This is a genomic window from Flavobacterium branchiarum (assembly GCF_030409845.1).
In the GTDB taxonomy this organism is placed as follows: Bacteria; Bacteroidota; Bacteroidia; order Flavobacteriales; family Flavobacteriaceae; genus Flavobacterium; species Flavobacterium branchiarum.
This window is the reverse complement of record NZ_JAUFQQ010000005.1, coordinates 692,056-749,726: the sequence shown is the minus strand read 5'-3', so window position 1 is coordinate 749,726 and position 57,671 is coordinate 692,056. Positions and strand designations below refer to the sequence as shown.

Here is a 57,671-nt window from a genome sequence, read left to right as displayed (position 1 = left end):
CAGGTAAGATATCCTTGTGGTGCAAAGTTGAATGCGAAAATTTTAATTTCTCCAACAAATGGTTCTGTAGACATAGTTTTTTAGTTTAATTAGTTAAATTCAAAATTATATTATTATGAAATTACGGGAACACGTATTTATACGTGTTTTTATAATAAACATGTAACTTGTTACTTATCAGTAAGGTGTATGTTGTGTTTTGGAATTATCACAATAAAATTATATCTTTAATAGTATTGGTAATGTTAAAAAAAAGTTAAAATATAAAATAATTTTAACTTTTTTTAAAAGTGTATACTTAATAATATATTTTTTGTTAAAAGGATAAAAAACTGTAGTTTAGCGATTATATTAACAACCTAAGTTTAATTATAATAAACAAAATCTAAATTATGTCAGAAAACAAAAAATTAAGAGAAAAAGACACCGAAATTTCTTTAGAAACAGCTGAAAAATGGACAAAAAAATGGAAAGATCCAAAAAATGAAATTGAGGGTAAGAATAAGGTACGTGCCTTTTTAATTCCAAAAATAAATTTAGAAATGGTTTTAGCGCAAGGAATAGATGCTGCGAGAGCTTACATCGGGATAAACGATGAAGGAGTACAAACATTAATGATTGTAGGAACTAAATACAACGAAAAAACGCTTATTTACGAAGATATGTTACCTAAGAGTTCCGAGAGTAAAGACAGTGAAGATAGTGAAGGTGTTAGTGCAAAAGCTTTGCCTCCAGCTATTTATGATTTTAGCCTACCATGTCCTCCACAAGGTGACCCATCAAGCCCTTTAAATTAAAACTAATTTATGTATTCATTTCTTGCTTATTTTGGTTTTTTCCTTTTACTCATTAATTTTATTGCATTTGCAATTGGCCTTTCTAAAAAACAAAAATGCTATTTGATATTTACAGCTTACCTTTTTTTAATTCTATGTATTCAAGTTATTACTCTTGTGTTGAGGAAATTAGGATTGAATAACCTGTTTTTGTCACATTTTTATTTTATTGGGCAGTTTATTATGCTCGGTCTTTTTTATTATAATTTATTAACTGATAAATTTCAGAAAAAAGTAGTCAAGATCACAGGTGCTATGGCTCTATTAAGTTTGGCTATCCAATACATCATTAGTCCCGATTTACTTTTTAAATTCAATTTATACGAAATATTCATAACTTCATTTTTATTATTAATTTTTGCAACTTTCCATTTTTACAACATGTTGAATAGTAAAAAAGAATTTTATTATATCAACATAGGTATTATGATGTATTTATTTGGAAGTACAATTCTATTCTTAGTTGGTAATTTATCGGTAATGCTAAGTTCCGAATATTATAAAGTGCCTTCACGGATAAATTATTTTTTATATGTAATCTTTCAGATATTTATTTTAGTTGAATGGAAAAAAAGTTTCTATAAAAAGAAGGAAGCAAATTCCCTGAATTAGTTTTACTTGATTAAGTAACGTTAAATTGTTTGTTTTTAGAGCAAAAAAAGCTACATTAAGTAGAAAAGGATAAGAAAAGAGTTACTTCAAATTAGCTAAAGATGAATATGTAAAAAGAATGTGGCATCAGACGCCATAAACAAGTAATTAAACAAAAGATCTTTGTCAAAATGTATATTTTGGCAGAGATTTTTATTTTTTAGGCATTACAATTATCGGCTTAAATGTGATATTTATTTGTAAATTTGCTTTAACTAATAAGAGAAAAACTCACGATATATGAATTCAAGCCCAATTCCAGATAGTGAAATTGTAGCTATAATTGTTTTTGGATGTTTATCATTCATATTGATGGGAATTGTTCTCGTATTGTTTTTTTATTTTTCAAGGAAGAAAATTATAAAAGAGCAATTAGCAAGAAAAGATTTAGAAATTCAGTACCAAAAAGAGCAAGTTCAGGCTGTTATTATAACTCAAGAAGAAGAGCGCAAGCGTATTGCTCAAGATTTGCATGATGATATTAGTTCTAAACTCAATGTAGTTTCATTAAATAGTTATTTACTGCGTGCTTCAAACTTAACCGAAAAAGAAGTAACGGAAATTACAGGAAATATTATCGACCTGACAGCAAAGGCACTTGATAGTTCTAGGAAAATTGCTCATGGTTTATTTCCACCCGTTTTAGAAAAATTTGGATTGCACGCTGGAATAGAAGAATTATGTTTGGAGTTTGAAAGTAGTAAAGCAGTTAAGGTAGATTATAATAACGAAGTTCAATTTGATGAAATGTATAAAGACAAGCATTTGCATGTTTTTAGGATTTTACAAGAACTGATGAATAATTCATTACGTCATGGTAAAGCGACTCAAATTTCTATTTCCTTTGAGGATAATAAAGGTATAAATACAGGTTTATATTCTGATAACGGAGTTGGCTTCGATAATAGTAACCCAGAGAATCTGAAAGGACTTGGTATGAAAAATATAGAAAGTAGAATCTCTTTTTTGAATGGAACTATTTCTGTAAATTCTGCTTTAAACAAAGGAGTTTCAATAGTTTTTACTTTTTAGAATCATTTTTTATTGTTTAAGTATACATTTTTTGTATTTTCGCAGGGTAAATTCCTTTTTCTTACTGTTATTAACCTCTAAATTTGTTAATAACATGAAGGTTAATTAGTGATATTTGAAAAAATGAAAACTCCTATAAAAATAATTTTAGTTGATGATGAGATTTTATTTCGTAAAGGAATAATCTTTTTATTGGAACGAGAAGAAAATTTTAAGGTTGTTTTTGAAGCATCAAATGGGAGTGAACTAATAGCTTATCTTGAAAAAACAACTAGTCAACCGGATATAATTATCATCGATTTAAAAATGCCAGTTTTAAATGGAGTAGAAGCAACTAAAATTATTCATAAAAGTTTTCCTGATATTAAAATTATCGCTCTAACGAGTTATGATACTAAATCATTTGTAGCAAATATGTTACAAGTTGGTGCCGTTTCTTATTTAATAAAGAATGCAACACCAAAAGATTTAATCCACACAATTAATGAAGTAAGCTCAAAGGGATATTATTATAATGACAACGTACTTAACATTATTCAAAATATTGCCAAAGCAGGAAAAAATACAAGATGTAATCTAGATACTAATTTTCTTTCGGCACGTGAAATAGAAGTCTTACGATTGATTTGTTTGCAAAAAAGTACAGCTGAAATTGCAGAAGAACTTTTTATTAGCCCTAGAACTGTAGAAGGACATCGTAATAATTTATTACTTAAAACAGAATCTAAAAATACTGCAGGTTTAGTTGTCTATGCTATTCAAAACGAAATTACTGCTCTCGCAAATTAATAATTTTAATTAATTTCACTACTAGCTAAAAATTGAATAGATAAAATGTAATATAGTATTATTGTTAGTACTAGTAAACAGATGCCTATTTTCCGAAATAAATTCGTATGTTTAGATTTGTTATTTGTTTCATTAAGTTTCATTGCTTGAGTTTTCATAGTTAATTAGTAGTCGGTTATGTAGGATAACAAATTTAACTAGACTTATTGATGAATTTATGCGTGTTTTTACGTGTTTTTACGTGTTTTTACGTGTTTTTATTTGACAATGAATTGAACAATCTTATTGAAAGTGGATAAAATAAAAATACATTTAAAATGAAATATTATATTGCTTACGTTTTATTCTTTTTATTATCATTTAGTGGAAAGGCTTCGTTTATTTTACTTCCAATGGATGAAACTACCCAACAAAATCATCTTAAAGCATATGGAATTACTTACTGGTGTTTGAGTAAGAATTATAAAGCCAGTTGGTTACTTAATTATAGAGGAGGTTCCTTTCTATTACCAGATACAGAAGAGATTCGTAAAGAATGTAAAATAAGAGGGGTAAGTTTTGAAATACTTTCTGATAGTGAAGAAAATTCTATTTTAAATGAAATTTCAAGTCCATCTCAAAATATGGAAACCGTAATTCTTGAAAAAGCTCCTAAAATAGCTGTTTACACTCCTAAAGGAAAACAACCATGGGATGATGCCGTGACTTTAGTATTAACATATGCAGAAATTCCTTTTACACCAATTTATGACGAAGAGGTTCTAAGTGATCAGTTATTATTATATGATTGGTTGCATTTACATCATGAAGATTTTACCGGTCAATATGGTAAATTTTATGCAGCTTATAAAAATGCACCATGGTACATTGAGCAAAAGAAAGATGCAGAAGCATTGGCAATAAAATTAGGATACGATAAAGTAGCAAAAGAAAAAGGAGCAGTAGCTAAAAAAATTAGAGATTTTGTCATTGGTGGCGGTTTTATGTTTGCAATGTGTTCAGCAACTGACAGTTTTGATATAGCTTTGGCTGCAGATGGTGTTGATATTTGTGAAGCAATGTTTGATGGTGATGCGAGTGAACCCAATTATCAATCTAAGCTTAATTACGCGAATTCATTTGCTTTTAGAGATTATACATTAGAGCGTAAACCAGAAGTTTATGAGTTCTCTGATATAGATATGACTCCCAAAAGACGTATTTCAATGGAAAAAGACTATTTTACTCTAATGGAGTTTTCAGCAAAGTGGGATCCAATTCCGAGTATGTTATGTCAGAATCATACACAATTAGTAAAAGGATTTATGGGGCAAACTACCTCATTCGACGCAACTTTTGTTAAGTCGAGTGCTTTGGTAATGGGAACTTGTGAAATTAATGGAGAAGTTAGATATCTACATGGTGAAAAAGGGAAAGGTATGTTTACTTTTTTTGGAGGTCATGATCCTGAAGATTACCAGCATAAAGTGGGAGATCCACCGACAGTTTTAGATTTACATCCTAATTCTCCAGGTTACCGATTAATTCTGAATAATGTATTATTTCCAGCTGCTAAGAAGAAAAAACTTAAAACTTAATTTTTAGTTTAAAGAAAACTCAACCCATATCGGAATGTGGTCTGATACTTTTCTGGCTTCTTTTAAAGAATTAAAAGTTTCGTAGAAATGTATTATTCCTTTATTTATAATCTTTATTTTTGAAGAATGATAAAATATATTATCAAATTCAGAGGCTAAACATTGGTTGTTAATACATTTTTGTTTCAAAGACGTTTTTTGATTTTCGAAAGTTGGTAAATAACCCATTTTTTTCAGTGGATTGAAAACGGTATGGGATTGTGGGCAATTAAAGTCACCTACAAAAATCAAGTTCAGATTTGGGTATTGCTGAGGTAAAAATTTAAAATATTTAATTTCTGTTTCAGGTTGTTTACTTTTTGTAATTGCATGAAAACTTACAATTGTAAATTTTTTACCGTTCTTTTCAAAAGTTGCATAGTAAGGTTCTCTATCTATTTCTTCTTCGTATTTTTTTTCGAGCCATGGTTTTCCGATTAGCTTTACTTTGTTCGTTTTCCAGATAAAAGCATATCGTTCTTTTTTGTATGCACTGCTACTTGTTGGATTGCTTATAGAATAATCCCACTTATTTCCGTTTCGATTGAGTTGGTCTACAAGTTTCGCTACAGCTTGTGAGCCTCCATAACCAGCTACAACCTCTTGAATTGCAATAATATCATGGTTTTTTATTGTATTGGCAATAAAGTCAATTTCTTGTTCTGTTTTTGATTTTCCAAAGTTTTCAATGTTCCAAGAAAGTACTTTTGTTTGGGAATATAGAAGTGTGGTTAATAATAAAAATAGGATTGTAAACTGGATTTTCATTTAAAGGTATTAATTTTCAAATATAAAGATTATCCTAGATTTTTTAGTCTTCCCATCCACAAAGTGTCAAGCCATATTGTTGTGCTTGCTTTAAATTAACCTTTGATGTTTGGCTTTTACACGCAGTTAAACCACGACAAAATTCTTTATAGTGATATTTTTTTGCACCACGAGGACCGCAAATGTAGACGTTAGTTTCTACTAGACTAAATGATGTTAGACTAATAAAAATAATTGATATTATAAACTTCATTTTTTAAATTTATTGTTAGTATTTATTAATCTACTACCAGAATCTATTCGTTTCCGTTTTCATCCGAAGCTCTTAATTTTCCATGATCAATCCATTCAACCTTTATATCAATTTCTTCATCAATATTACTTACAATTATTCCTGCACCATATTTTTTCTCAGTGTTTATAATTCCTGAAACTAAATTCCCATCTTGGTCATAACCGCTTACATTATACGTGTATTCGTAATTTGCTGGTAAACCAGTACGATATTCATACTGGTAATTTATATTCTTATGATATGTTTTTGCTTCTTCAAGAGTGATTGTTTTTACATCATCTGGAGTAATAGCAACTTTATAAAACAGTTGAGTTTTGTTTTTTTCTACTTTTAGAGACTCATTTTTACAACCTATTAATCCTAAAAAAAGACTAGAGATTAGAACTTTAAAAGAAGTGGCGTTGTTCATTTTATTTAGAAAAAAGCTATTTTGTTTTAAATCAAAAAAAGCGTTTTTTTAGTAATGGTAGTGCGGGGTAAAATTATATTTTTCGATACCGATCTTTAAGGGCAAGTATTAATAGTACTACTTGGAATATTATAATTGCTGGAATAAATAATAATTTCCAGTCTATGTTAATATAGCCAGATATTGCTCCTAATACAGTTATTCCGTAAGATAGAATGAAGCAGAGAAGTATTGTTTTAAATATTAATATATTTTTAGGAGAGATAATCTTTGCTAAATATTTTTTTGATAGTAGTATGAAATGGGAATTCTTCATTAGATAATGATTTGGTTGCCCAAAAATAGAATTAAATAATTGAGCATCCTTACGGTAATCCGTAAAGCGTGAAAAGGATGCTATAATTAATTCTGATTATACTAAGCCCAAGTCTTTAGCAATAGCTACAAGGTGAGTCGGATTATTTGCCTTGAAATAAATTTTTAGTTTATTAAGACGTTTTTCGATGGTGCTTTTACTGTTAGGAGTAATCCCCATTTCTTTAAACTTCCCTTCCATGCTTTCTTGAGATATACCTACAGAAAGATATTTGATAAGTTGAATGTCGTAGTTGTCTATCTCATTTGCAGTTTTGTCTCTAAGGATGTAGTTTAATTCTTGAGAAAGATATTTCTCATCAGTATTAAAAGCATTTTCTATTGCTTTTTTTAATTCAGGAATACTATTGCGTCCTTTCATTACAAAACCATTTATGTTGTATTGGTTAAACAATTTCTTAATGCGATATGATTTATCTTCAATAGAAAATGCAATTATTTTTATGTCAGGAAATAATTCTTTTACAGCAGCAATAAGTTCCTCACCAGATTTTAAATCATTTTCTCGATAATCAGGTTTAAATGATAAATCAGTAATTAATAATTGATAAGGATTGTTATCAAAGTGTGCTTTTTTCATTTTAAGAAAGGCATCATCACAATATTTAGCATAGTCAATTTCGGGAACATCAAGTTCACGAAGCACTTGTACAACCGCAATATCGTTAAAATCTATATCTTCTGCTATCAAAACTTTTGTAAACATATACTTAAATTATTTTGGAAATGAAATTTTTACTTTTAAACCTTTATTAGGTTCCGATTCAAAAGTAAGAGTTCCCTTTATATTGTGAATACGGTTTTCCGCATTTTTAAGACCATTTCTTAAATTCATTTTTTCACTGAAACCAATTCCATTATCAGAGTATTGAATTTGAATATGTTTTTCATTTTCCTCAAAACCAATAACAACAAAGGTACATCGGCTGTGTTTTTTCATATTTACTAATAATTCTTGTAGTACGCGATATAATGCAATTTTCTTCTCAGCTTGAATTTTAGACCAGTTAATAGCATTACTATTGTTTATAATCACGTTTGTTTCATTGCCATTGTAACTAGATAATATTTCCTTTAATTCATTCTCGAAATTTTCTCCAGTATCAATAGTGCTATTCTGTCTTGAAATGTTTCTAGTTCCAGAGTATATTGTGTCTAAATTTGAAAGAAGAATTTCTTTATTTTCAGATGTAGACAGATCTTTGGTCTCTGCCAAAACAATAGTGTGATATACATCATTGGCAAGTTCATCATGGAGTTTTTTAGAAATTCTAATTTCAGACTCATATATTGCCGCAGTTTTTTCTCGTCTTCCTTTTGTTGTTAAATAATAATAAAGGAAAAAAACAGATCCTAAAACAAGTCCAATTATAATGTATAAGGTTAAATTTCTATTTTTAACCTTTTCCAATTGTAATGCATTCTCAGCTTTTTGGTTTTTCAGTTTTAGATTTTCTTCGCGATCAAGTTTAGAATCGTATTTAATTTTTGCAAATTGATTTTTAGCTTTTTGTCTAGATTTACTTATACTCTCATTTACTTTTAAGTAGAGTAGAGTCTTCTTTTTTAATTCTTCGCCTGTTGAGTTCTTGATTATTAATTCGAGTGCGGTCAAGCGATCATCTATGTTATTAGTTTCGGTAGCTTTTTGATAAGCTATATTCGCATATTTATTTGCAAGTTTATTATTTAAATTTGAATATAATTCTGCAAGATGCATGTAACTCGTCGTTAATCCGAAATCATCATTTATTTTTTCTCTTATTATTATCGATTTGTTGATATATTCTAAAGCTTTTGGGTTACCATTTTTATAATAGGAATAGCCTAAATTGTCAAGTATCCGAGCTTGATTCTTAGGATCACTTATAATACTTTTTTTTTGACTTAGAGCGTAGAGAATTTTTTCTGCTTGTTTGTGATTATTCTTACCTTGATAAACGACAGCAATATTGTTTCTTAATATGTCCTTTTGCAAATCTATTTCAGCAAATGTAATTGCTTTGTTGTAATTATAAATAGCATCATCATATTCATTTAATCTTTCATAGTTGATCCCTAAAATGTTATATACAGCGCATTTATAAAAAGGATTAGTTGTTTTTGTAAAAAAAGGGATTGCTTCTGTTACACTAGTTTCACTGCCAAAATAGTCACCTTGTATTTGCTGTATAGCAGCCATTTTTAATAGTGAGTAGATTTTTTTTTCTTTTTCATTAGTATTACATACCTGTTTAGATTTACTATAATAGTAAAAAGCACTATCATATACTTGGTTTTCAGTATGCTTATCTGCTAAGGATAAAAAAGAACTATAAGAAGAGTTATTTTTTGGGGTCACATTTAGATTAGACTCTTTTTTGCAAGAAACAATTGTTAGAATCATTATTAAAATAAAAATCGGGAAATGGACTTTTTGAAGTTTCATTTCCCGAAAATATGAAAATTATTTACAATATTCTAGTTGAATTGTAATTGAATTATTTTGGTGGTGGGATTGGTGTTTGACCATTAGCTCCTCCGCCTGTATCAACCATAGAAGCATTGATGGCTACTGGTTTGTTAGTGTTAATTGCATCTTCAACATCATCATTAGTACATGAAACAAAAGCTAAGTTGGTTGCTATAAAAAGCGTTAGTATGAAAATTCTTTTCATCTTCTTAAGTTTAAAATTTAGACATAGACCAGCCTGTTCGATTTGAAATCGAAAATTTTGCTGATTTACAAACCGCACTTTGCGGATTGTTTTTTAGATTTTTTCTTGGGAAGTGAAGTGGGTAGAAGCAGTATGATTTTATTTACACTTCCCGGATAAACTCGGTCTTACGGATTCACGCACTTTTTGAAAGAAGTAGTTTTGTACATTTGCCTTAACCTGCAGATTAAGCCGGTAACTAATTCTGAGGCAAAGAAATGTCAGTTTTGGTGGGGTGTTGAGATAGAATTCCAGTAATGCTGATAATTCTATTGATTGCTTTAAAATGTTTAATAATTCCGATTAATACTTATGTGTAAAATTACTTTTGAAGAATATAAAAGTGCCATAAAATCAAAATACCAATCTTATAAATTAGAAGATCCAACAGGTATTTTGTTAAATCCATCACCAGCACAATTACGTAATTTATGCTTGATGCTTTTTGATAATTCATTATCTATAAATGATGATAATTCGCTAAGAGTATTTTTGAATGTGAAAGAAGGGGAGGACTTAAGAAGAGCTATTGCAAAATTTGAAATTGCAAAATTTAGACCTATTATCTCATTTTTGATTGGAGATAAAGATTCAGATAATACTGCAAGAATTGAGTTGGCAGCAATTTTAGTTGATTTTGAAAAGAGGCCTTATAATAAATTTTTAAAAGAAGAAGTGATTGCTAAGAAATCTAAAACTATTTTGGAAGTCCCTGTGCAGTCTGCTATAAAAGAAGAAACCGTTGTTGATCTTACAACAGAGATTCAACCAAAAGCATTTGTTGGTAATTCAACAAATTTCACCGTTAGAGGAAAGCCTAAACCTAAGATTGTTTATTTAGTTTTGACATTTAGTTTGGTTATTTTTATGGCTGGTTTAGTAGTGTGGAATCTTTATAATGTGAGGGATTGTATGGTTTGGAGTGTGGATCATTATGAGGTTGTGTCTTGCGATGAGATTGCAAACTCAAAGGCGCTATTTGGAGCGATAGTACTTAAAAAGGAGGATGGGATAATTTCTAAGTTCAAAAAAATTAAAGTTTGCGACACAACAAGTTTTTTCAAAATGGGAAAACCTTGTGTTTGGTATGGTAAGTCTTTTGATGGTAGCTACGAATGTTTTACTGCTCCTGGTTTGCATCCTGAAACTGAAAAAACATTAAAGCCTATTACGCAGTATATTATTGAGAGGCATATCTTAAAAAAAAAGGAGAATTAGTTTCTGTACAAATAATTCTTGTTAATACACGATTTTACAAGCCTAAAGATGGGTTAAAAGAGATCGTGTAAAAGATAATTATGACGTAAAGGATGGTAAGGTGATTTATGCAGTATGTGTAGTGGATTATAGAGTAGAATTTATTTTTGTAAGCTAAATTTTGAATGAAACACTTGTAGTAGAGTAAATTGTGGAGGTATTAGGTTTCTAGACGATAGAAAGTTGCTACAGTTTATAGATCGATTGAATGTGCGAAGTAGTCAGGAAAAAATAATTTTTTGATCTTATATTTAAAAACAAAAAGCCCAATCGTAAGATTGGGCTTTTATTATATAAGTAAGTAATATAAATTGAGTTTATAAAACGTTTATTTTACTTTATTAAGTACAGCTTTGAAAGCTTCAGGGTGGTTCATAGCTAAATCTGCAAGAACTTTACGGTTCAATTCGATTCCGTTAGCTTTTACTTTCCCCATGAATTGAGAATAAGACATTCCTTCCAATCTAGCTCCAGCGTTGATACGTTGAATCCATAATGCACGGAAATTTCTTTTATTCACTTTTCTATCACGGTAAGCGTAGCACATTGCTTTCTCTACCGCATTTTTAGCAACTGTCCAAACGTTTTTACGTCTACCAAAGAAACCTTTGGCTTGCTTCATTATCTTTTTTCTTCTTGCTCTTTTAGCAACTGAATTTACTGATCTTGGCATAATTTTTATGTGTTTTTGTAGCTGGCGTCCCGAATTTAATCAAGGGAACTTATTATAAGCCAAACTCCAAGGTTATTTTTAAATGTTTTAACCTAAAGAATTATTAGATAATTCTTAATTGTTGTTTGATACTTTTCATATCTGTTTTGTGAACTAACGCTGAATGTGTCAAAGCTAATTTACGTTTTTTAGATTTTTTAGTCAAGATGTGACTTTTAAAAGCATGCTTTCTTTTAATCTTTCCAGAACCAGTAACTTTGAAACGTTTCTTGGCGCTAGATTTTGTTTTCATTTTAGGCATTTTTCCTAGTGTTTTAATTTATTCTTACTTACTTATTTTTTTGTTTCATTCTTAAAGATTCAAGTTCATAACTGATACTTGCAACTCTATGACTGAAAACTATTTCTTCTTCTTCGGAGCAATGAACATAATCATTCTCTTTCCTTCCAGAACAGGCATAGCTTCTACTTTACCATATTCTTCAAGATCTGTAGCTAGTCTCAATAGTAAAATCTGACCTTGATCTTTATAGATAATAGAACGTCCTTTAAAGAATACAAATGCTTTTAATTTAGCACCTTCTTTCAAGAATTTTTCTGCGTTCTTTCTCTTAAACTCATAATCATGCTCATCAGTCTGAGGACCAAAGCGAATTTCTTTCACTACAACTTGAGTCGATTTTGCTTTCAGGACTTTATCACGTTTCTTTTGTTCGTAAACAAATTTCTTGTAATCCATGATTTTACAAACCGGTGGCTCTGCATTTGGCGAAATCTCAACTAGATCTAATTCAAATTGATCAGCTAGTCGTAGAGCTTCGGCTATTTTATAAACGCCAGGCTCAATGTTTTCGCCTACAAGGCGTACTTCAGGAACACGAATAAGATTGTTTATTCTGTGTGCATCTTTTTTTTCTACGCGAGGTTGGTAACCTCTGTTGCTTCTTATTGCTATGACTTTATAATTTAAGTTAAACTGTAAATACTTTTAATGTCTTTTTTATTTCTTCGTCTACAATTGCGACAAATTCTTCAATTGTAACTGTTATGTTTCCTTTTCCTTCTTGACCATGACGGCGAATAGAAATAGTACCGTTTTTCTCTTCTTCCTCACCTACAATCAGCATAAACGGTAATTTCTGCATTTCTGCATCTCTAATTTTCTTACCTATGGTTTCACTTCTGTTGTCAATTAGGGCGCGAATTTCGTGATTTTCTAGCAAATCTAAAACTTTTTTAGCATATATTTCATATTTCTCGCTCAAAGACAAGATTATAGCCTGTTCTGGCATCAACCAGAGTGGGAAATTTCCTGCTGTGTGTTCTAGTAAGATTGCAATAAAGCGTTCCATCGAACCAAAAGGAGCACGGTGAATCATTACAGGTCTATGTAATTCATTGTCAGCTCCTTTGTAAGTAAGTTCAAAACGCTCAGGTAAGTTGTAGTCAACTTGAATAGTTCCTAATTGCCATTGTCTTCCTAAAGCATCTTTTACCATAAAATCTAGTTTTGGGCCATAAAAAGCAGCCTCACCATATTCAACCACAGTATTTAAGCCTTTGTCAGCCGCTGCATTGATAATGGCATTTTCTGCTTTTTCCCAGTTTTCATCACTACCAATATATTTGTCTCTATTTTCTTTATCACGTAAAGAAATTTGAGCTGTAAAGTTTTCAAAACCTAAAGAACCAAATACGTAAAGAACTAGGTCGATTACTTTTTTAAATTCTTCGTCCAATTGCTCAGGAGTACAAAAAATATGAGCATCATCCTGAGTAAAACCACGTACACGAGTCAAACCATGTAGCTCACCGCTTTGTTCGTATCTGTAAACAGTACCAAATTCAGCATAACGCTTAGGTAAGTCTTTATATGACCAAGGTCTTACGTTGTAAATTTCACAGTGATGAGGGCAGTTCATTGGTTTTAATAAAAACTCTTCTCCTTCAGCTGGAGTGTGAATAGGTTGAAAGCTGTCAGCACCATATTTAGCATAGTGACCAGAAGTAACGTATAATTCTTTTTGACCAATATGAGGAGTAACCACTTGTTCGTAACCAGCTTTCTTCTGCGCTTTCTTTAAAAACTGCTCCAATCTATCGCGCAAAGCAGCACCTTTAGGCAACCATAAAGGCAAACCTTGACCAACTTTTTGAGAGAAAGCAAATAATTCAAGTTCCTTACCAAGCTTACGGTGATCACGACGTTTAGCTTCTTCAAGAAGTTCCAAATATTCAGTTAAGTCTTTTTGTTTAGGAAAAGAAGTTCCATAAACACGAGTTAATTGCTTGTTCTTTTCGTCACCTCTCCAGTAAGCACCCGCAACACTCATTACTTTCATTGCTTTGATGATTCCAGTGTTAGGAATATGACCACCACGACATAAGTCAGTAAAAGTAGCATGATCGCAGAAAGTAATAGTTCCGTCTTCAAGATTAGAGATTAATTCCGTTTTGTAAACATTGTCCTTGTATAATTCCAAAGCCTCAGCTTTGCTTACAGGACGCATTTTAAATTCGTGTTTACCTCTAGAAATCTCAAGAACACGATCTTCGATTCTTTTAAAGTCAGCATCAGTTATCTTTTGGTCTCCAAAATCAACATCATAATAAAAACCATTAGAAATTGCAGGTCCTAGAGTTAGTTTAATTCCAGGGAAAAGCTCTTCAAGGGCTTGAGCCATTACGTGAGAAGTCGAGTGCCAAAAAGCTTTTTTACCTTCTGCATCATTCCATGTATATAAAATAAGACTACCATCGGTCGTCAGTGGAGTTTCGGTTTCAATAGTTGTACCATTAAAAGAAGCTGAAATCACATTTCGAGCAAATCCTTCACTAATGCTTTTTGCAACCTCCATAGGAGTTACGCCAGAAGCATACTCTCTAACTGACCCATCGGGTAAAGTAATCTTAATCATTGTTTATAATTTTATGAATGCAAATATAGGGGATTACAAAAATACATACAATATATATGTAGAAGTTTATACTATATATAAGAGTAAATTTTATCAGGAGCTTAATCCCGCTATACATTTCAATCTTTTATGCCGAACCCCGGCAAAAAGGATTTCCATTTCTATCGGGGCTAGGGTAGTGGTTTAGTATTATAGAATGAAGTTATTAAAGATGAAATTGAGTGGTATATATAAAGGAATGATGAATGCTCCTTATTATATATAGGAGAGAATAGCTTTGATTGGTATTTTGAGTGTTTACAAGAGGTTTAGCGTGTATTGCTTGTCAAAAAAGAGGCTCTCTTGATAAGAATCACATAATAATTGAACTAAGAACAGCAGACTTTTTGCCAAAAAGGCATTCTAACTGCGATAATACTCACAAATCGCAAAAAACACTCAAATCGTAAATATAGTGTTATCAATACATTAAGGAATAATCAAAAAATAAACGCAAAAACACAAGCGGAAAGTATTGTTTATCTAGAAAAAGGTGGTAGTTTTGCACCCGCAACAAACAAGACGTTCACTGAAATACTGACAAGCAAACAATTAAAATTAGAAACGAAAGTTTTAAAAATAAAGATTAAAAAAAGCTTGTGAGTTTGGAAAACGAAAGTTACATTTGCACCCCGCAAAAGAAGCGAAGTTCCTTGAAATACTGCTAAGATTAGAGAAGAAAATTAGAAATAAAAATTTCTAAAAAAAAACTTCAAAATTATCTTGCCAGTTAAAAAGGAGTTCATTACTTTTGCACCCGCTTTGAGAAACAAGCGACACAAAAATAAAGAGAAAGTTCTTAGACATATTGAATTGACAGCCGTTTCGAAAGAGATTTCGAAACAAATAATAAAGAGTAATAGAATCGCAAGATTTGAATATAACCGATAGAATCTGAGTCGCAATATAATATAAAAAATATACGATGAAGAGTTTGATCCTGGCTCAGGATGAACGCTAGCGGCAGGCTTAACACATGCAAGTCGAGGGGTATGCTTCTTCGGGAGCAGAGACCGGCGCACGGGTGCGTAACGCGTATGCAATCTACCTTTTACAGAGGGATAGCCCAGAGAAATTTGGATTAATACCTCATAGCATTGCAGAATGGCATCATTCAGCAATTAAAGTCACAACGGTAAAAGATGAGCATGCGTCCCATTAGCTAGTTGGTAAGGTAACGGCTTACCAAGGCTACGATGGGTAGGGGTCCTGAGAGGGAGATCCCCCACACTGGTACTGAGACACGGACCAGACTCCTACGGGAGGCAGCAGTGAGGAATATTGGACAATGGGCGCAAGCCTGATCCAGCCATGCCGCGTGCAGGATGACGGTCCTATGGATTGTAAACTGCTTTTATACAGGAAGAAACCCTGGTTCGTGAACCAGCTTGACGGTACTGTAAGAATAAGGATCGGCTAACTCCGTGCCAGCAGCCGCGGTAATACGGAGGATCCAAGCGTTATCCGGAATCATTGGGTTTAAAGGGTCCGTAGGCGGTTTAGTAAGTCAGTGGTGAAAGCCCATCGCTCAACGGTGGAACGGCCATTGATACTGCTAAACTTGAATTATTAGGAAGTAACTAGAATATGTAGTGTAGCGGTGAAATGCTTAGAGATTACATGGAATACCAATTGCGAAGGCAGGTTACTACTAATTGATTGACGCTGATGGACGAAAGCGTGGGTAGCGAACAGGATTAGATACCCTGGTAGTCCACGCCGTAAACGATGGATACTAGCTGTTGGGAGCAATCTCAGTGGCTAAGCGAAAGTGATAAGTATCCCACCTGGGGAGTACGTTCGCAAGAATGAAACTCAAAGGAATTGACGGGGGCCCGCACAAGCGGTGGAGCATGTGGTTTAATTCGATGATACGCGAGGAACCTTACCAAGGCTTAAATGTAGTTTGACCGATTTGGAAACAGATTTTTCGCAAGACAAATTACAAGGTGCTGCATGGTTGTCGTCAGCTCGTGCCGTGAGGTGTCAGGTTAAGTCCTATAACGAGCGCAACCCCTGTTGTTAGTTGCCAGCGAGTCATGTCGGGAACTCTAACAAGACTGCCAGTGCAAACTGTGAGGAAGGTGGGGATGACGTCAAATCATCACGGCCCTTACGCCTTGGGCTACACACGTGCTACAATGGCCGGTACAGAGAGCAGCCACTGGGCGACCAGGAGCGAATCTATAAAACCGGTCACAGTTCGGATCGGAGTCTGCAACTCGACTCCGTGAAGCTGGAATCGCTAGTAATCGGATATCAGCCATGATCCGGTGAATACGTTCCCGGGCCTTGTACACACCGCCCGTCAAGCCATGGAAGCTGGGGGTGCCTGAAGTCGGTGACCGCAAGGAGCTGCCTAGGGTAAAACTGGTAACTAGGGCTAAGTCGTAACAAGGTAGCCGTACCGGAAGGTGCGGCTGGAACACCTCCTTTCTAGAGCCTTAGTGTTAGCTATATGCACGCTAGGGAAAGAAGACGAAAGATACTAAAGGTTCATCTCTAAAGATTATATTACTCTGCTGTTAGTTCAAATAATAAATTTAAGTAAAACAGAGTCTCGTAGCTCAGCTGGTTAGAGTACTACACTGATAATGTAGGGGTCGGCAGTTCGAGTCTGCCCGGGACTACTATTTAAAACTTAAATAAAAGGAAATTTTAGAAGTTGAGCATTTATGAGTGAATTCATAACTCATAATTCATCATCATTTTAAAAATGGGGGATTAGCTCAGCTGGCTAGAGCGCCTGCCTTGCACGCAGGAGGTCAACGGTTCGACTCCGTTATTCTCCACTATCTTTAAGAAGATAGAATATAGAAAAAAAGAATATAGATTAAGTCTATACTCTAATCTCTATTTTCTTTATTCTAAAAAGAAAAAGTTCATTGACATATTGAGATAAGAAAATAATAAAAAGTAGAAAGCGTTTTTATTGAGTAGTAATACAAAAGATAAAAACAAAAAAAAACGGTCATATTAAATTATGATTGGTACAATAAGCAAAATAAGGGCGTATGGGGGATGCCTTGGCTCTCAGAGGCGATGAAAGGCGTGATAAGCTGCGAAAAGCTACGGGGATCGGCACACACGAATTGATCCGTAGATACCTGAATGGGGCAACCCACTATGTTGAAGACATAGTACACCGATAGGTGGGCAAACCCGCTGAACTGAAACATCTAAGTAGGCGGAGGAGAAGAAAACAAAAGTGATTCCGTAAGTAGTGGCGAGCGAACGCGGATTAGCCCAAACCAACCATGTTACGGCATGATTGGGGTTGTAGGACCACGATATTTCTTGCACAAAGAATTAGAATCTACTGGAAAGTAGAACCATAGAGGGTGATAGTCCCGTATAGGTAATGAGTGTAAAGGATAGTGGTATCCTGAGTAGGGCGGGGCACGTGAAACCCTGTCTGAATTTGGCGGGACCATCCGCTAAGGCTAAATACTCCTGAGAGACCGATAGTGAACCAGTACCGTGAGGGAAAGGTGAAAAGAACCGTGAATAACGGAGTGAAATAGATCCTGAAACCATACGCTTACAAGCGGTCGGAGCCCTTTCGTGGGGTGACGGCGTGCCTTTTGCATAATGAGCCTACGAGTTAACGTTGCTGGCAAGGATAAGTGGTTAAGCCATGGATCCGTAGCGAAAGCGAGTCTGAATAGGGCGCTTTAGTCAGTAGTGTTAGACGCGAAACCGTGTGATCTACCCATGGGCAGGTTGAAGCTGTGGTAACACACAGTGGAGGACCGAACCGGTTGACGTTGAAAAGTCTTCGGATGACCTGTGGGTAGGGGTGAAAGGCCAATCAAACTCGGAAATAGCTCGTACTCCCCGAAATGCATTTAGGTGCAGCGTTGTGCATAAAGTTATATAGAGGTAGAGCTACTGATTGGATGCGGGGGCTTCACCGCCTACCAATTCCTGACAAACTCCGAATGCTATATAATGTTTCACAACAGTGAGGGCTTGGGTGCTAAGGTCCAAGTCCGAGAGGGAAAGAACCCAGACCATCAGCTAAGGTCCCCAAATATATGTTAAGTTGAAAGAACGAGGTTTGTCTGCCCAGACAGCTAGGATGTTGGCTTGGAAGCAGCCATTCATTTAAAGAGTGCGTAACAGCTCACTAGTCGAGCGGACGAGCATGGATAATAATCGGGCATAAACATATTACCGAAGCTATGGATTTACAGCTATGCTGTAAGTGGTAGGGGAGCATTCTAACAGGGTTGAAGGTGTATCGTAAGGTATGCTGGACTGGTTAGAAAAGAAAATGTAGGCATAAGTAACGATAATGCGGGCGAGAAACCCGCACACCGAAAAACTAAGGTTTCCACAGCTATGCTAATCAGCTGTGGGTTAGTCTGGTCCTAAGGCGAACCCGAAAGGGACAGTCGATGGCTAACGGGTTAATATTCCCGTACTACTAATTACTGTGATGGGGTGACGGAGTGATGAAAGCGCCGCGAACTGACGGAATAGTTCGTTGAAGTACCTACCTATAAGCTGTGCAGGCAAATCCACACGGCTTGGGGAAATACGATAGTACTCGGAGACTTCGGTTGAAGAGATAGTGCGCCTAAGGGCTTCCAAGAAAAACCTCTAAACTTCAGGTAATTAGTACCAGTACCGTAAACCGACACAGGTAGTTGAGGAGAGAATCCTAAGGTGCTCGAGAGATTCATGGCTAAGGAATTAGGCAAAATAGACCTGTAACTTCGGGAGAAAGGTCGCCAGCAGCAATGCTGGCCGCAGTGAAGAGGTCCAGGCGACTGTTTATCAAAAACACAGGGCTCTGCAAAATCGTAAGATGAAGTATAGGGCCTGACACCTGCCCGGTGCTGGAAGGTTAAGAGGAGATGTTATCTTCGGAGAAGCATTGAATTGAAGCCCCAGTAAACGGCGGCCGTAACTATAACGGTCCTAAGGTAGCGAAATTCCTTGTCGGGTAAGTTCCGACCTGCACGAATGGTGTAACGATCTGGACACTGTCTCAGCCATGAGCTCGGTGAAATTGTAGTAGCGGTGAAGATGCCGCTTACCCGCAGTGGGACGAAAAGACCCTGTGCACCTTTACTATAGCTTAGTATTGACCTTGGATAAATGATGTGTAGGATAGGTTGGAGACTGTGAAGTGGCGTCGCTAGGCGTTGTGGAGTCATTGTTGAAATACAACCCTTTGTTTATCTGAGGCCTAACCCCGTGATTGCGGGGGACATTGCTTGGTGGGTAGTTTGACTGGGGTGGTCGCCTCCAAAAGAGTAACGGAGGCTTCTAAAGGTTCCCTCAGTACGCTTGGTAACCGTGCGTAGAGTGCAATGGCATAAGGGAGCTTGACTGAGAGACATACAGGTCGATCAGGTACGAAAGTAGAGCATAGTGATCCGGTGGTTCCGCATGGAAGGGCCATCGCTCAAAGGATAAAAGGTACGCCGGGGATAACAGGCTGATCTCCCCCAAGAGCTCATATCGACGGGGGGGTTTGGCACCTCGATGTCGGCTCGTCACATCCTGGGGCTGGAGAAGGTCCCAAGGGTTGGGCTGTTCGCCCATTAAAGTGGCACGCGAGCTGGGTTCAGAACGTCGTGAGACAGTTCGGTCTCTATCTACTGTGGGCGCAAGAAATTTGAGTGGATCTGATTCTAGTACGAGAGGACCGAATTGGACAAACCTCTAGTGTATCTGTTGTTCCGCCAGGAGCACCGCAGAGTAGCTACGTTTGGAAGGGATAAGCGCTGAAAGCATATAAGCGCGAAACCCACCACAAGATGAGATTTCTTTTAAGGATCGTGGGAGATGACCACGTTGATAGGCTATAGATGTAAAGGCAGTAATGTCATAGTCGAGTAGTACTAATAATCCGTAAGCTTATGTACACCCTTTTCCCCACACTACGGTGTGGGGGAGAAACTTTCTAAATAAATTATATTTTTCTTTATCTCAGTGTGTTAAGATATTGTTCACTTGATAATTACTAAACAAGAATTAGTAATTAACACTTGAAAAGTTGTCCAAAGCAACTAACGACCTTAAGGTGGTTATTGCGGCGGGGCTCACCTCTTCCCATCCCGAACAGAGTAGTTAAGCCCGCCTGCGCAGATGGTACTGCAGTTATGTGGGAGAGTATGTCGTCGCCTTTCTTTAAAACCCTGTTTCTAACGAAACAGGTTTTTTTTTGCCAAATTTTGTCCTTCTGAGGAACGAAGAATCTTCACAATTAACTAACACAAAATAGTTTTTATAGAATTATGCATAAACAGTTTAAAGATCCTATAGCTTTTATTTTAACTACCTAAAAAACATTTCATAACCAGATTTTTTTTTTTCAATATGTTGTGTATAAAATTACTCAAGTGGTTCAGTTAAAATGACAGAATTATGACATATTATAATTCATTTATATTTTTCAAATAATAAGTTGCTTGTTCTAACAGCGCTGTTCTATCTTTCGGATTCATTTTGCGCCAAATGTTATACATCATGCCCGTTCTTTGATTATTGCCTAACTTGTGTTCATTTCTATTAAAAAAATTCCAATATAAACTGTTAAATGGACAGGCTTTGTTTCCGGTTTTTACTGCTTTATTATAAAAGCAGCTACTGCAATAATGACTCATTTTATCGATGTACGTTGCTGAACTTACGTAGGGTTTAGTACCAACGGTTCCACCATCTGCATATTGGCTCATTCCTCTTGTATTTGTAATCTCAACCCATTCAAAAGCATCAATATATATTCCAAGATACCATTGATCTACTTCGTCAGGATCAATTCCAGCAAGAAGAGCGAAATTGCCTGTAATCATTAGACGTTGAATATGATGCGCATAGGCATGATTTAATGATTGATTTACTGCATCTTTTACACAATTCATTTTTGTTTTTCCTGTCCAAAACCATATTGGTAGTTTTTCTTTATTGTTGAAAAAATTTAGTGTTGCATACTCTGGCATTTTAAGCCAATACATTCCTCTCATGTATTCCCTCCAGCCAATAATTTGGCGCACAAAACCTTCTAGTTGATTGTATTGAATTTCATTTGGTCTTTTTTCCCATTCAGTAATTGCTCTTTCAATGACTTCAAGTGGAGAAATCATTTTAATATTCATGGAGAATGAAATCCTAGAATGATAAAGTGACCATTCGTTTGGTGACATTGCATCTTGGTAACTCCCAAATAAATGCAGGCACTCGGTTACAAAGAATTCTAACAGCTCTAGAGACTGTATTCTATTTACAGGCCATACAAAGTTTTTAGGATCGATTTTACCAATTGTTTTTACATTGGTTTTATTGATTGTTTCAAAAATAGTTGAAACGTCATTATTGAAAACTAATGGCTCAATAGGTTTATGATTTTTGGGTAGCTTTTTGCGGTTGTCACTGTCATAATTCCATTGACCCGTTAGCGGTTTGCCACTTTGCATCAAAATAGTATGTTTTGTACGCATAGCTCTGTAAAAACTTTCCATTAAATACGTTTTCTTACCTTCAAAAAAATCTCCCAACTCATTCCGAGAAGTAAAAAAATGCTCTGTATCAAATACGTTATGAGAAATTGTTTTGCAAAAATTTAGGAGAACTTGATCTACACGATATTCATCCGGTAATTGATATTCGAAATGAGTAAAAGCATAGCACGACATTAATCTTTTACAATTTTCATTGAAAGACTGTAGGTTGTATTCATCATTTAATCTTATATATATTACTTGATGTTTATTTAATTCTAAGTTTGAAGCAAAATTCCTCATTGCACTAAAAATCCCTATCACTTTCTGAATATGATGGACAGCATAATCTGTTTCAGATCTAATCTCCATCATTACATACCATATTGAATCATCAACGGTATTAAACCAAGAATGATTTTCGTTTAGCTGATCGCCAAGAATTAGTCTTAAAGTTTTTTTCATTTTAATTTACTGCTTCTGCATTTATCACTGCAGTATTTTACTTCTTCCCAAACTTTTTCCCATTTTTTCCTCCATTCAAATGACCTCTTGCAGACAATGCAGATTTTATTGGGCAGGTTTTGTTTCTTTACTCCTTTCATTTTTTTGTTTATTTCTGTATTGCCATACAATATCGCTTGCATATTTTCTAGTCTGCTCGATATCAACAATCGGTTCAGGATAATCTTTTCCAATTTCACAGTTATAGAACTGCTGTTCGATAAGATTTAATTTCCATGGTTCATGAATTAATTTTGAAGGAATTTCAGCGAGCTCTGGTATCCATTTTTTTATAAAAATACCGTCTGGATCATGTTCTTCTGAATTTTTTATTGGACTGTATATTCTAATAGTTCCACCTGTAGTTGTCCCTGCTTGCATTTGAATTTGTGGATAATGGATGCCAGGTTCGTAATCTAAAAATTGTCTAGCGAGAAAATGAAGCTCTCGCCAGTCCTGCCATAAATTAAAAGTGAAAAAGGAAACTACTAAGGCGCGCATTCTAAAGTTTAGGTAACCTGTTTGTGCTAAGCATCGCATACAGGCATCAACAATTGGAACTCCAGTTGTTCCTTCCTGCCATGCCTTTATATATATATCGTTTTTTGGTTTTACTAGTGAATCAAAATCTTTATTTATATTTTGAAATTCGATAGTGCAATCGTTTTCAAATTTTTGCATAAAATGGCAATGCCAGTGAAGACGCGATACAAAATTGAGCATGGCTTTTTTGTTTGAAGATGTTTCGTAAAACTGATTCATATATTGATAGACCATTCGCATGCTTATGTTTCCGTATGTTAAATAGGGAGACAGACGGCTACAACCTTTTCGACTTAAATCAGGTTTAGATATGTGCCTGCTGTAATTAATGTGACGTTCCTTTGCAAAGCTGTCTAAATACCGCCATGCCCAATATTCTCCACCTTGTTGAAAGTTTACTTTGTGTTCTGTAATGTCTTTAGAAAGTAGTTCTCCACTTAAATTTTGGTAAAAAAATGGATCTAAATTTTCAAATTTAAAAGCTTTAAAATCAATTATCTTAGGAGTTGCTCTCATAACATCTTCCCAGCGTTGTTCCCATTCCTGTTTCGATTTTAATCTTCTTATTACACCGTGGAGCTGAGACTGTGACCAAATGATTTTGTTTTCATCGAAAAAAGCTTGGATAGCAATATCTCTATCAAAAGTGATTTTATTTCCAATTTCTTGATGCGAGAAAACTGTTTTTACATCATAAACACTACATAATTGCTCAAAAACTGTTTGGACTTCCTGATGAAAATAATAAAGTTTAGCATTGATTGTTTTTAATTTGGTCTGCATTTCCTGCAATGATTCATAAATAAATCGCCAATGGCGCACATCAGAATCAAGATAAGACATTATAGATGGCTCAAAAAAATAAACCATCAGTAATGGAATATTTTCTTGCTGTGCCATAAAAAGCGGTTCATGATCTGTAAAGCGAAGATCACGTTTAAACCATATAATATTTACAGTTTTTTTTTTCAATTTTTGAATATCGTTGTAATATTTGATGTTAAGCAAAGTCAAATTTGTTTAATGACTGGTTTTTATGTTAACTTTAAATTTTACGCATGTAATAATGTTTGCTTTCTTTAGATGTATTGTAGCTATAATTTTTTTTTATGTTTTTTGACGCTTTGAGATTTTATTATTTGATATGGCTCTTTGTCTATTACATTTAAATCGATCTATTTCAATATTTCTTTTGGCTGTATGTTTAGTTGTTGATTTTTCAACACGTTCTCGCCACAATTTATAACTATTAAATTTTAATTCCTTTTTCATTAAGGCTTTTACTTCATCTTCTGTTAATCCAAACTGAAATTTTATAGCATCAAATGGTGTTCGGTCTTCCCAAGCCATCTCAATTATTCGGTCCATTTGAATTTCACTCAAAATGGTATTATCTATCTTCTTTATAATTGCTTTCAAATTTTAATTTGTTTAATTTTTTCGTTTAATTGTTAAACAAAATTAATCTTTTTTCTCAGGATATATAAGTTTTGAAATAAAAAGTATTGTTTTGTTTTAGTTTTTACAGAAATGATTAAACATTTATTATCTTTAATAGATGGTAGAAATGACTTTTTTTTGAAATTGAAATCACTATGTAATTAGTTGAATTTTAGTGTTATATATAGTTGGTGTGTGCGTTGGATATAAAATAATTAGCAGTGTAGTAGTAATTTATTTTTTTTTAACATGAAAAATATTGTAATTATAGGAGGAAGTAAAGGAATTGGTAATGCTATATTAAATCAGCAACTGGAGAACAATTTAGTGTATAACCTTAGCCGTACTGCGCCTGATATTTTACATCCTAATCTGTTTCATTTTTCTATAGATATTCTTCAAGATAATCTTCCGGAGCTAGACAGTATCGATTCTTTAATTTATTGTCCTGGATCTATAACTCTTAAACCAATTCAGAGTTTAAGTATCGAGGATTTTAGGCATGATTTTGAAATCAATGTTCTTGGAGCAGTTAAGGTTATACAAAAATATTTGCCAGTTCTAAAAAAAGGGACTGACCCATCCATTCTTTTGTTTAGTACTGTTGCTACGAAGTTAGGAATGCCTTTTCATGCCAGTATTTCGGCTGCAAAATCAGCTGTAGAAGGATTAGTGAAATCTCTTGGAGCTGAAATGGCTGGTGTAATAAGGGTCAATGCTATTGCACCCACTATTACTGAAACTACTCTTTCGGCATCGATTTTGAGAAATGAAAGAATGAAAGAAAACATGAAAGAACGTCACCCTATGAAAAATTATCTGCATGTGGAAGAAGTTGCTACAATGGCTTGTTTTCTCATTTCTGAAAGTGCTGCATCCATATCAGGACAAATTTTCCCTTTGGATTATGGACTTGTAACTTTTAAATTATAACGATACAAGTATGAGAATTCTATTAACAGGAGCAACAGGATATATTGGGAAACGACTTTTGCCTTTATTGATAAAAAACGGGCATACAGTAATTTGTTGTGTAAGGGATAAAAGCAGGTTTTATTATCCTGAAATTATAAGACAAAATGTAGAAGTCATCAAAGTAGACTTTCTAGATGCAAACAGCCTTGTGAATATACCTGATGATATTGATGCTGCTTATTATTTAATTCACTCTATGTCTGACCCTGTAACTAATTATGATCAATTGGAAAGTATGGCGGCTACTAATTTTACCAATAAACTTAATAATACATTAGCAAAGCAGATTATTTACTTAGGGGGAATTGTAAATGATACGTCTTTGTCTAAACATTTAACTTCAAGAAAAGCAGTTGAGGGAATTTTATGTAGTGGAGAAATTCCAACAATTACTTTACGAGCTGGAATAATTGTTGGTTCTGGAAGCGCCTCATTCGAAATTATACGTGATTTGGTAGATAAACTGCCTGTAATGATTACTCCAAAATGGTTGAACACAAAATGTCAGCCTATTGCAATTACAGACGTCTTAGAATTTTTATCCAAATCGCTATTAAATCCTCAAGCCTATAATCAGATTTTTGATATTGGTGGACCTGATATCCTGACTTATAAAGAAATGCTATTGCAATTTGCTAAAGCAAAAAAATTGAAACGATATATTTACACAATCCCGGTCATGACTCCAAAATTATCTTCTTATTGGTTATATTTTGTAACGTCAACCTCTTATAAACTGGCATCTGCATTAGTGAGCAGTATGAAAGTTGAAGTCATTTGCAATGACAACAGAATTAATACACTTTTGAGAATCGAACCCATTTCTTATGAGTTGGCATTGCAACGGGCATTGCAAAAAATAGAAGATGATGATATTATTTCAAGTTGGAAAGATTCCCTTATTAGTGGTCAGTTTAAAGGTAACTTAAGTCAGTTTCTAGAAGTGCCCAAAAAGAACTGTTTTATTGATAGCAGAAAAAAAGAAATTGTTAACCGCGAACATACTATAGAAAAAATCTGGGCGATAGGTGGAAAAACAGGATGGTATTACGGAGATTGGCTGTGGAACCTGCGCGGGTTTATTGATAAACTTTTTGGAGGGGTAGGGATAAGAAGAGGTAGAACTCATAAAAAGGCATTATATCCTGGAGATGCTTTAGATTTCTGGCGTGTAGTATATGCTGACAAAAAGCAGGGGAAATTAATTCTATTCGCAGAGATGAGATTACCTGGCGAAGCTTGGCTGGAATTTGAAATAATTAATAATACTTTATATCAAACCGCTACTTTCAGACCGCAAGGAATTCTTGGTAAATTATATTGGTATTCTGTGTTACCTTTTCATGGTTTTATTTTTAAGGGCATGATCAATAATCTAATTCAGTAAACACTTGGGCTGATTGTAGAAATTGTAAATGCACAATTATTTAGTATTTTATCAATATGAATAGCTAATCGTATCATTTTGATAGGTTTTATAAATTTCTAGATTTTAATTTTTTTTAATCAATTGATAATTAGAGCTTTTGTTGTTTTAAATTGTTTTGGCATGCCATTTGTTTTTATTAATAAGTCTAGGTATTTAATAGTAACAAAATTGACAGAAAAAATAAAAAACAAACATATAAATCTAATGAATATGAAATCAAATAAATCTAGAAGTAAGCAGATTACAAAATCGTACGTATCAAATAAATCTATGCAGAATAAAGATAGGGTTGTCAATTTAATGGTATTTTCGATAGTTTTCTTTATTGCTATTCTGCTAATTTCCCAAATAGTCTAAGTAATACTGTAGCTAGTTTTTTTAGCATAAGTAAGTAGATATAATCTCCAAATTATTATGGCAACTATTGAGTGTAGAAACAAAAAAACTGTATTATTAGCCAATGCAGTAGATAAAGAATCAATTGATTTTAAAATTGAAAAAGCAAGATCCATTCATATTTTGTGGATAAACGAAATTTGTGAAGTTACGCTCTTATCTGCTATTGCTCGTGGAAGTGGTATATCTGGGCGTTCACCTCAATTGCTTGAAACAAAAATGAAAAAAGGAGAAGCTATTATTGCGTTTGCACCAGATGGTAGATGGGCTGGTTTTTCTTTTATATCTTCTTGGGAAAACGGTCGCTATGTCTCAAATTCTGGACTTATTGTAGCACCAGAATTTAGGTATACAGGATTAGCTAAAAGTATCAAGAGAAAGATTTTTGAATTAAGTGCTGAAATGTACCCAACTGCTAAAATATTTAGTCTTACAACTGGTCTAGCAGTAATGAAAATGAATCATGAACTGGGTTTTGAACCTGTAACATATGGAGAATTGACAAGTGATAGGCAATTTTGGGAAAATTGTAAAACTTGTGTCAATTATGCAATTCTAACTAGTAAAGAAAGAAAAAATTGTTTGTGTACGGCAACGCTTTTCAGTCCTAATGATAACAGTATTTGTGGTTAGTATCCGCTTAAAAAATTGCAATCTCATTATTCAGGTCTTTATCAATTTCAAAATCAGTAACCATCCAATAATATCTTCCGGATTTAGCCATTTTTTTAAGCGTAAAGTAGTATGATAAATTGAAGTAAATTATTAATTTTTAGAATACAGCATAAATTAATGTGAAAATTTTTAAATATTTTAGGTATTTGTTAACAATTTAATGTTTTTTATTATGATAGTTTTGGAGGGATGATTTTAGGAGTTTTGTTTAATCTTTTTTCTGACTATACGAAGTTTGGGGAGGAGTACATCGTTTTTTTTAAATTAAAACAAAAAATAAAGTCCTGTTGCATTTAAATATGCTTTAAGTGTAAAAATTGCTAAATCAAATTTTTCGAATCCACCAACTTTTAAACTAGAAACATGTTAAAAATTAAGTTCGCAATTTTATTTACTCTATTTGTTGCAAAATGCTATAGTCAAGAAATTATGCCTTACGAAAAAAGCATTGAGAATGCTGATAATTATAATTTTCATAATTATCAAATATTGCAAGCTGAAGAAAATTTTAATATTTCAGGAACATTGATTACACCTAAAGATAATTATGATAGAATTGTAATAATTGTGCCTGGATCTGGAAAAGATACCAGAAATTCTCATTTTCTTTTAACACAACATTTGTTAGATAATAAAATAGCGGTCTTTAGGTACGACGAAAGAGGTGTCGGTTTAACAGGAGGGAAATACAGTACTCACGCGTACACATTGTCAAATATGGTAAGTGATTTTACTTTTGTTTTCAATGATTTGAAGAATGATAAAATGTTTGTGAATAAAAAAATCGGTTTATTAGGTCATAGTTTTGGAGGTCTTGTTACAATTGAATCCATCGAAAAAGGAGTAAAGTGTGATTTTTTAATTCAATGGGCTGCCCCTGTACAAAGAGCTAAGGATCTTTTTAAATATCAAATTAAAACAGGTATTAATAAGCAAGAAAAAACACTTAATTATGCAAGTGACGAAATGAAATTTGCAGTAATGGATAGCATTCAGAAAATCATTGACGACAATTCTACGCTTGACAATTCGACTTTGAGAAAAACCATATTTAAGTCTTTAAAAAAATATGGTTACAATAAAGAGGACTATGGATGGTACATTTCATATCGTTCCTATTTCGATTTATTGAGAAAAGATTTCATTCCCATATATAAAAAAATTGAAATACCTACTTTGTATATAATAGGAGATAATGATGTTTTTGTGGATCCGAATGAAAGCATAAAAGTTCTTGAGAGTCTCAATAATGAAAAAATAAGTCTCAAAGTATTTAAAACTTTAAATCATTATTTAAACAAAAACGAACGAATGGAGCTCAATATAGCTATTTATGAAATTAATAAAGACGCCAAAGAATATATAAGTAATTGGATTTTGAATAGTAATTGATTAAAAGTGAATCATAATACAGGCTTATATTAATAATCGGTTCTGTCGTGTCCAAGAGTAAGAGTTGTTTTCTGACTTCAGAGGTTCATCGGTATATGTATGTCAAATGATATAGGTTCTTTTCATGCGCATCATTTCAAGTTAATATTTATGGGAATGACAAAAGAGGAGAAGTAAAAAGTAGTCTATACAGCAATCTAGTGTTGGGTATATAGATTGGTTGCTATGTTAAGGAAGCTTTTCTACCTTATATATAGGTGTGATTACTCATTATATATAGGAGACACGAATCAAAGGAATCAAGCATTACAATTTTTTAGGAGCTTTTACCTGCTATGCGCTTCAATCTTGTCCTTTTTAAAGAAAAAAGGGCAAGGATTTCCGCTTCTATCAGGGCTAGTAGGGGTAAAATACAGGATATGCTACCTATTTAACGACAATATAATAAGCTTTCTGTCTTTGCGTCTTCGCGAGAACCCCAGTAAAAGAGAGTGAAAACAAGGAAAGAGAATGCTGTCCCGCAGAAAAACCTCATAAAACTCAAAAACAACCAAATCGTAAAGATAGTGTTATCAATACATTAAGAAATAATCAAAAAATAAACGCAAAAACACAAGCGGAAAGTATTGTTTATCTATAAAAAGGTGGTAGTTTTGCACCCGCAACAAACAAGACGTTCACTGAAATACTGACAAGCAAACAATTAAAATTAGAAACGAAAGTTTTAAAAATAAAGATTAAAAAAAGCTTGTGAGTTTGGAAAACGAAAGTTACATTTGCACCCCGCAAAAGAAGCGAAGTTCCTTGAAATACTGCTAAGATAAGAAGTGAAATTAGAAATAAAAATTTCTAAAAAAAACTTCAAAAATATCTTGCCAGTTAAAAAGGAGTTCATTACTTTTGCACTCGCTTTGAGAAACAAGCGACACAAAAATAAAGAGAAAGTTCTTAGACATATTGAATTGACAGCCGTTTCGAAAGAGATTTCGAAACAAATAATAAAGAGTAATAGAATCGCAAGATTTGAATATAACCGATAGAATCTGAGTCGCAATATAATATAAAAAATATACGATGAAGAGTTTGATCCTGGCTCAGGATGAACGCTAGCGGCAGGCTTAACACATGCAAGTCGAGGGGTATGCTTCTTCGGGAGCAGAGACCGGCGCACGGGTGCGTAACGCGTATGCAATCTACCTTTTACAGAGGGATAGCCCAGAGAAATTTGGATTAATACCTCATAGCATTGCAGAATGGCATCATTCAGCAATTAAAGTCACAACGGTAAAAGATGAGCATGCGTCCCATTAGCTAGTTGGTAAGGTAACGGCTTACCAAGGCTACGATGGGTAGGGGTCCTGAGAGGGAGATCCCCCACACTGGTACTGAGACACGGACCAGACTCCTACGGGAGGCAGCAGTGAGGAATATTGGACAATGGGCGCAAGCCTGATCCAGCCATGCCGCGTGCAGGATGACGGTCCTATGGATTGTAAACTGCTTTTATACAGGAAGAAACCCTGGTTCGTGAACCAGCTTGACGGTACTGTAAGAATAAGGATCGGCTAACTCCGTGCCAGCAGCCGCGGTAATACGGAGGATCCAAGCGTTATCCGGAATCATTGGGTTTAAAGGGTCCGTAGGCGGTTTAGTAAGTCAGTGGTGAAAGCCCATCGCTCAACGGTGGAACGGCCATTGATACTGCTAAACTTGAATTATTAGGAAGTAACTAGAATATGTAGTGTAGCGGTGAAATGCTTAGAGATTACATGGAATACCAATTGCGAAGGCAGGTTACTACTAATTGATTGACGCTGATGGACGAAAGCGTGGGTAGCGAACAGGATTAGATACCCTGGTAGTCCACGCCGTAAACGATGGATACTAGCTGTTGGGAGCAATCTCAGTGGCTAAGCGAAAGTGATAAGTATCCCACCTGGGGAGTACGTTCGCAAGAATGAAACTCAAAGGAATTGACGGGGGCCCGCACAAGCGGTGGAGCATGTGGTTTAATTCGATGATACGCGAGGAACCTTACCAAGGCTTAAATGTAGTTTGACCGATTTGGAAACAGATTTTTCGCAAGACAAATTACAAGGTGCTGCATGGTTGTCGTCAGCTCGTGCCGTGAGGTGTCAGGTTAAGTCCTATAACGAGCGCAACCCCTGTTGTTAGTTGCCAGCGAGTCATGTCGGGAACTCTAACAAGACTGCCAGTGCAAACTGTGAGGAAGGTGGGGATGACGTCAAATCATCACGGCCCTTACGCCTTGGGCTACACACGTGCTACAATGGCCGGTACAGAGAGCAGCCACTGGGCGACCAGGAGCGAATCTATAAAACCGGTCACAGTTCGGATCGGAGTCTGCAACTCGACTCCGTGAAGCTGGAATCGCTAGTAATCGGATATCAGCCATGATCCGGTGAATACGTTCCCGGGCCTTGTACACACCGCCCGTCAAGCCATGGAAGCTGGGGGTGCCTGAAGTCGGTGACCGCAAGGAGCTGCCTAGGGTAAAACTGGTAACTAGGGCTAAGTCGTAACAAGGTAGCCGTACCGGAAGGTGCGGCTGGAACACCTCCTTTCTAGAGCCTTAGTGTTAGCTATATGCACGCTAGGGAAAGAAGACGAAAGATACTAAAGGTTCATCTCTAAAGATTATATTACTCTGCTGTTAGTTCAAATAATAAATTTAAGTAAAACAGAGTCTCGTAGCTCAGCTGGTTAGAGTACTACACTGATAATGTAGGGGTCGGCAGTTCGAGTCTGCCCGGGACTACTATTTAAAACTTAAATAAAAGGAAATTTTAGAAGTTGAGCATTTATGAGTGAATTCATAACTCATAATTCATCATCATTTTAAAAATGGGGGATTAGCTCAGCTGGCTAGAGCGCCTGCCTTGCACGCAGGAGGTCAACGGTTCGACTCCGTTATTCTCCACTATCTTTAAGAAGATAGAATATAGAAAAAAAGAATATAGATTAAGTCTATACTCTAATCTCTATTTTCTTAATCTAAAAAGAAAAAGTTCATTGACATATTGAGATAAGAAAATAATAAAAAGTAGAAAGCGTTTTTATTGAGTAGCAATACAAAATATAAAAACAAAAAAAAACGGTCATATTAAATTATGATTGGTACAATAAGCAAAATAAGGGCGTATGGGGGATGCCTTGGCTCTCAGAGGCGATGAAAGGCGTGATAAGCTGCGAAAAGCTACGGGGATCGGCACACACGAATTGATCCGTAGATACCTGAATGGGGCAACCCACTATGTTGAAGACATAGTACACCGATAGGTGGGCAAACCCGCTGAACTGAAACATCTAAGTAGGCGGAGGAGAAGAAAACAAAAGTGATTCCGTAAGTAGTGGCGAGCGAACGCGGATTAGCCCAAACCAACCATGTTACGGCATGATTGGGGTTGTAGGACCACGAGATTTCTTGCACAAAGAATTAGAATCTACTGGAAAGTAGAACCATAGAGGGTGATAGTCCCGTATAGGTAATGAGTGTAAAGGATAGTGGTATCCTGAGTAGGGCGGGGCACGTGAAACCCTGTCTGAATTTGGCGGGACCATCCGCTAAGGCTAAATACTCCTGAGAGACCGATAGTGAACCAGTACCGTGAGGGAAAGGTGAAAAGAACCGTGAATAACGGAGTGAAATAGATCCTGAAACCATACGCTTACAAGCGGTCGGAGCCCTTTCGTGGGGTGACGGCGTGCCTTTTGCATAATGAGCCTACGAGTTAACGTTGCTGGCAAGGATAAGTGGTTAAGCCACGGATCCGTAGCGAAAGCGAGTCTGAATAGGGCGCTTTAGTCAGTAGTGTTAGACGCGAAACCGTGTGATCTACCCATGGGCAGGTTGAAGCTGTGGTAACACACAGTGGAGGACCGAACCGGTTGACGTTGAAAAGTCTTCGGATGACCTGTGGGTAGGGGTGAAAGGCCAATCAAACTCGGAAATAGCTCGTACTCCCCGAAATGCATTTAGGTGCAGCGTTGTGCATAAAGTTATATAGAGGTAGAGCTACTGATTGGATGCGGGGGCTTCACCGCCTACCAATTCCTGACAAACTCCGAATGCTATATAATGTTTCACAACAGTGAGGGCTTGGGTGCTAAGGTCCAAGTCCGAGAGGGAAAGAACCCAGACCATCAGCTAAGGTCCCCAAATATATGTTAAGTTGAAAGAACGAGGTTTGTCTGCCCAGACAGCTAGGATGTTGGCTTGGAAGCAGCCATTCATTTAAAGAGTGCGTAACAGCTCACTAGTCGAGCGGACGAGCATGGATAATAATCGGGCATAAACATATTACCGAAGCTATGGATTTACAGTTTACTGTAAGTGGTAGGGGAGCATTCTAACAGGGTTGAAGGTGTATCGTAAGGTATGCTGGACTGGTTAGAAAAGAAAATGTAGGCATAAGTAACGATAATGCGGGCGAGAAACCCGCACACCGAAAAACTAAGGTTTCCACAGCTATGCTAATCAGCTGTGGGTTAGTCTGGTCCTAAGGCGAACCCGAAAGGGACAGTCGATGGCTAACGGGTTAATATTCCCGTACTACTAATTACTGTGATGGGGTGACGGAGTGATGAAAGCGCCGCGAACTGACGGAATAGTTCGTTGAAGTACCTACCTATAAGCTGTGCAGGCAAATCCACACGGCTTGGGGAAATACGATAGTACTCGGAGACTTCGGTTGAAGAGATAGTGCGCCTAAGGGCTTCCAAGAAAAACCTCTAAACTTCAGGTAATTAGTACCAGTACCGTAAACCGACACAGGTAGTTGAGGAGAGAATCCTAAGGTGCTCGAGAGATTCATGGCTAAGGAATTAGGCAAAATAGACCTGTAACTTCGGGAGAAAGGTCGCCAGCAGCAATGCTGGCCGCAGTGAAGAGGTCCAGGCGACTGTTTATCAAAAACACAGGGCTCTGCAAAATCGTAAGATGAAGTATAGGGCCTGACACCTGCCCGGTGCTGGAAGGTTAAGAGGAGATGTTATCTTCGGAGAAGCATTGAATTGAAGCCCCAGTAAACGGCGGCCGTAACTATAACGGTCCTAAGGTAGCGAAATTCCTTGTCGGGTAAGTTCCGACCTGCACGAATGGTGTAACGATCTGGACACTGTCTCAGCCATGAGCTCGGTGAAATTGTAGTAGCGGTGAAGATGCCGCTTACCCGCAGTGGGACGAAAAGACCCTGTGCACCTTTACTATAGCTTAGTATTGACCTTGGATAAATGATGTGTAGGATAGGTTGGAGACTGTGAAGTGGCGTCGCTAGGCGTTGTGGAGTCATTGTTGAAATACAACCCTTTGTTTATCTGAGGCCTAACCCCGTGATTGCGGGGGACATTGCTTGGTGGGTAGTTTGACTGGGGTGGTCGCCTCCAAAAGAGTAACGGAGGCTTCTAAAGGTTCCCTCAGTACGCTTGGTAACCGTGCGTAGAGTGCAATGGCATAAGGGAGCTTGACTGAGAGACATACAGGTCGATCAGGTACGAAAGTAGAGCATAGTGATCCGGTGGTTCCGCATGGAAGGGCCATCGCTCAAAGGATAAAAGGTACGCCGGGGATAACAGGCTGATCTCCCCCAAGAGCTCATATCGACGGGGGGGTTTGGCACCTCGATGTCGGCTCGTCACATCCTGGGGCTGGAGAAGGTCCCAAGGGTTGGGCTGTTCGCCCATTAAAGTGGCACGCGAGCTGGGTTCAGAACGTCGTGAGACAGTTCGGTCTCTATCTACTGTGGGCGCAAGAAATTTGAGTGGATCTGATTCTAGTACGAGAGGACCGAATTGGACAAACCTCTAGTGTATCTGTTGTTCCGCCAGGAGCACCGCAGAGTAGCTACGTTTGGAAGGGATAAGCGCTGAAAGCATATAAGCGCGAAACCCACCACAAGATGAGATTTCTTTTAAGGATCGTGGGAGATGACCACGTTGATAGGCTATAGATGTAAAGGCAGTAATGTCATAGTCGAGTAGTACTAATAATCCGTAAGCTTATGTACACCCTTTTCCCCACACTACGGTGTGGGGGAGAAACTTTCTAAATAAATTATATTTTTTTTTATCTCAGTGTGTTAAGATATTGTTCACTTGATAATTAATAATCAACAATTAATAATTAACAATTGAAAAGTTGTCCAAAGCAACTAACGACCTTAAGGTGGTTATTGCGGCGGGGCTCACCTCTTCCCATCCCGAACAGAGTAGTTAAGCCCGCCTGCGCAGATGGTACTGCAGTTATGTGGGAGAGTATGTCGTCGCCTTTCTTTAAAACCCTGTTTCTAACGAAACAGGGTTTTTTTTTTGCCCAATTTTGTCCTTCTGAGGAACGAAGAATATCCGCAAGTAACTAGCGTAAAATAGGTTTTATAGAGGATCAATACGGGAACCATAAGAATAGACCAAGTAATCACATCTAGTAACTAACGCAAAGTCTTTCTAGATCGTTGACTCCTATTTATAATACATCGTTCCTTAGAATGTAGTATTGAGGCTTATTTCAAACTTTCTGATACTTATCATGAGATTATAAACTATGTAAAAGGAATCTAGCAAGAAATGGCTTTATAAAAAGAAAAATCAGTAGATACTATCGAAAGGATTAAAGATATTGTCGCGGTTGATGTATTAAAATACTTAAATATTTATAGATCTATCTATCATAATTATAAAATAGTGGTTATCAATAAATGTGATTTTCTCTATTTTCTGTGTTGTGTCAATCAATACCAACATCAATTATTGAAAAAATGAAATACTAAAATATATTAACGAATATACCATGCTTCCGCAATGACTTTTGCATGGAAATGCACCTGTAGAAACTTTTCGGGAAAACCGATAGATTTAAATACATAAAAAATATATTTTCGAGAACAGAAAATCTTTAGAATATTGGTAAATAAATACAATAGATGTGAAAGTTGTAGTTGATGCTCGAAATGTAAAAATCCAATACCCAATTTTCATCGGTATTGGATTTTTATAGCTTGAATCTTTTAAATGTTTATTTGGATTCTTTTGTTAAAATACCATTTTTAGATCAATTAGCTGTATGGAACTTTTTTTTTATAAAAGTGAGGTTGTTGTGGCAATGTGTTGATAGTCAATTGTGTGTTTTCGATATTTGAAAAAAGAGTTCAATTTTAATTAAAAGATCAAACTCAGTTATTTTTTAACTTACACACTCTTTATAGCAGTTTCACAAAGGACTAATTAAAAGGGTCTCCTTAAATCTAGTCCTTGTTTTTTTAACTGCATGTCCAACTGGGTAGGTTTTGTTATTCGTACTTTTTTTCAATATAAAATCAATTCCCGTAACAACTCCATTTTCGTTTTAATTTTTTTAAAACGGTTAAATTTAATAATTAATTAATTTTAACCAAATGTGCTTCAATTGCGGCTCTGTCAGATTCATATTGTGCAGGAAGTTTTAAATTTTTGCCTAATTCTTCTAAGCTTTCGTCTACCATAAATCCAGGATTTTCTGTTGCAATTTCGAATAAAACGCCACCTGGTTCTCTAAAATAAAGAGAGTGGAAATAATTTCTGTCAATTTGTGGCGTAATAGATAATCCGTAAGCTTCGATTTTTTCACGGAAGTGCATTAAAATTTCATCGTTTGCAACTCTAAAAGCTACGTGATGCACAGATCCGTTTGCTACATGTCCGTGTTTTTCATCCGTCAATTCAACTAAATCTACAATAGCCGCATTTTCTACAGCATCTGTTGCATAACGGTAACGATTTACGTCTTGATCAATTAATTTATAACCAAATATTTCAGTTAAAACTGCCGCCGTTGGTTTGATGTCGTTTAGAGTCAAAGTAATGTTATGAAAACCTTTTGTAGCAACATCTGCTTTTACTTCATCAGTTTCCCAAGCTTTTCTATTGTCTTCAGTTTTAGATTCAATTAATTCTAGTTTTAAACCGTCTGGATCAAGGAAAGTCAAATATTTTTCTCCAAATTTTTCAGATGGTTTATTGTAAATTATATTGTATCTCTCAAAACGGTTTTGCCAAAATTCTAAACTTCCTTTTGGAACAGAATATCCAATTTCGGTTGCCATTCCCGAGCCCTTTCTGCCTTGTTGAATTCCTTCTCCCCAAGGGAAAAAAGTTAAAATAGTTCCTGCGCTTCCCACTTCGTCACCAAAGTAAAAATGGTAGGTTCCTGGATCATCAAAATTCACCGTTTTTTTGATAAATCGTAATCCTAATATGTTAGAGTAAAAGTTAAAATTACGTTTAGCGTCACCTGCAATTGCTGTAATATGGTGTAAGCCTAAAATTTTATTTTCCATGGTAGTTATATATTTAATTATTATTGATTTTTGTTCTACAAATTTACGCCCGTTATGGGTACGCATCGATTAATCTAGATTAAGAAATAAAAAAGGCTGAATTTCGATCATTAATAAGTATATCCAAATAATGTTCCTTTTTGATTAATGTATTGTAAAACAAATATTTTGGTTAATTTACTTTTTTTTAGTTCTACGATATATCGTAATTTTATGTTTGGTGATTGTTTTTATTTCAGAGAATAGATAGTATTTTAATAAAGGCTATTTCTTAAATTTACGTTTTATCAAAAAAAATACTGAAGCAATTACTATTTATGGAAAAGTTAACAGATCAAACTGCAATTATGCTCAACAGATTGCAGGAAAGAGAAAGAGAACAAATTCTCATTTTATCGATCTGTAAGTCACTTTCAGAAGTTCTGACCAAGTCAGATTTTCAGATTTTAGTAAATGGTTTATTAAAAGAGCATTTTTTATTTGAAGATTTTATTTTCGCTTCAGCAAATAAAGAAGCACTAGACTATACAATTTTCTTTCAGTTCTCAGATCAAAAAGAGTCAGAAAGTAAAAATTACGCCGTTGAAGATGGTTTTTTTGATGCTTGTTTAAATTCTGCGGATAATGTTATTTTTGATTTAAAAACTATCAAAGAAGAAAAAAATAAACTTCCAGATTATCTTCAATCCGTAAGCCATAAAAATTTTAATAACGGAATTGGAATTGGTCTTATAGATACTAAAGGAAACCGAAACGTATTTTTTCTCTTCTTTAAAAATGCTTCTATTTTTAGTAGAGAATCTAATCGAATTCTTCGCGGTATTGCAACGCAACTTTATATTACCGTTCAAAATATTCAATTGATAGCTAAATATGAAAATAATCTAGCAGAATTAAAGCTTTTGAAAAATAATTTTGAGGAAAGAAAAGTAAGAACGATAAATACAGCAACTGAAAATTTTCATGGAATTGTTGGAAAAAGTGTGGCTATACAAAATGTTTATGAATTGATTTCTCAAGTTGCATTATCGAATTCTACGGTTTTGATTACTGGCGAAACTGGAACTGGAAAAGAACTGATTGCAAGCGCGATTCATCAATTGTCATCTGTTTCAAATGAAAAAATGATCAAAGTAAATTGTGCTTCGATTCCTGAAAATTTAATAGAAAGCGAATTATTCGGTCACGAAAAAGGAGCTTTTACAGGCGCATTAAATTTGAGAATTGGAAAGTTTGAACAAGCAGAAAACAGCACCATTTTTCTAGATGAAATTGGCGAATTGCCTTTAGAACTTCAGGGGAAATTACTTCGTGTTTTACAGGAAAAAGAGATAGAAAGAGTAGGAGGGAATAAAAGCCTAAAATTAAACACACGAATAATTGCAGCAACAAACAAATCACTCGTAAAAGAAGTTGCCGAAGGACGTTTTAGAAGTGATTTATTTTACAGATTGAATGTATTTCCGATTGATCTTCCTGCATTGCGCGAACGCCCGGAAGATATAGAAATTCTTAGTAATTTTTTTTTAGAAAAGCATTCGAATATAATTGGAAAAAAGATCAAAGGCTTTTCTAAAAAAGTGCTTAAAAAAATGCTAGCAAATCCTTGGCTAGGAAATGTTAGGGAATTGGAAAATATGATAGAACGCAGTATTTTGTTTACTACAGAGGATGTTATAAATGAAATGATTTTTCCGAAAAATTTTATTAGAGATTTTCATAATTTAGAAAATGATTTTAACACCAAAACATTGCAGGAAGTAGAGAAAGAACATATTCTGGAAGTGGTGAGAAAATGCGGTGGAAGAATTTCTGGACCGCAGGGTGCTGCAGTTTTATTAGATTTACCCGCAACGACGCTTATTTCTAAAATGCAGAAATTAGGAATTAGAAAAAAATATTTTTAGACTGAATTTTTATTCTTGAGTAATCTTTATTTTTCCTGAAGAAACTGCCCAAAACAATAACAAAGCCAAATTTATTACTAAGGCCGCAGCCGGAAATTTAAATGAAATACCAAATGCAATTAGATAGGTAGGAAATCCGTACAAATAATTATTTCTAATTTTCTTTATAGCAGTATCAGTAATTCCCGGACGTAAAAGTTTCTTGTTTTTACTCGCTACAAACCATAAAAGATTGTACGAAATGTTGATGAGCACAAAAATGCCTGTATAAACAGCCACAGCAATATTAGAAGCTTCTTCATTAAAAAAACGAGCTAATAAAGCAGTTGGATAAGAAACGGCAGAAACCAAAAAAAGTATCAATCCATTAGCAAACATAATAGCAGTATTTCGACTGTATATTTGTTTAAAAATCTTGTGGTGATTGACCCACATGATAAAAATACTGAAAAAAGAAAGCGTAAAAGCCAGATAGGTTGTCCACTCGCCTTTTAGAAAACTTAATAATTGCGCACCATTTTTCACAACTTCTGAATCCGGTGTATGAAGATCTAAAACCAAAAGTGTAATGGCAATGGCAAAAACAGCATCGCTGAAACCTTCAATTCTTACGGTTTCTTTTTCCATAATTATAATTTTATAAATATCGATTTTCTAAGTTTTGATTCGATATTTTTCGTTTTGTGCCCTTTGCCGGTTGTGTCTTCGACTAATAATATAGAACCTGTTTCAAAAATTCTCTTTTCTCCTAATGAAGTTTCTATTTCTACGCCACCTTCCAATAAAATAATATATTGTCGGTCTGGTGCGTTATGAAAATCATAATCGTAGGAAGGTTTAACTTCTCTAAAAACAATAGATTTTACTGGCTCATCATCAGATAAAAAACCGATATCACCATTGTTTTTCAACGGAATTTCTAAATTCTCAAATTGACTTTCTCCATTTTTGTCACTATAAATTCGTGTAATCTGGATCATAATTTTTTTGAGAAAATGAGTTCGTTAGCTATGGAAATTTCGTCATGACTTATAGTGTGTCCCATGTTGTCGTAGATTTTTTTAGTTACATTGGCACCCATTTTTTTAAGAAGTGCTTCAGAATCGTTTACTCTTTCTACAGGAACATGAAAATCAGGATCGCTTGTTCCGATGAAAATAGGCGTATTTTCAAAATTACCGTGATAGTGTTCTTCGTAAACTTTATCACCAATAAGGCCACCAGTAAAAGCGACAACGCCACCATATTTTGCGGCATTTCTTGCCGTAAACTCTAAAGCAAGACAAGCTCCTTGCGAAAATCCTAAGAAATAAATGTTCTCTTTTTCAATACCGTTTTGTTGAATTGCAACTAACACCTGATGTATTGCTTCCAAAGAATTTGAAAAGTAAGGTTCGTTTTCGTTAGTCGGAACTAAAAAAGAATAAGGATACCAGGTTCTGTTTGCTGCTTGTGGCGCTACCAAAGCAAATTCATCAACATTAAGATATTTTGCAATTGATAAAATATCGTGTGGTGTTGCACCACGCCCATGGAGCATAATTAAGGCTTTTTTTGCTTCGTTTAAAGGGATGCCAGCAGTTATAGTATCTAAGTTCATGAGTTTTGTTTTATAAATTATTTTTTCCAGATGTCTTGATATTCGTCTGGATGTCTCGTGAATTGAGCATGTACATACGGACAAAGTGCTTTAACCATCATTTTATTTTCGCGCACATACGAAACCATTTCTAGAAGAAGTTTCTTTGCATAGCCTTTTCCTTCGGCTTCTGGTTCAACGCCTGTATGATAAACCGTTAATAAATCATCTTTTAGACTTACGGTCATTTCGCCTTGTTTTTTACCATCAACATAGAGATTGAAATTGCCGTGTTTTTTTTCGTCTAATTCTAGTTTTATTGTTTCCATAATAATTTTGTTTTTATGTATTGGTTTATAAAAGCAAAGTTCGATAAGCTCACAGTTAAGTCCACTTAATGTAGATTAATATCCTTGTTTAATCCCTAATTTTTTTATTTTAGAAAACAAAGTTTGTGCAGACATTTGCAAAAGTTCTGCAGCGCCACCAATTCCCGAAACTTTCCCATCACTTGCTTTTAATGCCTTCATAATATGTTCTTTCTCCATTTCTTCCATCGTTTTTATTTTACCATTGTTTTCTTCAAAAAGAATAGTAGAATTAGCAGGAAGATCAAATTTATCTATTTCGTTTGTTTTTGAAAGCAATACATTTCTTTCTATTAAATGTTCCAGTTCACGAATATTTCCCGGCCAGTCGTATTGTAACAATTGAGACAAAGCCAATTTACTAATGCTTGAAATATTCTTTTTAGAACTTGTTGCGTATTTTATTAGAAAATAATTAGCCAAAACTTCGATATCTTCTTTACGTTCTTTTAAAGTTGGTAATTGTATCGGAAATACATTTAAGCGATAATACAAATCGAGTCTGAAACGACCTTCGGCGACTTCTTTTTCTAAGGATCTATTGGTTGCAGCAATAATACGGACATTAATTTTTATAGTTGAATTCCCGCCCAATCTCTGAATTTCTTTTTCCTGTAAAACACGTAATAATTTTACTTGAGAATCTAAAGGTAATTCACCAATTTCGTCCAGAAAAATAGTTCCGTTGTGGGCTTGTTCAAATTTTCCAATTCGTAATGCATTTGCTCCCGTAAAAGCTCCTTTTTCATGTCCAAAAAGTTCTGATTCTATTAAGGAATATGGTAATGCTGCACAATTTACGATCACAATGGCACTTGATTTGTGAGCCGAAAGGTCGTGAATCGAATGTGCGACTCTTTCTTTTCCAGTACCGCTTTCGCCGAGAATTAAAACCGAAGTTTCTGCTGGAGCTACAACTTTTATTTTTTCTATAACTTCTTTCAGTAAATCGCTTTTGCCAATAATTTCTTTAATTTCATAATTTTCGGATTCATGATTATTTGTAAAAGTTTTGTTTTCCTGATCAAATCTGTATTTAGCAATGTCTAACATTACAAGCAAATCACTTTCTCTAAAAGGTTTTACCATAAAACCATACGGATGCGTTTCCTTCACTGCTTCTAAAGTTGATTGATTGGTATTTGCAGAAATATAAAGAAACGGTAATTGCATTTTGCGCAGTTCCCATGCCAGATCAATTCCCGTAAGGGCACCTTTTAGCATAATATCTAGTAAAACCCAATCGGGTCTTTTTTCTTCAATTAATTTACGCGCTTGTATAACTGAAGAAGCTATGCCAGTAACTTGATAACCAGATTTTAATAACATGATTTTTAAATCGTTTGCTACTATAAATTCGTCTTCAACAATTAGAATTTTTCCCTTCATTCTGTAAATTTAAATAATTTCAGAATTGTCTGTTCGTTCGTCAAATTCTGTATTTTTAGTAAAGGTAATTTTGATTTGCAATCCATCATCATTAATGACATCCAAAGTTCCATCAATTTGGTTGCTTAAGCCTATTATTAAATTCATGCCGAATGAATTTCTTTCAGTAGGATTAAAATTTTCGGTAGTTCCAACACCATTGTCTGCAATAATTAGTTTGTAATTATCTTCTCCTGTATTTTTAAGAAACAAATATATATTGCCTTTATTTTCATGTGGAAATGCATATTTTATGGAGTTATTTACGGCTTCATTAATTATTAATCCTAAAGGAACAGCTTGTGAAACATCTAGATACACTTTATCAATGTCTAAAATAAAATGAATCTGATCAACTATATCAAAACATTCTTTAATATAATTGATCAATTTATAAATATACCAATTCATATCTATATTTGTTAGATTATCAGATTGATATAGTTTTTGATGAATAATAGACATTGTTTGCATTCTGTTTTGGCTGTTTTGTATGGCCATTAAAGCATCTTCATTATCCAAATAAGCAGCTTGTATATTGAGTAAGCTAATCACAATTTGAAAATTGTTTTTTACTCGATGATGAATTTCTTTTAAAAGCCATTCTCTTTCAAGGAACATCTTTTTATTGTGTTCGTTTTGTTCGTTGATTTCTTGTTTTTTTATTTCTAGTTGCTCATTGATTTTCTTTTTCAATTTAAAACAATTGTAAAATAATGTGATGAAAAGAATTAAAACGGCTAAACTACCTTTAAAAACATATACTATTACAGCGTCATTGCGGGTTTGAATTTTTTGCAGTTTGTCTTCTGCTGGAACCAAATAAAGAATTGGATTTTTTTTTAATGTAATATAATTATCTTTTCGCTTTGCAAACGCATGAATATTTATCGCGAAAATGGATAAAATAGCAACCCAAATGCACACAAATTTGCTGACAGAAAAGAAGGTTGAATTATTCATTTGTTAAGAGATAATCGTTTATCATAATTCTGTAAATTAATGTGCAATAAAGTCTATTTATTTCTGTGATACCAATAACAGATTATCATTGCTACTCCTGGAAAAACTAAAGTTCCCAAACCGAAAAACTTACCAGCAACTGCTCCAAGGAAACAACCAATTAAAAAGCCAAAGATGGTAACCAATTGTTTTTTTAAACTTAGTAGAACTTCAGTATCTTTTAATCCATTTTTTATAAGATTTCCCAAATCAAGAGAAGCCTGAGTTACATTTCCTGTCATCATGGTTGTAGGTCCGTGTGTTTCTTTTACATATATTTTTCCAAAAGCATTTTGAAGCCCCATCGCAAAAACGGTTGTCATTGCTACCGCGTACATAGTCCATTCTGAAAAGTTTTCTAAATAGCCAAAAACATAAGAAGCAATTCCGCTTAGTAATAAAATAATGCCTTCCCAAAACAAAATAGTATAACGATTTACACTTTTTAAAGTGATTCTTCCTCCCACGATTACCGCTAAGATGAAAATCGGAAAAGTCAATAATTTAATCCACGCATGAGCGTCAGAACCTTTGATGATTTGATAGGCAAAGACAATAAAGTTACCCGTTACGTGTGCCGAAAATATCGAATCGGCTGCGACGAAAGTTACGGTATCGCAATATCCTGCTATAATGGTTAAAAGCAGGGTTACGTACCAAATGTTTTTTTGAATTTCCATAATATTAATTTAAGTGAGCGCGAAGCATCCACGCCATTTTTTCGTGAGTTTCGACAAGGCTCGTTATGTAATCACTAGTTCCAGCATCTTGTAAATCATTAGCGATAAAATTGATGTTTTCACGAAGGAAAATAATAATACTTTCGTGATCGATAAGCAGCTCTTTAATAAAGCCGTTTGCGTCATTTTTTTCGTGTAATTCTTCAGAAAGATGTGTTAGCGCTAAGAAATTTTTTAGCGTTGCAGGAGCATAATGTCCTAGAGAGCGAATTCTTTCTGCAACAGTATCTACAATTTCATCAATAGCATCATATTGCTGTTCAAAAAAAAGATGTTTGTTGTAAAAATCAGGTCCTTCAACATTCCAATGCGCCCTTTTTGATTTGGTATAAAGAACAAATTCGTCTGCAAGAATTTTAGATAAAATCTCTACGACTTTTGATAGGTTTTCCTGTTTGATTCCGATGTTTGCTTTCATTTTTAAATTAGGTTTAATAAATAATAATCAAGTGAATATTTTCCTGCACCAAGTGCCAAAATAAGTAATAAGGATAAAGTGTACATATAGGGAACGTCGCGTACTTCGAGAGAGTCTTTTCGGTGCACTACAAAATAACCAACGGCAGTTACGCCAATTGTTGGTAAAACAGCCAAGCGAGTTCCAAGTCCGAGAATAATAAAAAACGGAACTATAGTATCGGAGAATATCGCAATCAAATCGTTTAGTTTTTCTGGAAGATGTAACGGATTCGGAACCTGTTCTTTTTGTCCGTTTTCAACTCTGAATTTTTTCATACCGTGAACTCTAAAAAGCTCAAAGGCTAATAAAACTCTGAAAATCAAAAGAGCTATATTGTTGAATGAACTTCCTAAATCAGAGTTCAGAATTTGTTTTATAATATCTATCATTACATTTATTTTTTAAAAAGCAAAACAAGAGCACCCAAGAGCACCCCAAAATGCGTTATAATTATTGACAGGAACATTGCTCATTCTCGCAACATCGTGACTATGCGCATGTACATCGCAACTGCCGCTACAACTGTGTATTTGAGAAGTCAGACTTGGTTTTTCCGTTGTCTTTGAATTTTTCTCAATTGCACTTTGAAAACTATTTCTCGCTGGATATCCGTTGTAAATATTAGTCGGCGACCAGTCTGGTAGAATTGGAATATGAGGTGGAGAAAACGTAGAAAAATCGCCATTGGCGTATACGATTTTCCCGTCGACAATCGTTAAATCAGCTTCAATTTTTTTAATATCTTCATCGTCAATAGCAAAATAATCGCGGTCTAAAACCACTAAATCAGCAAACATTCCGGTTTTAATATCTCCTTTTTTGTTTTGTTCCTGCGAAAACCAGGCGCTTCCTCTGGTGTACAATTCTAAGGCAGTTTGTCTGTTCAATCTTGTTTCATTATACAATTGCAAACCTCCAACAGTTTTCCCAACCGTCATCCAATACATAGAAACCCACGGATTATAACTGCTTACACGTGTAGCGTCTGAACCCGCACCAACGGGAACTTCCATTTCAATCATTTTTTTGATTGGCGGTGTGTTTTCTGCTGCTTTTGCGCCGTAACGATCGGTGAAATATTCGCCTTGGTATGCCATCCTACTTTGTACAGCGATACCGCCACCAAGATTTTTTACGCGTTCAATATTTCTTTCGTCAATTGTTTCGGCGTGGTCAAAAATCCATGGTAATCCGTTAAATGGAATTTCCTGATTTATTTTTTCGAAGACATTCAGAAATCTTGTAATGCTTTCGTTATAGGTTGCGTGAAGTCTAAACGGCCAGCGATTTTCAACCAATAGGCGAACTACTTTTTCCAATTCGGCCTCCATGTTTTCCGGTAAATCGGGTCTTGGTTGTAAAAAATCTTCAAAATCTGCGGCTGAAAAAACTAGCATTTCGCCCGCACCATTATGGCGGTACATATCATCGCCCTGATATAATTTTACAGAATCAATCCAATCTGAGAAATCTTCAAACTCATGTTTTGGTTTTTGTGTGAAAAGATTGTAAGCGATTCTAACGGTAAGTTGTTTCTTTTCATTCAATTCATTTACCACTTTATAATCGTCTGGAAAATTCTGAAAACCACCGCCGGCATCAATTACACTTGTGATTCCGAAACGGTTTAATTCTTTCATAAAATGACGTGTTGAATTGATCTGATGTTCATATGAAAGTGTTGGGCCTTTTGCCAAAGTCGAATATAAAATCATCGCATTTGGTGTGGCAATAATAAGTCCTGTAGGTTCTCCGTTAGAATCTCTTTCGATTTGTCCGCCTGGAGGTGCAGGCGTATTTTTGTTGTAGCCAACTGCTCTCAAAGCGGCTCTGTTCATGATTGCTCTGTCGTATAAATGCAGAATAAAAACAGGAGTATCTGGAGCAATCACATTAATTTCTTCTAAAGTCGGCATTCTTCGTTCTGCAAACTGAAACTCTGACCAACCGCCCACCACACGAACCCATTGCGGACTTGGCGTGCGATCTACTTGTTCTTTCAGCATTCTGAGCGCATCGGCAAGCGAAGGAACGCCGTCCCAACGTAATTCTAAATTATAGTTTAGTCCCCCACGAATTAAGTGGATGTGAGAATCGTTGATTCCAGGAACTACTCTTCGGTTCAAAAGATCGATTGTTTTCGTTTCCTCTGAAGCAAAAGTCATGATGTCACTGTCGTTTCCAACGGCAATAAATTTTCCATCTTTAATTGCAACTGCTGTAACATTCGGTGTTTCGGCATTGAAACTATGAATTTTTCCGTTGAATAAAATTAGATCTGCTTTCATAGCTTCTATTATTTAGAATTAAGTTTTGTGATTGCTTCTTTAATTCCTTCGCCTGCAACATTGTAAAATGCTGGGCCGGCTAGCAGAATAATTTTGGTTAAAGGTTTATTGTCAGATAATTTTTTATCTTTCAAATAGTTTTGTACTCTGTAGGCTTCAAAAGAACCTAAAACTACATTTTTGGCAACCAAAGCAGTTGGAGAATCAATTCCTGCATCTTTAATATCGCTCGCAAACGAATAATTGGTTACACCCAAACGTAAAGCTTCGCGCATGGCTGTGCTTCCTACGCTGATCATTAAATCAGGAGTGAATTTTGTACGATCGCCTAAACCAATAAGTAATAGTTTTTTTGCGGCTAAAGTTCCTTTTGGAGGTGTAATCAATAAAGTTTCTAATGAATGTGCTGTAAATTTTCCGCTTTTGCGTAATTCGGTAATAATACCTTTTAAAGCCTCATCAAGATGAATCATACCGTTTAGGTTTGCAGGAAGAGCAGGAGGGTTAAAGATATCACCTTCAGTATATTCAAAAACGCAAGCAACTTGTAATTCAGCTTTTGCAGAAGAGGGTCCTTGAACCAATCCGTTTATAGCAACGCCGTCTACTTTCCCCCAGGTTATAGTTGAACCAAGTGCCGCGGTTTGTGCAAAAGCAGTATTGGTTATTCCTGCGAATAGTAGAAGAATTAGAGTTACTTCTCTAATTGTATGTTTTTTTAAAATGACTAATTTTTTCATATTTATAATTTTAGTTGATGTTTATTTTTCTTAATACAGAGTAACGTAGATTTTGACGAAACAGACGCAGATTTGCTATCGTGAAAACATTTTATCCGCGTTTTGATTTATTCAGAATGTATTTTTATGTTTTTAAAATTTAATGCCAAGTCGTGCATTAAAGAAAACGCCGTCTTTAGAATTTGGAATGATGTCGTTGATAAATGCGCCAGTTTTAAAGTATTGAATCCCGCTTACGACAGATATATATTTATTTACACTATAAGTAAAATTGGCTAGATAAGCTGTTCCTATATAACTTTCGTCCGATGTACTTCCGGGAAGATTTAGCGAGCCGCTTGGTCTGTAAACCCCATCATGTGTTGAGAATCGCCAGTTAAATACCACATCGATCTGCATCTTCAGCGTTGGTAATAAATCCATTGTGGCGTACGGATGAATATCGATAAGGTTTACCGGCCCAACTTGTGGACTAAAACCAAAATAACCTCCTTTTGGATAAAGCGGATTGAACGTTTGCAGGTTTTCGCTGTTTTTGTTTTGATCTCCTGAAATATAATCGTTTCGAAGATTTATCGTCGGTTTTAATTTGATGTTTTCGAATGAATATCCCAAATCTGCCGAGGCTGTCCAGGCATTTATTTTTCCAGAACCAAAACTTCCGAATTGATATGCCGCTTCGAGATTGTAAATAAAACCACCACCGTATTTCCAAAATCTTGAACCTATAGTATGTCTTTTTTCTGGAGCAATTCCTTGTTCAAAAAGCGATGCATTTCTTTTGATTCCGAGGTAATATAGATCCAGATTTCCAGCTTTTGGAAAAATTATTTTAGAATATGCTCCCCAGAGATTAAGCTGTTTTGACATTTTATTATCAAAAGCTCCAGGATAAATTGTATCGGCCATCATTGCAAATGCGTCAATCGATAATCGGGCAGAAGAGAACATAATTTTTCCTCCTGTAAAATATAATCTCGCATTTGGACCTTCTCTTACCGAAATCAATCTTCCGGAACCGTAATCTAGTTCTTGTCTTCCGGCACGAACAATCAGTTTTTTATCTTCTTTCTGCCAAACATTAACATCCAAAAAAAGATTTTGAACATTAAATTGATCTTCGTCAATTCCTCTCGGACCGTTTATTCTTCCGTCTTGTAAGGCGCTTCTTAATTGAGTAAATACTCTAAATTTTTTTCCTAAATGTATATCGGCATGTAGATCATAGCGCTGCAAAAGAAAATTGTTGTTGCCAATATTTAATCGTCCCCAATCTTCATTATTGAAATCAACGTATTCATATCGTGCTTCGCCTCCAAAAGACAAGTAAAAATCTTTCTCTTGATTTAAGGGAATAAATTTTAATTTCTCGTAAAAATTATTAGCCGAATCTTTTAACGATTCGTAATTTTCATCATAACGTAAAAGCTTAAAATTTTGAGCCGATACACTACTTCCTAAAAAGAGAAAAAGAAAAAGTAACTTGACGTTATCCGATATGATTTTTGTTGATTTCAATATAATGAAGCGTAAAAGGATTGTTTAGTTTTGTTTGCTTCGCCAATTTGGCTAAAGGCTCGTGTCAGGTTTCAAGTTTGACATTGACATTGAATTAGTGTTTCAACATATTATGAGCATAGTGAATTCCTAAACCATACGAACCACCATATTTCTTCATTAAGTTCGTTACCGGAACATAGGTTTCTTCACGAGCCCAGTCTCTTTGTAATTCTAATAAATACTGAATTGAAGTTATCGGTTGCGCCCCAACCTGAATCATTCTTTGTACCGCACGTTCGTGAGCTTCTGCACTTACATCACCGCAGGCATCTGTAATTACGTAAACTTCGTAACCTTCTTCGATTGCAGATAAAGCTGGTCCAACGATGCAAACACCTGTCCATAAACCGGCAAGAACTAATTTTCTCTTGTTTTTTCCTGTAATAGCTTTGTACGCAATTTCATCTTCCCAGGTATTCATTGTCGTACGATCAATATATCCTGAAGTTGCAATTGGATAAAACTCTTCTAATTCTGGAAAAACTGGACCAGAAAAACTTTCTTCCGCAACTGTTGTTACAACTGTTGCAACGTTAAAAATTTTAGAGGCACCAGCGATTATAGCAACATTAGTTCGCAATTCACTCAAAGAAATGTTACTCGTAGCAAAAGCCATCTGACCTTCAAAGTCAATTAATACTAATGTGTGATTGTCTGGGGTTAATAAGTTTGTAGCAGGTTTCATTTTATTTATTTTTAAAAGTTATTATTAGTTTAGCCTGTAAATTTTAAGGCTTTGATGTTTGTATGTTCAACACCCAGCGACATAGATTTTTTTTCTTAAAAAGGTATTTGAAAGAAACTCGTTTTTCACACATAGCTATGTGTACCTACGAATGAAATACCTTTATTTTAAATTTAAAAACTATGGGTTATTGTATTAAACACATAAAAAGTTATTTTAAACTACCTGAAAAAGCGAACTGATAACAGGCAGTTTTGTCAATTAATGACTATCAGATTACGCCTTAATAAATTCTAAAATATCTTTATTAATTGTTTCTGCTTCTGTTGTTGGCATACCGTGAGGAAATCCAGGATAAGCAATCAATTTTCCATTTTTCAAAAGTGCTGCAGCTCTTGGAGCTTGTCCGAATGGTACGATTTGATCGTCTTCTCCATGTAAAACCAAAACTGGAATATCCAAACTTTTAAGATCTTCTGTAAAATCGGATTCAGAGAATGCTTTAATACCTTCATAATGAGCCAAAACGGAACCCATCATTCCTTGACGCCACCAATTGTGTTTAATTCCTTCTTTAATTGTTTGCCCTTCGCGGTTCCATCCGTAAAACGGAATCGGGAAATCGTAAAAATATTGTGCTCTGTTAAATCCAGTTCCTTGTCTGATTTCGTCAAAGACAGATAATGGAACACCTTCTGGATTTGATTCATTCTGAATCATAATTGGTGTAACAGCGCTGATAATTACTGCTTTTGCAATACGCCCTTTTCCATGTTTTGCAGCGTAACGAATTACTTCGCCACCTCCAGTAGAGTGTCCTACGTGTATAGCATCTTTAAGGTCAAGTGCTTCTGTCAATGCAGCTACGTCTGCAGCGTACGTATCCATATTGTTTCCTTCAGAACTTTGTCCTGAACGTCCGTGTCCGCGGCGATCGTGCGCAATAACTCTGTAACCTTGTTTTAAGAAAAACATCATTTGTGCATCCCAATCATCACTAGATAATGGCCATCCGTGGTGAAAAACTATTGGTTGTCCTGTTCCCCAGTCTTTGTAATAAATCGCTGTTCCATCTTTTACTGTAATTGTACTCATCTGTTATGGTTTTAAATTATTGATTAAGTTTTATTTCATTTTTTTCCTTATTCTGCTTCTTTCTATTGGAGCGCATCGCAGGACATTAGCCAAATAACATGCCTTTATGCTGATGCCTTTGTTTATAAGGATTTTGTAAATTTTGGAAATGGTTTTTCGTTACGATATGTCGTAAATTTATTACTCACCTAATGAGAATTGAGGAAATTTAGAAAATTGATTATTTAATCTGTAACCAAAAAGTAGGTCCGAGTAAGATTATTTTTCAATCTTACTCGGACCTGTTTTTTTAAATAAAAATTAGATTTTCTCTTTAGCACTTGGAGTATATAGAGAAAACAAGAAATCAATAAAGGAATTTTACTTTTGAGTAATGTTATTTTTTACAAATTCAATTTTTACAACGGCGCCATTATCATTAAAAAATGAAACTTCGCCATCGATTTGTTGCGTTAAACCAGTAATTAAGTTGATGCCTAAAGTGTCAGAAGTATTGTATTTTTTAGGGAAACCGATTCCTGTATCTCTGATTTGAAGTTTTATCCTGAAGTTTTCCAATGCTTCTATTGAGATAAAAATAGTTCCTTTTTTATTATTTGGAAAACCATATTTTATGGCATTTGTAATCGATTCGTTCAAAATAAGACCAACAGAAACAGCTTGTGCTTCATCAAGAAATAAGGGATCAAGATGAGCTTCAAAAGTGATATTCTGCATGTCAAATGAATCCCGGAAATTATACAGTAAATCATTAATATAATTTTCCATTTCAATTTCTCTTATGATATCTGTTCTGTATAATTTTTTGTGCAAAAGAGAAATAGCATACAATCTATGCTGGCTTTTTTGAATGGCATCAAAAGCTTCCTTATTTTTTAAAGTTGATGACTGCGAATTTAAGAGACTCATCACAATTTGCAGATTATTCTTTACCCTATGGTGAATTTCCTGCATAAGTGATTCTTTTTCTATAACCAGTTTTTGAAGCGCCTCATTTTTTTGATCGATCTCATTCTTTTGAAGCGTTAAAAGCTTATTGTTTTTTCTCTTAGATTGATAACTAATCCAAAATAAAAAAATACTTATTACAAGAAAAACAACAATACAAATACCAAATTTTATAGTGTTTTCTGCCTGAAATGTTTTTTGCTTTTCGTCATCCATATTTAATTTTAGAGTCGAAAATTCTTTTTCTTTCTTTTCAAGACCGTATAAAATTTGCAATTCTTCAATTTGCTTGTTCTTTTTTTCATTAAAAATAGAATCATTCAAATCTTTGTAGGTCTGAAAATATTTTATCGCAGTAATATAATTTCCCTGTGCAGAATCAATTTTAAACAAATATAAATTGGCGTCTTTTATCTGAGAAAGTTCTACAATTCCTTTTGGAAAATGAAGCGATTTCTGAAAATTAAGCTTCGCTTTTTCATAGTTTTTATGTTCTTCGTAAAATTTTCCAAACTCAAAATAGGCTTGAGATAAATCTATATCCAGGATAGAATTGCTTTTTTCATACAAATGAACCATTTCTGTAAAATTGGCTTCAGCCAGTTTTCTTTGGTTATTTTTATTATAACAATACGCCAGAGAACCATAAATTATAGCCTTATCGGTATCTTTTAGTGGGGGATATTCTCTTATAATTTTCTGTATCTGTTTTAAAGCTTCTTTTGGTTTTTTTAACGCAATAAGTTCTTTACTCAATAAATCTGAAAAAGCATATAAATTGGTATAATCTAATTCTTCTTTAGATTTTATAATAGAAATTGCTTTTGTTAGTAATTCTGCACTCAAATCATGTTTGCCAAGATCTTTGTAGGCAATTGCAAGCTGCTCATAAAAATCCGGAGCTTGTCTGAAATCCTTCTTGCTCTCCATACTTTTTACGCACGCAAGAGCGTAATATAGACTTTTGCCTAAATCTCCCTTTAGTCGGTAGACATCTGCTAATAAATCATAAGTGTAGTGTAGATTTTTATAACTGGTTTTTTTATAAATCGATACGACTTCAAGTAGTTCCTTTTCGGCTAAATCCAGTCTTCCTTGGTTTAAATGGGCATCGGCTTTGTATTTTCGCAAGTAGGCGTAACGCTCAAGATCGCCCAAATCTTTGTGAATTTTGGCTGCTTTATCAAAACAGTCTATAGAATTTTCGAAGTTTTTAAAATCACGAGGCAATTGCCAAAATATTCTTTTTCCGAGTTTTTCCCATATATCGGCTTCTTTTATATATTCTTTTGTTTTTTGATAATAAGCAATGACCTTTTTAAAATTTTCTATTGCTTTGGGATAATTATTTTCTTCGAACAAAAGTTCTCCATAGTAAAACAGACATTTATATTGAAGAGACTCATTATTGATACGATCGCTTAAGGCAGAAGCGCGATCAAAATTAAAACGTGCGCTGTCCATATCTTTTTTATAACTATCTGGTTTATATAAGAAATCGGCTCCATGCGCTAGAAGATTGGTAATTTTTGTTTTTATTAAAGTGTCCTCTTTTTGATTCACAACTGAATGAACTGTCGGAAGCATCATTGAATAGCAATTTGTGAGGATAAAGAATGCAAATAAACATTTTGCTATGCAAAATCTAATCATAATAAGACGAAATAACTATTTGGAAAAATACTCGTTTTGAAAAATTGGGGTCACAAAAACTATTAATTTTTTAAAAGTAGCTAAAATCAATTTTGGAAACAAATATAAACCACAATCTTCAACACGAGTTGAAATTGAAAAAAATAATATTTTTAAGGTTTTATTATTCCTTAGCAAAACCACTTTTGTGAAAGATATAAAATCTGTAAATTATTAAATTTGTAGTTTTTTAGATTGGTATTTTATTTAATGAATTAACCTGGTTCAGTCGCTTCTATTTAATAACTATTATTTTTAGAACTTCAAAATATATTAAATGAATACCCAAGGTCATTGCTATCCTAAAGCTATCATTCGACAATTCAGCTCTGGGTCTTTAAATTTATACCATTGATTGAATCACGGATGAAAAAGAGATAGTATTGTTTGGAAGTCATCTGGATAATTCTTTTGACTACAAAAAGACAAATAATTACTGCCCTGTAGATGCTTAAGTCAGTGACAACTATGTTTCAATTTTTTTGTAATTTGGTTATATAATTTTGGGATTGTTGATTTCCTTCTGATTCAAATACTAGTTTCGATAACCCTCTTTTTGTTATTTTTCTGCAATATTTTGTTACAACTATTAATGAAAACAGGAAGTTATTATATGTTGTTTTCCGATGCAATATCTAACTTTCCTTTATTTATAAGGCATTAAGAGGGTAGAGGTGTACAAAAGATGTAATTTTTTAATAAAGGAAAGAGTAATTAATGACAGTAAAAATAATTTGTATGTGCTTACTTTTTAATTTAAGAAAAAATAAAATTTGTATAAACGGTAATTCGACTAAATGCCCAATCTTGCAAAATAGCTGTTAGGTGCCGTTCTTTAGAAATCTAGAAAATTCTCGTCAATTGACATTTTTAGTTGCGCCATGTTTATTTTATACATTTCTGTATTCTCTGATTGTTTCATTTGTTTGTCGGCATATTCAAATACAACTCTTTTCTGATTTTCCGATATTTGATCGAATTGAGTATTTATTTTTTTGAGACGATTTATCATGTAAGCTTTTGTAAGTTCTTCAAGTTTAGTTTTTTCCGTATCGAGATTGCCTGGACTTTCAGTTATTACATTATTAGAAAATTTAAAAGAACTTTTATTAGCTATTTCACCAATAATTATGACTCTTGCTAATTTAGCGTAAATAAAACTAAAATGTGAATTTGAATAGACGCTTGCATCAATTCCTCTTGCATGATAATATAAAAAATTTTCTACCGGCTGAATGTTGTAATTGAGTGAATGAGTTGTGAAAATTAAATGAATTTCATTAATGTTCTCCAATTTCTTACCGCTGAATAAAAAACTTCGCCACTCTTTTTCGGCATCGTATAATTCTTGACTAAAATTTGGGTATGAACTTAACGATGAGTATTCTTGACATAAAACTCTCCAAAGAATTGATACGGAAAATTTGAAAAGATTAGCATTATATTCAAAAGTTGTTTGCCCTTTTTTTACATGTGGATAAAAAATTTTGGATGAAAAATCAGTTTCTAATTTGGAGAATATTCCCTCACATTCATTACAAAGCATTCTCGGTTTAATACCATCATGTAATCTTCTGTTTGAAGTTTCTGGACTTCTAAAATAATCTCCGCCAGAATCTTTAAGCCATCTGAAAATACATTTCGGGATAATGTGACTTTCTCTTAATTCTTTGTTAAGATTACATAGTTTACATGTCATTTTTTAAAGTGTTTTGTGGAATGGTACCTAACGTTCTTGCGCTACAAGCAGTTGGGATTAAATCAGCGTTATCTTTCGGATTCACCAAATTTTTCAAATAAAAACCAATTTTTCCATTAAGTAAAATGCCCAAATTTCTTGTAGCGTGTGATACTGGCTGGTTATTTTGTCGAAATTACAATTAAACCGTAAATTTTTCACGCTTCTGTTGGCTTAATCCAACTTTCATATTTCGGCTTTTCTGCTCTTAATTCGAGGTTTTATTTTCAATTATCTACTTTTCGTTTTATAAATATTGCGCAAAAAAAAATCAAGTTCTGAATTTAACACTTCAGAATTTCAATCCCTTTGATAATCCAAATTTTCGGTTTCGAATTTTAGTTTTAGATTTGTAGCGAAACGTTTTTAAGTATTGTACTGAAAAGTATGAAAAAAAATTACAATTGGTCATACTTTGAAATTGTAAAAAGATAGGAACTACCATCTTTAAACGATATGTACAATTCTTGATGACTTCCGTCTTTGGGAATTGTATATGAGGCTACTTCATCATAATCATCATAAAAACTATACCTAAGACCAAGATATGTCATTTTTTTATGGATACATTTAAATCTCAACATAATATCTTCACGTAATTTTTTAGAATTAATCCTTATAGTGCCCGATAGGTCATTTGAAGTAATAAAAATATTGAATGGAATATTGATATTAGAATAAGTTGTTTTACCTGTGACTGTATACGATACTACTGTTTTATTTACAATTACTTTTTCTCCATAAAAAGCTTTTACAAGAAGATGATCATCTTCTACAGGTGATTGGGAATATATCACTGCAATATTCATTATTAAGAATAACATTATAATATTTTTTTTCATATTGAATATGGATATTTTTTTATTCAAAACTAATTTCCCAAATATATCAATCACTAACTTTAATGTTGAGTTTTCACAGTGTTTTTGTTTTGTCGGAATTCCGATTTTCTCATAACTAGCCAGTAACGTCCCGCTACTACAGAGGGTTTGGGATTAAATTAAGCCTTATTTTCGGATTTGCCCAATCCTCCCAAGTATAAAACCATTTTCAAATTAAGCCAATTGCCCAAATCTATTGTAGCAAGTGTTATACGGCGTTTTTTTAACCACAAAGTTTGTCCATTATCTAATCGATTAAGTTCGGCTCAAAGTGTATATTTCACAAACTTTTTTGTACTTTCAATTTGTGCTTATTCGGTTAGTTAATTTCAATGTATTCAGATTGGCCTTTTTCGTTTCTGTTTGTTAGCCATTCCCAATTTAAACTCAGTTTTAGTTTTCCATTTTCGTTCAAAGAAATTTTAGCTATTGCTTTTCCCGCTTTCAATAAATTATCTGTTGTCAAACATTGATAAAGCATATTTAGTTCATCGTCTTTCAGCTCAGCAATAATCTTCCCATATTTTATAGTTCCTCCAAAATAATCGGCAGTTACAAGATTTCCATTTTGGTTATATTCAAAAACAGTTTCAGAATTTACTTGTCCACTTTCAGAGTTTTCAATTAATGCAAATTTCTTGTTGTTAAAGTTATATTTATCCATAATCTGATTTTTTCTACCGAGGTTTTTCATTTCGCAAATATGCTGTATAACGTTCAGGCGCTTGGCGAGGTTGCGAAGTTCGGAACCGATTATTTTCTGTTAAAGATAAAATTTCTTGCGAAATGTAAACGTGAATTTACTATAAAATTCGCAATCTTGCCAAACGCCTGTTAGTGGCTGGCATTTATCTTTTCCTAATTTGTTTTATTTAAACCTATCAAATACTGAAAGTTTTGCGAGTTTACCTTTTTCTATCAGATTGTTTATTAATTCCATATCATCATCATCATTGGTGTAACTTGGAATAAATGCTTCTTGAAAACTAAACATATAAATGACGAAATCAAAAAATAGCTGAATATGATTACCTAAAGCAACAATTGTATTTGTTGAATTATATTCAG

General features: G+C 34.5%; 45 protein-coding genes, 4 tRNA genes and 6 rRNA genes (2 of these 55 only partly in view). 21 read left to right on the top strand and 34 right to left on the bottom strand.

All coding sequences use genetic code 11. The annotated features are described in order from the left end of the window. A protein-coding gene (locus QWY99_RS15200; protein ID WP_290266447.1) for a phage tail protein crosses the window boundary here: on the bottom strand, positions 1 to 74 show its start. The gene continues 484 nt to the left of window position 1, outside the view; only the first 74 of its 558 coding nucleotides appear in the window; it begins with the start codon at positions 72 to 74; its stop codon lies off the left edge, out of view. 318 nt (positions 75 to 392) lie between these two features. On the opposite strand from QWY99_RS15200, the gene QWY99_RS15195 reads away from it, so the two are divergent. From QWY99_RS15195 to QWY99_RS15175, 5 genes are all read left to right on the top strand, one after another. Further along, on the top strand, positions 393 to 797 hold the full coding sequence (locus QWY99_RS15195) for a hypothetical protein (RefSeq protein ID WP_290266445.1): 405 nt from the start codon (positions 393 to 395) through the stop codon (positions 795 to 797). Positions 798 to 806: 9 nt separating this feature from the next. Continuing rightward, positions 807 to 1,448 carry a hypothetical protein gene (locus QWY99_RS15190; protein ID WP_290266444.1) on the top strand — a complete coding sequence of 214 codons (642 nt, stop codon included), beginning with the start codon at positions 807 to 809 and terminating at the stop codon, positions 1,446 to 1,448. Between the two features lie 279 nt (positions 1,449 to 1,727). Further along, positions 1,728 to 2,519, top strand: a complete 792-nt coding sequence (locus QWY99_RS15185; protein WP_290266442.1) for a sensor histidine kinase — start codon at positions 1,728 to 1,730, stop codon at positions 2,517 to 2,519. A 123-nt stretch (positions 2,520 to 2,642) separates the two neighbouring features. Next, a complete protein-coding gene (locus QWY99_RS15180; RefSeq protein WP_290266441.1) occupies positions 2,643 to 3,308 on the top strand; it encodes a response regulator transcription factor in 666 nt (221 codons plus the stop codon). Between the two features lie 317 nt (positions 3,309 to 3,625). Next, on the top strand, positions 3,626 to 4,885 hold the full coding sequence (locus QWY99_RS15175; RefSeq protein ID WP_290266440.1) for an asparagine synthetase B: 1,260 nt from the start codon (positions 3,626 to 3,628) through the stop codon (positions 4,883 to 4,885). A gap of 3 nt (positions 4,886 to 4,888) precedes the next feature. Here QWY99_RS15175 and QWY99_RS15170 read toward each other — a convergent pair whose 3' ends face one another. The 5 genes from QWY99_RS15170 to QWY99_RS15150 all read right to left on the bottom strand — a co-directional run bounded on the left by QWY99_RS15170 (position 4,889) and on the right by QWY99_RS15150 (position 9,428). Further along, positions 4,889 to 5,692 (bottom strand): endonuclease/exonuclease/phosphatase family protein, encoded by an 804-nt coding sequence (locus tag QWY99_RS15170; RefSeq protein ID WP_290266439.1) that lies wholly within the window; start codon positions 5,690 to 5,692, stop codon positions 4,889 to 4,891. Positions 5,693 to 5,988: 296 nt separating this feature from the next. Further along, on the bottom strand, positions 5,989 to 6,396 hold the full coding sequence (locus tag QWY99_RS15165; RefSeq protein ID WP_290266438.1) for a hypothetical protein: 408 nt from the start codon (positions 6,394 to 6,396) through the stop codon (positions 5,989 to 5,991). A gap of 412 nt (positions 6,397 to 6,808) precedes the next feature. Further along, complete coding sequence (locus QWY99_RS15160; RefSeq protein ID WP_290266436.1) at positions 6,809 to 7,477, bottom strand: response regulator transcription factor; 669 nt, start codon at positions 7,475 to 7,477, stop codon at positions 6,809 to 6,811. 9 nt (positions 7,478 to 7,486) lie between these two features. Further along, a complete protein-coding gene (locus QWY99_RS15155; protein ID WP_290266435.1) occupies positions 7,487 to 9,199 on the bottom strand; it encodes a tetratricopeptide repeat-containing sensor histidine kinase in 1,713 nt (570 codons plus the stop codon). Positions 9,200 to 9,251: 52 nt separating this feature from the next. Beyond that, complete coding sequence (locus QWY99_RS15150) at positions 9,252 to 9,428, bottom strand: hypothetical protein (protein ID WP_290266434.1); 177 nt, start codon at positions 9,426 to 9,428, stop codon at positions 9,252 to 9,254. 351 nt (positions 9,429 to 9,779) lie between these two features. Here QWY99_RS15150 and QWY99_RS15145 point away from each other — a divergent pair, with 351 nt between their 5' ends. Beyond that, positions 9,780 to 10,685 carry a hypothetical protein gene (locus tag QWY99_RS15145; protein WP_290266433.1) on the top strand — a complete coding sequence of 302 codons (906 nt, stop codon included), beginning with the start codon at positions 9,780 to 9,782 and terminating at the stop codon, positions 10,683 to 10,685. Between the two features lie 367 nt (positions 10,686 to 11,052). Here the strand turns inward: QWY99_RS15145 and rplT are convergent, their stop codons facing one another. The 4 genes from rplT to thrS all read right to left on the bottom strand — a co-directional run bounded on the left by rplT (position 11,053) and on the right by thrS (position 14,315). Beyond that, positions 11,053 to 11,397: a 50S ribosomal protein L20 gene (rplT, locus tag QWY99_RS15140; protein ID WP_035633036.1), complete on the bottom strand. Its 345-nt coding sequence runs from the start codon at positions 11,395 to 11,397 to the stop codon at positions 11,053 to 11,055. Positions 11,398 to 11,500: 103 nt separating this feature from the next. After that, complete coding sequence (rpmI, locus tag QWY99_RS15135) at positions 11,501 to 11,698, bottom strand: 50S ribosomal protein L35 (protein ID WP_022827375.1); 198 nt, start codon at positions 11,696 to 11,698, stop codon at positions 11,501 to 11,503. Positions 11,699 to 11,797: 99 nt separating this feature from the next. After that, positions 11,798 to 12,352: a translation initiation factor IF-3 gene (gene infC / locus QWY99_RS15130; protein ID WP_379690543.1), complete on the bottom strand. Its 555-nt coding sequence runs from the start codon at positions 12,350 to 12,352 to the stop codon at positions 11,798 to 11,800. Positions 12,353 to 12,368: 16 nt separating this feature from the next. Continuing rightward, positions 12,369 to 14,315: a threonine--tRNA ligase gene (gene thrS / locus QWY99_RS15125; protein ID WP_290266431.1), complete on the bottom strand. Its 1,947-nt coding sequence runs from the start codon at positions 14,313 to 14,315 to the stop codon at positions 12,369 to 12,371. A 961-nt stretch (positions 14,316 to 15,276) separates the two neighbouring features. Here thrS and QWY99_RS15120 point away from each other — a divergent pair. The 5 genes from QWY99_RS15120 (at position 15,277) to rrf (QWY99_RS15100) (ending at position 20,497) form a co-directional block, all read left to right on the top strand. Continuing rightward, positions 15,277 to 16,790, top strand: a 16S ribosomal RNA gene (locus QWY99_RS15120). Positions 16,791 to 16,910: 120 nt separating this feature from the next. Then, a tRNA-Ile gene (locus QWY99_RS15115) sits at positions 16,911 to 16,984 on the top strand. An 88-nt stretch (positions 16,985 to 17,072) separates the two neighbouring features. Continuing rightward, positions 17,073 to 17,146: transfer RNA gene (locus QWY99_RS15110), tRNA-Ala, on the top strand. A 201-nt stretch (positions 17,147 to 17,347) separates the two neighbouring features. Further along, positions 17,348 to 20,233 (top strand): 23S ribosomal RNA (locus QWY99_RS15105). A gap of 154 nt (positions 20,234 to 20,387) precedes the next feature. After that, a 5S ribosomal RNA gene (gene rrf, locus QWY99_RS15100) occupies positions 20,388 to 20,497 on the top strand. Together the 16S, 23S and 5S rRNA genes with 2 tRNA genes alongside form the textbook arrangement of a ribosomal RNA operon. A 246-nt stretch (positions 20,498 to 20,743) precedes the next feature. On the opposite strand, the gene QWY99_RS15095 is transcribed toward rrf (QWY99_RS15100), so the two are convergent. The 4 genes from QWY99_RS15095 to QWY99_RS15080 form a co-directional block, all read right to left on the bottom strand. After that, positions 20,744 to 22,273 carry a cryptochrome/photolyase family protein gene (locus tag QWY99_RS15095; RefSeq protein WP_290266430.1) on the bottom strand — a complete coding sequence of 510 codons (1,530 nt, stop codon included), beginning with the start codon at positions 22,271 to 22,273 and terminating at the stop codon, positions 20,744 to 20,746. Continuing rightward, a complete protein-coding gene (locus QWY99_RS15090) occupies positions 22,270 to 22,413 on the bottom strand; it encodes a DUF2256 domain-containing protein (RefSeq protein ID WP_290266429.1) in 144 nt (47 codons plus the stop codon). Before QWY99_RS15090 ends, QWY99_RS15095 begins: the two co-directional genes overlap by 4 nt. Continuing rightward, positions 22,379 to 23,827, bottom strand: a complete 1,449-nt coding sequence (locus tag QWY99_RS15085) for a cryptochrome/deoxyribodipyrimidine photo-lyase family protein (RefSeq protein WP_290266428.1) — start codon at positions 23,825 to 23,827, stop codon at positions 22,379 to 22,381. Before QWY99_RS15085 ends, QWY99_RS15090 begins: the two co-directional genes overlap by 35 nt. 135 nt (positions 23,828 to 23,962) lie before the next feature. Further along, the gene (locus tag QWY99_RS15080) at positions 23,963 to 24,223 is read right to left on the bottom strand and encodes a TIGR03643 family protein (RefSeq protein ID WP_290268234.1); all 261 of its coding nucleotides are present in this window, start codon (positions 24,221 to 24,223) and stop codon (positions 23,963 to 23,965) included. Between the two features lie 321 nt (positions 24,224 to 24,544). Between QWY99_RS15080 and QWY99_RS15075 the strand changes: the two genes are divergently transcribed. The 9 genes from QWY99_RS15075 to rrf (QWY99_RS15035) all read left to right on the top strand — a co-directional run bounded on the left by QWY99_RS15075 (position 24,545) and on the right by rrf (QWY99_RS15035) (position 35,452). Further along, positions 24,545 to 25,228 carry an SDR family NAD(P)-dependent oxidoreductase gene (locus tag QWY99_RS15075; protein ID WP_290266427.1) on the top strand — a complete coding sequence of 228 codons (684 nt, stop codon included), beginning with the start codon at positions 24,545 to 24,547 and terminating at the stop codon, positions 25,226 to 25,228. Positions 25,229 to 25,238: 10 nt separating this feature from the next. Beyond that, positions 25,239 to 26,657, top strand: coding sequence for an SDR family oxidoreductase (locus QWY99_RS15070; RefSeq protein ID WP_290266426.1), 1,419 nt, complete (start codon positions 25,239 to 25,241; stop codon positions 26,655 to 26,657). A gap of 456 nt (positions 26,658 to 27,113) precedes the next feature. Next, a complete protein-coding gene (locus tag QWY99_RS15065) occupies positions 27,114 to 27,728 on the top strand; it encodes a GNAT family N-acetyltransferase (protein ID WP_290266425.1) in 615 nt (204 codons plus the stop codon). A 405-nt stretch (positions 27,729 to 28,133) separates the two neighbouring features. Next, the gene (locus QWY99_RS15060) at positions 28,134 to 29,162 is read left to right on the top strand and encodes an alpha/beta hydrolase (protein WP_290266424.1); all 1,029 of its coding nucleotides are present in this window, start codon (positions 28,134 to 28,136) and stop codon (positions 29,160 to 29,162) included. Positions 29,163 to 30,233: 1,071 nt separating this feature from the next. Continuing rightward, positions 30,234 to 31,747, top strand: a 16S ribosomal RNA gene (locus QWY99_RS15055). Positions 31,748 to 31,867: 120 nt separating this feature from the next. After that, positions 31,868 to 31,941 (top strand) — tRNA-Ile (locus QWY99_RS15050). An 88-nt stretch (positions 31,942 to 32,029) separates the two neighbouring features. Next, positions 32,030 to 32,103, top strand: a tRNA-Ala gene (locus tag QWY99_RS15045). Between the two features lie 200 nt (positions 32,104 to 32,303). Further along, positions 32,304 to 35,188, top strand: a 23S ribosomal RNA gene (locus QWY99_RS15040). A 154-nt stretch (positions 35,189 to 35,342) separates the two neighbouring features. After that, positions 35,343 to 35,452: ribosomal RNA gene (rrf, locus tag QWY99_RS15035) — 5S ribosomal RNA — on the top strand. A gap of 1,101 nt (positions 35,453 to 36,553) precedes the next feature. Here the strand turns inward: rrf (QWY99_RS15035) and QWY99_RS15030 are convergent. After that, on the bottom strand, positions 36,554 to 37,492 hold the full coding sequence (locus QWY99_RS15030) for a ring-cleaving dioxygenase (protein WP_290266422.1): 939 nt from the start codon (positions 37,490 to 37,492) through the stop codon (positions 36,554 to 36,556). Between the two features lie 317 nt (positions 37,493 to 37,809). Between QWY99_RS15030 and QWY99_RS15025 the strand changes: the two genes are divergently transcribed. Further along, complete coding sequence (locus QWY99_RS15025; protein WP_290266421.1) at positions 37,810 to 39,399, top strand: sigma-54 interaction domain-containing protein; 1,590 nt, start codon at positions 37,810 to 37,812, stop codon at positions 39,397 to 39,399. Between the two features lie 9 nt (positions 39,400 to 39,408). Here QWY99_RS15025 and QWY99_RS15020 read toward each other — a convergent pair whose 3' ends face one another. From QWY99_RS15020 to QWY99_RS14930, 19 genes are all read right to left on the bottom strand, one after another. Further along, on the bottom strand, positions 39,409 to 40,026 hold the full coding sequence (locus QWY99_RS15020; RefSeq protein ID WP_290266419.1) for a TMEM175 family protein: 618 nt from the start codon (positions 40,024 to 40,026) through the stop codon (positions 39,409 to 39,411). 2 nt (positions 40,027 to 40,028) lie between these two features. Then, a complete protein-coding gene (locus QWY99_RS15015) occupies positions 40,029 to 40,379 on the bottom strand; it encodes a cupin domain-containing protein (RefSeq protein ID WP_290266418.1) in 351 nt (116 codons plus the stop codon). Next, a complete protein-coding gene (locus tag QWY99_RS15010; protein WP_290266417.1) occupies positions 40,376 to 40,999 on the bottom strand; it encodes an alpha/beta hydrolase in 624 nt (207 codons plus the stop codon). The genes QWY99_RS15015 and QWY99_RS15010 overlap by 4 nt, the downstream gene beginning before the upstream one ends. 17 nt (positions 41,000 to 41,016) lie before the next feature. Continuing rightward, positions 41,017 to 41,307 carry a GNAT family N-acetyltransferase gene (locus QWY99_RS15005; RefSeq protein ID WP_290266416.1) on the bottom strand — a complete coding sequence of 97 codons (291 nt, stop codon included), beginning with the start codon at positions 41,305 to 41,307 and terminating at the stop codon, positions 41,017 to 41,019. A 75-nt stretch (positions 41,308 to 41,382) separates the two neighbouring features. Further along, a complete protein-coding gene (locus QWY99_RS15000) occupies positions 41,383 to 42,735 on the bottom strand; it encodes a sigma-54-dependent transcriptional regulator (RefSeq protein WP_290266414.1) in 1,353 nt (450 codons plus the stop codon). Between the two features lie 9 nt (positions 42,736 to 42,744). Continuing rightward, a complete protein-coding gene (locus QWY99_RS14995) occupies positions 42,745 to 43,737 on the bottom strand; it encodes a sensor histidine kinase (RefSeq protein ID WP_290266412.1) in 993 nt (330 codons plus the stop codon). A gap of 53 nt (positions 43,738 to 43,790) precedes the next feature. Beyond that, positions 43,791 to 44,456 carry a YoaK family protein gene (locus QWY99_RS14990; RefSeq protein ID WP_290266411.1) on the bottom strand — a complete coding sequence of 222 codons (666 nt, stop codon included), beginning with the start codon at positions 44,454 to 44,456 and terminating at the stop codon, positions 43,791 to 43,793. A 4-nt stretch (positions 44,457 to 44,460) separates the two neighbouring features. Beyond that, complete coding sequence (locus QWY99_RS14985) at positions 44,461 to 44,934, bottom strand: Dps family protein (RefSeq protein ID WP_290266410.1); 474 nt, start codon at positions 44,932 to 44,934, stop codon at positions 44,461 to 44,463. A gap of 2 nt (positions 44,935 to 44,936) precedes the next feature. Then, positions 44,937 to 45,365: a DoxX family protein gene (locus QWY99_RS14980; RefSeq protein WP_290266409.1), complete on the bottom strand. Its 429-nt coding sequence runs from the start codon at positions 45,363 to 45,365 to the stop codon at positions 44,937 to 44,939. Positions 45,366 to 45,377: 12 nt separating this feature from the next. After that, on the bottom strand, positions 45,378 to 47,264 hold the full coding sequence (locus QWY99_RS14975; protein WP_290266407.1) for an amidohydrolase: 1,887 nt from the start codon (positions 47,262 to 47,264) through the stop codon (positions 45,378 to 45,380). Between the two features lie 8 nt (positions 47,265 to 47,272). Further along, on the bottom strand, positions 47,273 to 48,004 hold the full coding sequence (locus QWY99_RS14970; RefSeq protein WP_290266406.1) for a M17 family peptidase N-terminal domain-containing protein: 732 nt from the start codon (positions 48,002 to 48,004) through the stop codon (positions 47,273 to 47,275). A gap of 132 nt (positions 48,005 to 48,136) precedes the next feature. Next, positions 48,137 to 49,522 (bottom strand): alginate export family protein, encoded by a 1,386-nt coding sequence (locus QWY99_RS14965; RefSeq protein ID WP_290266405.1) that lies wholly within the window; start codon positions 49,520 to 49,522, stop codon positions 48,137 to 48,139. A 94-nt stretch (positions 49,523 to 49,616) separates the two neighbouring features. Beyond that, positions 49,617 to 50,249 carry a hydrolase gene (locus QWY99_RS14960; protein ID WP_290266404.1) on the bottom strand — a complete coding sequence of 211 codons (633 nt, stop codon included), beginning with the start codon at positions 50,247 to 50,249 and terminating at the stop codon, positions 49,617 to 49,619. A 276-nt stretch (positions 50,250 to 50,525) separates the two neighbouring features. Further along, positions 50,526 to 51,344 carry an alpha/beta fold hydrolase gene (locus tag QWY99_RS14955; RefSeq protein WP_290266403.1) on the bottom strand — a complete coding sequence of 273 codons (819 nt, stop codon included), beginning with the start codon at positions 51,342 to 51,344 and terminating at the stop codon, positions 50,526 to 50,528. 360 nt (positions 51,345 to 51,704) lie between these two features. Continuing rightward, positions 51,705 to 53,882 carry a tetratricopeptide repeat-containing sensor histidine kinase gene (locus QWY99_RS14950; RefSeq protein WP_290266402.1) on the bottom strand — a complete coding sequence of 726 codons (2,178 nt, stop codon included), beginning with the start codon at positions 53,880 to 53,882 and terminating at the stop codon, positions 51,705 to 51,707. Between the two features lie 937 nt (positions 53,883 to 54,819). Then, positions 54,820 to 55,683: a hypothetical protein gene (locus QWY99_RS14945; protein WP_290266401.1), complete on the bottom strand. Its 864-nt coding sequence runs from the start codon at positions 55,681 to 55,683 to the stop codon at positions 54,820 to 54,822. 437 nt (positions 55,684 to 56,120) lie between these two features. After that, positions 56,121 to 56,564, bottom strand: a complete 444-nt coding sequence (locus tag QWY99_RS14940; protein WP_290266400.1) for a hypothetical protein — start codon at positions 56,562 to 56,564, stop codon at positions 56,121 to 56,123. A gap of 358 nt (positions 56,565 to 56,922) precedes the next feature. Next, a complete protein-coding gene (locus tag QWY99_RS14935) occupies positions 56,923 to 57,267 on the bottom strand; it encodes an avidin-fold protein (protein ID WP_290266399.1) in 345 nt (114 codons plus the stop codon). A gap of 204 nt (positions 57,268 to 57,471) precedes the next feature. Further along, positions 57,472 to 57,671: the end of a hypothetical protein gene (locus QWY99_RS14930; protein ID WP_290266398.1), read on the bottom strand. It continues 499 nt past the right edge of the window; 200 of the gene's 699 nt are visible here — the last part of the coding sequence; its start codon lies beyond the right edge, outside the window; the stop codon is at positions 57,472 to 57,474.

Excerpts from the sequence above, each read along its gene's own strand:
- QWY99_RS14985 (WP_290266410.1), bottom strand. The coding sequence starts at position 44,934 with ATGAAAGCAAACATCGGAATCAAACAGGAAAACCTATCAAAAGTCGTA.
- QWY99_RS14990 (WP_290266411.1), bottom strand. The coding sequence starts at position 44,456 with ATGGAAATTCAAAAAAACATTTGGTACGTAACCCTGCTTTTAACCATT.
- QWY99_RS15160 (WP_290266436.1), bottom strand. The coding sequence starts at position 7,477 with ATGTTTACAAAAGTTTTGATAGCAGAAGATATAGATTTTAACGATATT.
- QWY99_RS15070 (WP_290266426.1), top strand. The coding sequence starts at position 25,239 with ATGAGAATTCTATTAACAGGAGCAACAGGATATATTGGGAAACGACTT.
- QWY99_RS15155 (WP_290266435.1), bottom strand. The coding sequence starts at position 9,199 with ATGAAACTTCAAAAAGTCCATTTCCCGATTTTTATTTTAATAATGATT.
- thrS (WP_290266431.1), bottom strand. The coding sequence starts at position 14,315 with ATGATTAAGATTACTTTACCCGATGGGTCAGTTAGAGAGTATGCTTCT.
- QWY99_RS15150 (WP_290266434.1), bottom strand. The coding sequence starts at position 9,428 with ATGAAAAGAATTTTCATACTAACGCTTTTTATAGCAACCAACTTAGCT.
- QWY99_RS15075 (WP_290266427.1), top strand. The coding sequence starts at position 24,545 with ATGAAAAATATTGTAATTATAGGAGGAAGTAAAGGAATTGGTAATGCT.
- QWY99_RS14940 (WP_290266400.1), bottom strand. The coding sequence starts at position 56,564 with ATGAAAAAAAATATTATAATGTTATTCTTAATAATGAATATTGCAGTG.
- QWY99_RS15060 (WP_290266424.1), top strand. The coding sequence starts at position 28,134 with ATGTTAAAAATTAAGTTCGCAATTTTATTTACTCTATTTGTTGCAAAA.
- QWY99_RS14960 (WP_290266404.1), bottom strand. The coding sequence starts at position 50,249 with ATGAAACCTGCTACAAACTTATTAACCCCAGACAATCACACATTAGTA.
- QWY99_RS15175 (WP_290266440.1), top strand. The coding sequence starts at position 3,626 with ATGAAATATTATATTGCTTACGTTTTATTCTTTTTATTATCATTTAGT.
- QWY99_RS14950 (WP_290266402.1), bottom strand. The coding sequence starts at position 53,882 with ATGATGCTTCCGACAGTTCATTCAGTTGTGAATCAAAAAGAGGACACT.
- QWY99_RS15165 (WP_290266438.1), bottom strand. The coding sequence starts at position 6,396 with ATGAACAACGCCACTTCTTTTAAAGTTCTAATCTCTAGTCTTTTTTTA.
- QWY99_RS15030 (WP_290266422.1), bottom strand. The coding sequence starts at position 37,492 with ATGGAAAATAAAATTTTAGGCTTACACCATATTACAGCAATTGCAGGT.
- QWY99_RS15020 (WP_290266419.1), bottom strand. The coding sequence starts at position 40,026 with ATGGAAAAAGAAACCGTAAGAATTGAAGGTTTCAGCGATGCTGTTTTT.
- QWY99_RS14935 (WP_290266399.1), bottom strand. The coding sequence starts at position 57,267 with ATGGATAAATATAACTTTAACAACAAGAAATTTGCATTAATTGAAAAC.
- QWY99_RS15080 (WP_290268234.1), bottom strand. The coding sequence starts at position 24,223 with ATGGACCGAATAATTGAGATGGCTTGGGAAGACCGAACACCATTTGAT.
- QWY99_RS15170 (WP_290266439.1), bottom strand. The coding sequence starts at position 5,692 with ATGAAAATCCAGTTTACAATCCTATTTTTATTATTAACCACACTTCTA.
- rpmI (WP_022827375.1), bottom strand. The coding sequence starts at position 11,698 with ATGCCTAAAATGAAAACAAAATCTAGCGCCAAGAAACGTTTCAAAGTT.
- QWY99_RS15090 (WP_290266429.1), bottom strand. The coding sequence starts at position 22,413 with ATGAAAGGAGTAAAGAAACAAAACCTGCCCAATAAAATCTGCATTGTC.
- QWY99_RS15005 (WP_290266416.1), bottom strand. The coding sequence starts at position 41,307 with ATGGAAACAATAAAACTAGAATTAGACGAAAAAAAACACGGCAATTTC.
- QWY99_RS15190 (WP_290266444.1), top strand. The coding sequence starts at position 807 with ATGTATTCATTTCTTGCTTATTTTGGTTTTTTCCTTTTACTCATTAAT.
- QWY99_RS14995 (WP_290266412.1), bottom strand. The coding sequence starts at position 43,737 with ATGAATAATTCAACCTTCTTTTCTGTCAGCAAATTTGTGTGCATTTGG.
- QWY99_RS14945 (WP_290266401.1), bottom strand. The coding sequence starts at position 55,683 with ATGACATGTAAACTATGTAATCTTAACAAAGAATTAAGAGAAAGTCAC.
- QWY99_RS15195 (WP_290266445.1), top strand. The coding sequence starts at position 393 with ATGTCAGAAAACAAAAAATTAAGAGAAAAAGACACCGAAATTTCTTTA.
- QWY99_RS15015 (WP_290266418.1), bottom strand. The coding sequence starts at position 40,379 with ATGATCCAGATTACACGAATTTATAGTGACAAAAATGGAGAAAGTCAA.
- QWY99_RS15180 (WP_290266441.1), top strand. The coding sequence starts at position 2,643 with ATGAAAACTCCTATAAAAATAATTTTAGTTGATGATGAGATTTTATTT.
- QWY99_RS14975 (WP_290266407.1), bottom strand. The coding sequence starts at position 47,264 with ATGAAAGCAGATCTAATTTTATTCAACGGAAAAATTCATAGTTTCAAT.
- QWY99_RS15095 (WP_290266430.1), bottom strand. The coding sequence starts at position 22,273 with ATGAAAAAAACTTTAAGACTAATTCTTGGCGATCAGCTAAACGAAAAT.
- QWY99_RS15065 (WP_290266425.1), top strand. The coding sequence starts at position 27,114 with ATGGCAACTATTGAGTGTAGAAACAAAAAAACTGTATTATTAGCCAAT.
- rplT (WP_035633036.1), bottom strand. The coding sequence starts at position 11,397 with ATGCCAAGATCAGTAAATTCAGTTGCTAAAAGAGCAAGAAGAAAAAAG.
- QWY99_RS15145 (WP_290266433.1), top strand. The coding sequence starts at position 9,780 with ATGTGTAAAATTACTTTTGAAGAATATAAAAGTGCCATAAAATCAAAA.
- QWY99_RS14970 (WP_290266406.1), bottom strand. The coding sequence starts at position 48,004 with ATGAAAAAATTAGTCATTTTAAAAAAACATACAATTAGAGAAGTAACT.
- QWY99_RS15000 (WP_290266414.1), bottom strand. The coding sequence starts at position 42,735 with ATGAAGGGAAAAATTCTAATTGTTGAAGACGAATTTATAGTAGCAAAC.
- QWY99_RS14980 (WP_290266409.1), bottom strand. The coding sequence starts at position 45,365 with ATGATAGATATTATAAAACAAATTCTGAACTCTGATTTAGGAAGTTCA.
- QWY99_RS15010 (WP_290266417.1), bottom strand. The coding sequence starts at position 40,999 with ATGAACTTAGATACTATAACTGCTGGCATCCCTTTAAACGAAGCAAAA.
- QWY99_RS15185 (WP_290266442.1), top strand. The coding sequence starts at position 1,728 with ATGAATTCAAGCCCAATTCCAGATAGTGAAATTGTAGCTATAATTGTT.
- QWY99_RS14955 (WP_290266403.1), bottom strand. The coding sequence starts at position 51,344 with ATGAGTACAATTACAGTAAAAGATGGAACAGCGATTTATTACAAAGAC.
- QWY99_RS15025 (WP_290266421.1), top strand. The coding sequence starts at position 37,810 with ATGGAAAAGTTAACAGATCAAACTGCAATTATGCTCAACAGATTGCAG.